The sequence below is a fragment of the Acidiphilium sp. 34-64-41 genome, assembly GCF_002282635.1.
In the GTDB taxonomy this organism is placed as follows: Bacteria; Pseudomonadota; Alphaproteobacteria; order Acetobacterales; family Acetobacteraceae; genus Acidiphilium; species Acidiphilium rubrum.
The window spans coordinates 8,174-53,746 of record NZ_NCJX01000025.1; the positions used below are offsets into that span (position 1 = coordinate 8,174).

Below are 45,573 nucleotides of genomic sequence, written 5' to 3' on the forward strand. Positions count from 1 at the left end.
CCGCTAGATAAACCAAGGGGGGTGGGGGTGAGAAAGGGAAAAAGTTAGGCAGACGAAAAGAAGTACTTCTTTTTTGTAAAAAAGAAGCAAAAAACTTTTTTAATCTGGGGCACGGGCGTTGGAACCGGTACGGGCCCAGATGAAAAAAGTTTTTTTTGCTTCTTTTTTGTTCACAAAAAAGAAGATTCTTGCTTGCGTTTGTTTCGCCTGGCTTCAGGCGTCACGCCGCATCGCGCAACGCGATCAGAGCCGCGACAATCTCATCCACGCCCCATGCCAGCGTGGCATCTCCCACCACGATCTCGCCCATTGCGCTGTCCGGCAGCAGGCCCTGGCTGAACCAGCCGAACAGCCAGCACTGGCGTTCTCGCGCCACGGTCAGTACCGCCTGGTTCATCCGCGCCGCCGATGCCGCGAAGTGCACTTGAAACGAGTTGCATTGCGGCGGATCGGGGAACAGCGTGATCCCTGCCACGCCGCGCAGCGCTGCCGCGATGTCGCACGCGCGCCGGTAATAATCGCCCATCCGGGGCAGGGTGGTGTCCAGCGCATCGAGCGCGGTCACGATCATTGGAAACGCCATCGGCAGGTCCCCGCCGTAGCGCACGCGCCAGGGTTTCGCGGCATCGATCGTGGCGCGATCGCCGGCCAGCACGCAGCCACCGAGACCACCCAACCCCTTGTAGAGCGATACGTAGACCGTGTCCGCGACCGCGGCGATGTCGGCCAAGGGCCGATCGTACCAGGGTTGCACCTCCCATAACCGCGCGCCGTCGAGATGCAGTGGCACGCCGACCTCGCGTGCCCAGCCGGCGATTGCCTGCAGATCATCCCACGGCAGTGCCTGATAGCCTGGCCGGCGGAGCGGCAATTCCAATGTGACGGCTGCCAGCGGCTCGCGCACGCCTGCCAGATCGGTCACGGTGAAATGCCGTTCATCGCGCCCCAACCGCACCGGCACCAGCCCGGCCAGCCGCGCGAGCGCGTCCTTTTCGTCGATTGCCAGATGAGATTGCGGATGCAGCGCCACGGTACGCCGGTTGAGCCGGTTCGCGTGGACCAGCAACGCGGCCTGCTGGGCGATGATGCCTTTGGGAAACCACAGCCCGGCTTCCTTGCCGAGCAATGCCGCAACCCGCGTCTCCAGCAATTCGATCGCGGGACCTTCGCTGTAGTGATCGAGCCCCAGGCCGATATGCGGTGAGGCCGCCAGCGCCGTCGTAAACGCCGCGGCCGTCACGGGCCCCGGCGCGGACAAAAAGTGGATGCACCCCGCGCGCAGCGCGGCGCGTTCGTTTTCGCTCGATTGGCTCATGAAATCTCCTGCTGCCGCGTCATGCCACGGGCCGCGCGATGATGACAAACCGGCCCAATCCCGATACTTTGGTGTGATGGAAACGTCAGCAACCATCGCCGCCGCCCGCAGCCTGTTCGGCGATCGCCTCAGTCTCAACCAGACGATCCGCGAAACCCATGCGCATGGCGAGGCCAATGCGGCGAATACCTTGCCGGATGCGGTGATCTTCCCGGAGACCACCGGCGAGATCTCCCAGCTTCTGGCGGTGTGCCATGCCAACCGCACGCCGGTGACGCCGTTCGGTGCCGGGACGTCGCTTGAAGGGCATGTCACGCCGGTCGCCGGCGGCATCAGCCTTGATTTGACGCGCATGAACCGCATTCTTGCCGTCAATGATGCCGATCTGGATGGCCGGGTCGAAGCCGGCGTTACCCGCAAGCAGCTCAACACATATTTGCGCGACCATGGCCTGTTTTTTCCGGTCGATCCCGGTGCGGACTGCACGATCGGCGGTATGTGCGCCACCCGCGCCTCCGGCACCAACGCCGTGCGCTATGGCACCATCCGGGACAACGTGCTTGGGCTGCGCGCCGTGCTGGCCGATGGGACGATCGTGGATACCGGCGGGCGGGTACGCAAGTCGGCCACCGGCTATGACCTTACGCGCCTGCTGATCGGCTCGGAGGGTACGCTTGGCATCATTACTGAGATCCAGCTTCGGCTGTACGGCATCCCCGAGGCGATTGGCGCAGCGGTGTGCGGTTTCGCGACCGAGCGCGGCGCGATCGATGCGGTGATCGAGATCATGCAGACGGGCATTCCGGTCGCGCGGATCGAATACGCCGATCCCGACCAGATGGCGGTCTCGATCGCTTATTCCAAGCTCGATCTGATCGCCCAGCCGACCCTGCTGTTCGAGTTCCATGGCACGGCGCGCGGTGTTGCCGAGCAGGCCGCGATGGCCGAGGCGATTACCGCTGCTCATGGCGGCCAGAGTTTCGCCTTCGCCACCGAAACCGAAGCCCGCAACAAGCTCTGGCAGGCGCGCCACGATGCCTATTGGGCCGCGCGGGCCGCGTTTCCGGGCCACGGCGCGTTTTCGACCGACACGATCGTGCCGATTTCCAACCTTGCCGAAGCGATGGAACAGGCGCGTGAATCGGTTACGGCATCGGGCCTGCGCGCCTGCATCGTCGGTCATGTCGGCGATGGTAATTTCCATGTTCTGATCCTGTATCCCGATACGGCGGATGGTGCCGCGCGCGCCTGGGCGCTCGACCGGGAAATCGTCGGCCAGGCGCTCGATCTTGGCGGGGCGGCCAGCGGCGAGCACGGTGTTGGCATCGGCAAGCGGGAATTCATGATGCGTGAGCATGGCGCCAGCGCGCTGGCCATGATGCGGAGCATCAAATCGGCGCTCGACCCGCGCGGCATTCTGAACCCGGGCAAGATGTTTCTCGACTGAGCGGCCGATGATGGCAGCCATCTTGCATTGCCCGGTGATGAACGACCGCACAGGGCCGATGACGCAACGTGGATATCCTGATCGCCGATACCGACCCCGCCCGTGCCGAAACGCTTGCTGCGCGTCTGGCTGTGCAAGCTGGGGCAGGCCGCATCCGCATCGCGCCGCCGCTGGAAAATCTGGCGCTGATCGTCGCGGCGGAGCGGCCGGATATCGTGATCGTGGATATGGCGCGCGCGGATCGTGACAGTCTTGAGCACTTGCGCAGCATCGCCGCCCACCAGATGCCGGTGATGCTGTTCATCGATGAAGACGACCCCGCTTTCATGGAAGAGGCGATCAGCGCCGGCGTGGTGTCCTACCACGTCAACGCCGCCAGTATCACCGACATCAAGCCGATCCTGCGCAGCGCCATCGCGCTGTATCGCCACGCCAGCGCCCGGGACGTGCGCCTTGCCGCCGCGGAGGCGGAATTGTCGGACCGCCGGCTGATCGATGGGGCGAAGCGCCTGCTGATGCGCCGCGATAACATGAGCGAGCCGGCCGCCCACCGTTTTCTGCAGCGCCGGGCGATGGAGCGCCAGATGCGCTTGGCGGATGTTGCGCGCGCATTGCTCGCTGCGCCATCGGCCGGCGAATCGGGGGATTATGCTTGATGAGGGGCACGGCATGAGTGGGCAGAAATTGAACATCGGCATCCTGCGCCTGCTCGATAGCGCGCCGGTTCTGATCGCCCGTGAACGTGGGTTCTTTGCTGCTGCCGGGCTCGATGCGAGCGTGCTGATCGAGCCGTCCTGGGCCAATATCGCCGACAAGCTGGCCTATGGGATGCTCGATGCCGCCGTGATCCTGGGGCCGCTCGCGATGGCCATGAGCCTGGGCCTGCGCGGTCGCGCGACCGGCCTGCGGCTGGCCGCCACGCTGAGCCGCAACGGCAACGCGATCGTGCTGGCAAACCGTTTCGCCGCCCAGCCTGATCTTGCCTCTGGCATCGGCAGCGCCCGATTTGCGGTGGTGCACGCCTATTCCAACCACGACCTGCTGTTGCGCGACTGGTTGGCGGCGCGCGGGGTTGCGCCCGGTGCCGCGACCATCGTCACGCTGCCGCCCGCCGATATGCAGACCGCCCTGGCGCGCGGCAGCATCGCGGGTTTTTGCGCCGGCGCGCCGTGGGGCGCCTTGGCCGCGCGCGCGGGTGTTGGTTCGCTGGTCGCGACCTCGGCGGCCATCGCGCCCGGCCATCCGGAAAAACTTGTGGTCATTCGTGAAGAGATCGCCGCGGCCAACCCGATGCTTGCGGCCGCGCTGCGCGATGCCCTGGGTGCCGCGACCGAGTTGTGCCATCTGCCGGAGCATCGCGCCGGGCTGGCCGCCAGCCTCGCATTGCCCGCCAACCTCGATCTTCCGGCTGAGTTGCTGGCTGAATCCTTGAGTGGTGAGGACGGCAATCCGCTGTTCATGCGGGGCGTCGAACTGCGCCCGGCCCGTGCCGATCTGCAATGGACGATCGCGCGGATGCAGCGCGCCGGCCACCTGGCCGGTACCGACCCTGCGGCGGCGGAGCGGTCACTGTTGCGGCAATAAGGCGTCGCCGTCGTGACTAAGAAAGCGGCACATGGCTGAAAATACGGTTAATGATGCCTTTGTAATCGGCAAATGAACTTCGCTATTCCGAAAAAGACCGAAGTTTGGGCCGCAATGGTTTTGGCATCATTCTTGCTGCTGTGGTTGCGCACGGAAACGTGTTGCGCCGCTGCCAAGGACGGTTTCGGCGCTCGCCCGGGGTGAAAGCTCCGCTGCACAGGATCGCGCGCCAATGAGGGCCGTTTCGCGGATCATGGATCCGCAGGAGTGCGACCATGAGCGTATCGCGTGATAAATCGTTTCTGAAGGCGGGACATTTCCCGAGCCTGCTCGCGGCTTTTCTGTATTTCGACATGAGCTTCATGATCTGGGTGCTGCTTGGTCCCCTGGCGGTGCAGATCGGCAAGCTGCTTCATCTCGACCCTGCCCAGAAGGGGCTGATGATCGCGCTGCCGGTGCTCTCCGGCGCTCTGCTGCGCATCGTCGCGGGTTTCGCGGTCGATCAGTTCGGCGCGCGTGCTACCGCCATCGTCGCCCAGATCATCGTCATCCTCGGGCTCGGCTTCGCCTGGTTGCATGGGATCACCTCGTACCACGAAGTGCTGGCGCTTGGGCTTGTTCTTGGTGTTGGCGGTGCCTCCTTCGCGGTCGCGCTGCCGCTGGCCTCGCGCTGGTACCCGCCCGAGCACCAGGGCACCGCGCTCGGCATCGCCGGCGCGGGCAATATCGGCACTGTCGTTACCGCGCTGGCCGCCCCCTCGCTCGCCATCGCGATCGGCATCGGTGGCGTGTTCGGCGTTGCCGCGATCCTGATGATCCTGACCCTGATCGGCTTTGCGGTCCTCGCCAAGAACCCGCCCGCCTATAAATTCCCGCAACCGCTCGGCAAATATTTCGAGGTCCTGAAAATCGCCGACACCTGGTGGTTCATGGGTTTCTACGGCGTCACTTTCGGTGGTTTCGTTGGTCTGTCCGCCGCGCTTACCCTGTATTTCCACACGGTTTACGGCCTCACCCCGGTGCATGCCGGCTTTGCCACCGCAGCCTGCGCCTTCGTTGGTGGCTCGATCCGCCCGTTCGGCGGCTACCTTGCGGATCGGCTGGGCGGCGTGCGCGTGCTCTCGGCGCTGTATCTGCTGGCGGCGGCGGCGCTGATTGTGCTGAGCATGGGCATCGGCAGTTTCTGGCCGGCGCTCGCGGTGTTCATTGTCGTGATGGCGGCGTTCGGCATGGGTGACGGGGCGGTGTTTCAGCTGATCCCCGCCCGGTTTGGCCGCGAGATTGGCACCGCAACTGGCTTCGTCGGCATGGCCGGCGGCGTCGGCGGCTTCTACCTCGCCTCCAGCCTTGGCTTTTCCAAGCAGCTTACCGGCTCCTATGGCGCGGGCTTCCTGATTTTCGCGGGCCTCGCCCTGCTCGCTTTCGGGGGTTTGTCGATCGTCAAGCACCGCTGGCGTGCCGATTTCACCGCCGCCGCGATCGACGGTGCGACCGTTCGCGTTTGACCTTTATCAACAGAAAGTCTGCACCATGGATGGTTCCAACATGCCCCGCCCGCGCCTTGTGGTGATTGGCAACGGCATGGCCGGCATGCGCACGGTCGAGGAGAGTCTCGCCCTGGCCCCCGGCCATTTCGACATCACCGTGTTCGGCGGCGAAGCGCAGCCGAACTATGATCGGATCATGCTCTCGCCGCTGCTCGCCGGCGGCAAGAGCTTCGCCGACATCGTGCTGAACGACTACGATTGGTACGCGGCCAACAACATCCGCCTGATCGCCGGCGAGCATGTCGATTGGGTGGACCGCAAGAACCGGCTCGTGCGCGGTGCCAAGGGCAGCGAGGTGCCTTATGACATGCTGCTGCTGGCGACCGGCTCGAACCCGTTCGTCCTGCCGATCCCCGGCGCGGACAAGGCGGGCGTGCTCACCTTCCGCACCGTCGCCGATGTCGAGGACATGCTGGCGGTGGTGAAACAGGGGACCAAAACCGTGGTCATCGGCGGCGGCCTGCTCGGGCTGGAAGCCGCCCATGGGCTCAATCTGCGCGGTGCGGATGTCACCGTGATCCATTTGATGCCGACGCTGATGGAACGCCAGCTCGATGCCTCGGCCGCCTATCTGCTCGAACGCGCCCTGACCAGGCGGGGCATGACCATCCTGACCGCGACCGAGACCGCCGCGTTCGAGGGTGATGAAGCAATCACCGCCGTCCGGCTGAAGGACGGCACCCGGATTCCGGCTGAGCTCGTGGTCATGGCGGTCGGCATCCGGCCCAACGCGGGGCTTGCCCGCGCGATCGGCCTGGAGTGCAACCGCGGCGTGCTGGTCGATGACTGGATGCGCACGTCCGATCCTGCGATTTTTGCGATCGGCGAATGCGTCGAGCACAACGGGCAGGTGTTCGGCCTGGTCGCGCCGATCTGGGATATGGCGAAAATCGCGGCGAAAACCATGGTCGGCGCGCCGGCGCCCGGGTTCACGCCGGTCGCCAGCGTTACCCGCCTCGTGCTGCGGGAAAACCGCATCGTCGGCATGGTCTGCATCGGCGATGCCAGTGATGCCGCGTGGCATTTCCAGCTGATGAAGGACGAGACCGATATCGAGGCGTTTCGCGACACGCTGATTTTCGGCCCGGTCAGCGACGATGCGGCCGACCCGGATGCCGCGGTGCTCGCCTTGCCCGACAGTGCGGAGATCTGCGGCTGCAACGGCGTCTGCAAGGGTGCGATCACCGCATCGATCACGGCGTTCGGCCTGACCACGGCCGATGCGGTCCGCGCGAAGACCAAGGCCTCATCATCCTGCGGCTCGTGCACCGGTCTGGTCGAGGCGCTGCTGAAATCAGCGCTCGGCGCCGCCTATGCGCCGGTTTCGGTCAAGCCGATGTGCGCATGCACCACCCTGGCGCATGACGAGGTGCGCCGCCGCATCACGGGCGGTGCGCTGAAGACCATTCCCGCCGTGATGCAGGCGCTCGAATGGCACACGCCGGATGGCTGCGCCGCCTGCCGGCCGGCGTTGAATTATTATTTGATCTGCGCGTGGCCGGGCGAATACGTCGATGATGCGCAGTCGCGCTTCGTCAACGAGCGCATGCACGCCAATATCCAGAAGGACGGGACCTTCTCGGTCGTGCCGCGCATGTGGGGCGGGCTGACCAATTCGCGCGAGTTGCGCGCGATCGCCGATGTGGTCGATAAATATTCGATCCCCGAGGTCAAGATCACCGGCGGCCAGCGGATCGACATGCTCGGGGTCAAGCGCGAAGATCTCACCGCCGTCTGGCGCGATCTCAATGCCGCCGGGCTGGTCTCCGGCCATGCCTACGGCAAGGCGCTGCGCACCGTGAAAACCTGCGTCGGTTCCGAATGGTGCCGCTTCGGCACACAGAACTCGACCGCGATGGGTGTGGCGCTCGAACGCATGTCGTGGGGCTCGTGGACGCCGCACAAGTTCAAGATGGCGGTCTCCGGCTGCCCGCGCAACTGTGCTGAATCGAGCATCAAGGATTTCGGCGTGATCGCGACCGACGCGGGCTGGGACCTGATGGTCGGCGGCAACGGCGGCATCAAGCTGCGCGGCACCGACATGCTCTGCAAAGTCACCACCGATGCCGAAGTCATGGAATATTGTGCCGCCTTCATGCAGCTCTATCGCGAGGAGGCCCGCTACCTCGAACGCACCGCGCCCTGGATCGAGCGGGTCGGGATCGCGTATGTCCGCCAGCGCATCGTTGATGATCACGCCGGGCGCGGCGACCTCGCGTCCCGCTTTCACCACGCGCAGCGCTTCGCGCAGTTCGACCCCTGGGCCGAGCAATCGACCGGGCCGGAGCCGGCGCAATACAGCCACGTCGCGGAGTTGGTGTAATGGACGGCATGATGGCCGAAGCGGCCTTTATCGACATCGGCGGGCTCGATGACATTCCCCTGCGCGGGGCGCGCACCGTCGCCACGGCGCATGGCACCATCGCCATTTTCCGCACCGGCGATGATGCGGTGTTCGCGCTCCGCGATTCCTGCCCGCATCGCGGCGGGCCGATCAGCCATGGCATCGTCCATGGCCACGGCGTCACCTGCCCGTTGCATGGCTGGGTGATCTCGCTCGAATCCGGTGCCGCGGTCGGTGAGGACGCGCCCTGCATCGCGCGGTTTCGCACCCGCATCGAGGGCAGCCGCATCCTGCTCGACATCGCCGGACCCATTACCACGGCATGAACACCACCTGCCCCTATTGCGGGGTCGGCTGCGGGCTGATCGCGGGGCCTGAGGGCCTCACCGGCGATGCCGCGCATCCGGCCAATCGCGGCAAGCTCTGTGTGAAAGGTGCGACGCTTGGCCTGACGCTGGATGACCGCGACCGGCTCACCACACCGACCATCGGCGGCCGCGCCGCGACCTGGTCCGAAGCGCTCGATCACGCGGCCGATCGCTTCGCTGCCGCGATCGCCGAACACGGGCCGGATTCCGTGGCCTTTTACGTCTCGGGCCAATTCCTGACCGAGGATTATTACGTCGCCAACAAGCTGATGAAAGGCTTCATCGGCAGCGGCAATATCGACACCAACTCCCGCCTCTGCATGGCGAGCCCGGTTGCCGCCCATATCCGTGCCTTCGGTGAGGACATCGTGCCCGGCGTCTATGCCGATTTCGACGAAGCCGATCTCATCGTGTTCACCGGCGCCAATGCCGCCTGGTGCCACCCGGTGCTGTTCCAGCGCGCGCTGCGCGCCCGTGAGGTGCGCGGCACCAAAATCATCGCGATCGACCCGCGCCGCAGCGCCACGGCGGACCTCGCCGATTTGCACATCCCGATCGCCCCGGGTGGCGATCTTGCGTTGTTCGCGGCTCTGCTGAACCTCTGCGCCGAACGCGGCGTGCTCGATCATGGCTTCATCCGCAACCATACCAGCGGGTTCGACGATGCGCTGATCGCCGCCCGCACCGCGGGCCACGGCATCGATGATGCGCTGTTCGACCAACTGGCCGATCTGGTCGCGACCACGCCGCGCATGGTCACCGCCTTCTCGCAGGGCGTCAACCAATCGGAAATCGCGACCGATACCATCAACGCCATCCTTAATCTGCATCTCGCGACCGGCCGGATCGGCAAGCCCGGTGCGACGGCCTTCTCGCTCACCGGCCAGCCGAACGCGATGGGCGGGCGCGAGGTCGGCGGCCTGGCCAATCAGCTCGCAGCGCATCTTGCCTTCGACGATCCGGCCCATCACGATCTGCTCCGGCGGTTCTGGCAGGCCCCCAACCTCGCGCGGCACCAGGGCCTCAAGGCGGTCGATCTGTTCGATGCGATGCACCAGGGCCGCATCCAGGCGATCTGGATCGCGGGCACCAACCCCGCCGAATCGCTACCGCGCAGCAATCATATCCGCGCGGCGCTGGAGCGCTGCCCCACGGTCATTGTCGCCGATTGCTGGCCGACCGCGACCACGGCGCGCGCGCATATCGTGCTGCCTGCCGCCGGCTGGTCGGAAAAGGACGGCACCGTCACCAACTCCGAACGTCTGATCTCCCGCCAGCGCGCCTTTCGTTCGGCACCCGGCGATGCGAAGCCCGACTGGTGGATGTTCACCGAACTCGCCCGCCGCCTCGGCCACGCGGCCGCGTTCGATTTCGCAAACCCCGCCGCCATCTTTCGTGAACATGCGGCACTCTCCGCCTTTGAAAACAACGGCGCCCGCCGCTTCGATCTCACCCCGCTCGCCGCCATACCGGACGAGGATTACGACGCCCTGCGTCCTTTGCACTGGCCGGTCGCGCCGGGCGACCAGCGCCTGTTCACCCGGGGCGATTTCAGCACGCAGGACCGCCGCGCCCGGTTCATCGCCGTTACCGCTTGTCCCCGCGCGATCGCCGCATCCGGCACAATCACCCTGAACACCGGCCGCCTGCGCGATCAATGGCACACCATGACCCGCACCGGGCGCATCCCCGCGCTGATGGCCCATCGCGACGCCGCCACGCTCGACCTCGCGCCGCCCGACGCCGAGCGCCACGGCATCGGAACCGGCGATCTGGTCGAACTGACCAGTGCCCACGGCACCATCACGCTGCCCGCCCGGCTCGATGCGGCGCAAAGCGCGGGCACGGGCTTTGCCGGCATGCACTGGACCCAGGATCAAGGCAGCGCCGGCACCATCAACCGGCTGATCGGTTCCGCGCGCGATCCGGTTTCGGGCGAACCCGCGTTCAAACACGGTATCGCGCGCATCAGGAAAATCGAGCCGATCTGGCACGGTATCGCGCTGTGCCGGAATGCGGCCATCGCCCGCCTCAAGCCTGAGATCGGTGCCGTATGGTCGCGCACCCCGCGGGCCGGCGGGCTGATCCACCTGCGGTTCACCGGCACCGCGCCGCTGGCGCAAGGCACCACCTGCCGCACGCTCGCCGCGACCATGTTCGACCTGCAAGATACGATCGAAACGGTCGACTACGCCGATGCCAAATGCGGCGTGTTCCGCCTCGCGGCCCTGAACGGCGGCAGCATCCTGCTGCTGCTTCACGTCGCGCGCGATCACGCAGCCTCGCCCACGGTCGAGGCGCTGGAACAGCGCTTCAGCCAGGCGCTGGGCTCGCTCGATGCCGGTGCGCTGCTGATCGGCCGGGGTGCCAGCCGCGCCGTGCCGACCGGCCGGATCGTCTGTGTCTGCCATCAGGTCAGCGAACCCGCGATCCGCGCCGCCATGGCCGCCGGTCGCCTCACCACGATCGAGGCGATCGGTGCGGCCACCAAGGCCGGCACCGGCTGCGGCTCCTGCGTTTCCGAACTCAAGGGATTTCTCCGCCATGAATGCGTCGCCGCCGAATAATGCCGCACTACTCCCGGTCATCCTCGCCGGTGCCGGCCCGGGCGATCCCGATCTGCTGACGGTCAAGGCTCATCGCGCGATCGCGGCGGCGGACGTTATTCTGCACGATGCGCTGGTCGACCCCCGCATCCTTGCCCTTGCCACCGGCCGGCTCATCAACGTCGGCAAGCGTTGCGGCCGTCATGCGATGAAGCAATCCGAGATCTGCGCGCTGCTGGTCCGGCACGCGCGCACCGGCGCCCGCGTGCTGCGCCTGAAAGGGGGTGATCCGATGATCTTCGGCCGCGCCAACGAGGAAATCGCCGCCCTGCGCGCCGCAGGCATCGGGCTCACCATCATCCCCGGCATCACCGCTGCCACCGCCGCCGCAGCGGCGGTCGAAGCCTCGCTGACCGCGCGCGACATTGCCCGCAGCGTTACCTTCATCACCGGCCACGCCAGCGATGGCGGTTTGCCCGAACAGGATTGGGCGGCACTCGCGCGCCTGCGCGGCACCATCGCCTTCTACATGGGCGCCCGCCACGCCGGCATGATCGCCGATCGTTTGATCGAAGCCGGGCTCGACCCGGCGACGCCGGGCATCATCGTCATGAACATCAGCCGTGCTGATGAAACACACCGCACTGCCCGGCTGATCGACCTCGCCGACGGGATCGCCGCCGATGAGCTTGCATCACCCGCGCTGATCCTGATCGGCGCGGCGCTCGATGTCGCGCGTCAGCCGGCGCGCAGCTTGACCTGCAGGGTGAAACTCACCGCGTGATGCGGCATTTTGCCGGAAAACGGCGGAAACCGCGTGGCCCGCACGGCGGCGAGCGCTGCCTGGTCGATCGGCGGCGCGCCCGAGGAGCGCAGCACCGAAACCCCGACCAGCGCACCGCTTGGCGCGATCGTGATGGATACCGTGGTCACACCGCGCAGATGCATCATTTGCACCATTGCGGGTACGTGCAGATCGGCCTGCACCGATGAATGCACCAGGGCGGCATAGCGCGCCGTCGCACTTTCCACCTCGGCCGCCGAAACCGCGGGCTGAACCGGTGGCGGGGGTGGCGGTTGTGGCCGCGGCACGGCGATATGCGGCACCGGCTTCATCGGGTGCGGCTTCGGGATCGGCCGGGGCACGGGCCGGGGAATCGGCTTGGGTGGCGGCGGTGGCGGCAGCGGTTTCGGCGGTGCTACGGGTAGCGGCGGCGGGGGCAGGGGCTTCGGCGGCGGCGGCATCGGCTTGGGCGGTGGCGGCAAGGGCTTCGGCTTCGGGGGCGGTGCCATCATCTGGATCTTCATGATCCGTGGCCGATGATTGGCAACCGGCCCTGGCTGGTTGGCAAAATGCACGAACGCCAAGGTGGCCGCTGCTTCGACCAGCAACGCCGCAACCAATGCGAAGCCGAACCGGTCGGGCTCCTGATACGGCAACCGAGCTCGCCCCGCCATGCTCACGCCCGACATTACTGAGCCCCCGGCGCCGGTTGCGCCGCGATGCCGATATCGGTGACCCCGGCCTTGCGCGCGGCATCCATCACCGTCACGAAATGCTGGAATGCTACATGCTTGGAGGCCGCAATGGTCACCTGCGTCTTGGCGGTATCGCCGTCAGCCTGAAACAGCGCGGTCAGCTGCGGCGGGGTGAGCACCTTGTCCTTCACCTTCACCGTGCCATCCTTCAGGATGTTCACGGTGAATTTCGGGTGTTTCAGATGCTGAGTCTGGCTCGAGGTCGGCAATTGCAGCGACACGCCTGCATCCGGGATCATCTGCAACGTCACGATAATGAAGAACACCAGCAGAAACAGCATGACGTCGATCATCGGGATGATCTCGACCCGCGCCTTGCGGGCCTCGAAATAGCGCAGTTTCATGACGCTACTCCGCCGCCGCGCGCATCGAGCCGCCGGCCCGCACCATCGGCACCAGCAGGGCGCCATCGGTCCGATTCAGCACCATAGTCTTGATGGTTTCCAGTTGATGCAGGATCAGGCGGACCTGGTTTTGCAGCATGTTGAAGGCCGACAAACCCAGCATCGCGATCAGAATACCAAACGCGGTCGCCACCAGCGCATCGGCGACGCCGCCGGTCACCTCCGCCGGCGCGTGGCCCGGCGTCGCCAGCACCGAGAACGCATGGAACATGCCGATGATGGTGCCGAACAAGCCCAGCAGCGGTGCGAGCGTCACGATGGTATCGAGAATCCACAGTCGCTGGTCGAGCCTGGGTGCGACCAACATGATCGCCTCGTCCATCCGGTTGCCCATCGCGGTCGGGTCGGCATCGGCAATGTGATGCAGCGCGGTATCGAGCAGGACCGCTTCGGGCTGGCGGCCGGCAAAGTCGCGCATTTCGGCCACGTCGTTGACCGATAGCTGACCCATCCGCGCCATCCGCGTCACGATCGCGTTGCCGCGCAAAATCGCCCGGCGCAGGTACCACACCCGGTCGAGCATCACCGCGGTCGCGATCAGGAACAGAACGGCGAGGACGTAGAGCACGCCGTCCGAATAATTGGCGAGGTGGATGATATAGGCGAGTGTCATGGTCGCTGTCTCCGGCGGTTACAGACGCGGCGCAGCCTTAGACGAAGCTGCGCCGCAGTAGTGTGAAGGATCGATGACAGTTGAAGCCGGGATTAGAAATGCATCCCGACACTGCCATAGATGGTGAACGGCGCGCCCGGATAGGCCAGCAGATAGCCACCGTTGGACGTACCGAAATAGCCGCCCGACGAGATATACTCGTATTCGTTGTAGCGATTATTGGTCACGTTCAGCGCCGTCAGTTTGAAGTCGATCGATTTCTTGCCGGCGTAGGGCAGAATGATCGGCGCGCTGACCTTGAAGGACAGGTTGAACGTACCGTAGCTCGGCATCGTCTGGTGGCTTGGCGCTCCGGTCACGTTGTTGAACAGGTTCTGCGTGCCGTTGAACTGAACCCAGGCGCGCGGTTCAAGCAATGTGTTGTGATACAGATAATCGTAATAGGCGCCGACGTTGAAGCTCTTTTCGGGAACATAGGGAACCTTGCTGCCCGAGTAGCTGGTGCCGGGATTGGCCGCGCCCGCGCCGGTTACGTATGTCTGATAATTCGCATTGGTGATCGAGGCGTTGCCGTAGACGAACAGATTGTAGAGCGGGTTGTCGTTGAAATACATATTCACGCCCTTGTAGATCGAGCTACCGCTGGCGGTGATCTCGTTCCCGTTCGCGAGCGTGTAGTTGATCGACTGTTTGGCGTAGCGCAGGTGGAAATAGCTGATACCGGCCAGGAAGTGATGCAGAATTCCATCATCCTCGACGTTGAACTTGGCGCCACCCTGGAAGTCCTGGCCCAATTCAAGATGATACGAGTTCGGGTTGACCTTCTGGAACAATCCGCCGCCGCCGCCGACCGAAGGCGTGCGCAGGGATTCGGCGTAGCTGCCGTACAGCGCGAGCCATGGCAGAACCTGTAGATTGGCCGAAAGCGAAGGCTCGACGCCGCTGCGGCTTTCGTTCGCACCGCAACTCGCACCCTGATCGGTCACGTTGCCCTTGGTCTTGGCGCCGGTCAGCGGGCAATGCGTCGACAGCACGACGCCTGGCGCGAAGCCGAAATCCTGCAACGAGCCGTTGGAATAGCCGGTCTGGAAATTCACGAAACGAACGCCCGGCGTGATGTGCAACGCCGCGATCGGGCGGAAATCATCCTGCGCGAACAGTGCGAAATCGTCCTGGGTGAAATAGGACGAGCGGATTTTGCCGCCGATATTGACAACACCCTTGTTGCCGCCGTCGGCTACATTGTAGAAGTTATTCCGAGAATTATAAGTATCGTGGATATAGTAGGCGCCGGCATCGACCGTGTTCATTGCAAAGCTCTTGCTCAGCCAGAGCTTGTCGCCGAAAATATTGGTGTGCGGGCTGTTATATTCACTGACGTTCGGACCCGTGTTGTACAGGTCGTTCAGGCGCGAATGGACGCGGGTGATATTTTCGTACCAGGTCAGATTATGCAGCGTGGTCGCGTCACCAAGGTCGATGTTCTCCTTGGCGAACACCAGCCACATCGCATTGGTATCGAATTTCTCATAGGTGTTGAACGGCAGCGCGCTGTCGTAGCCCGAGGTCTGCTGGCTATACAGGGTCGAGCCCGCCATCCCCGGATTGCCGGTGATGGTGACACCCGCCTGCGGCGTGGTGGGAATGACGGGTACGCGGTAGCCGGCGCTGCGCGCGAAATAGCCGCCGAACTGGATGTTGCCGGCGGAGAACTGCTTCACGGTTTTCAGATAGATCGAGTAATTCTCGTTCGGACTTTTGAACCCGTCAGCCGCGGTGCGGAAACTGTTGCCGTCGCCGGCGCCGCCCGCGAGCACGGTGGACCAGCCATCGTAAAGCCCGGTGCGCAGGTCGAATTCGATGTTCTTTTGGCCGTAGCTGCCATAGGTCAGGTTGACATCGCCACCCGGTTTCGAGGTCGGCTGCATGGGTGTGTACTCAACCCCGCCGCCGATGTTGTTGTACCAGCGATTGACCGGATTGCCCGGCCCATAGGTGACCTGCGTGCTCTGGATCATCCCGGTCTGCGGAATGGTGTTGGATTGCCACAGGTTGGTCGACGGATCGACCACCGGAATCCCATCGAGCGTCACGCCGATCGAGCCGGTGCCGGTAAACCCGCCGTAGCCGCCCCAGCCTTGCTGCACGCCATCGAGCGTGATGGTGTATTTGGCCGAACCTGTATTGCCATAGCCGGTCACGGTTACGCCCGGCGAATACGACAGGATCTGCGCGGCACCGCCGACCGGGCCGGCCGCATCCATGATCTTGCGATCGAGCACGCGGGTCGTGGTGCCGGATTTGAAGAGTTTCTTGTGCGTCGGTGCGGTCGTGGCGCCCGGCACATATGCTGAACCGTTCGCACTCACGGTTCCCGCATTGACCGCCTGCGCTCGTGCTGCAACCGGGGCGAGTGCTGTGCCCGACAGCAGCAACACGGCAAAAGCCGTGCGTTTTCCATGATATTTTACGTGCGCATGTTGTGCCACGTTGATCTCCTTTGGTGTGCGTGAAACCGCCTGTTACGGTCTGTATCTTGCGGCGCTCAAACCAGATGAACGAAATGCAAGCAATGCGTTATCGCGAGTCTCGCTGCTTGTTTCACGGAACCTTCAAAAAACTGTCCCGCAATTGTCATTATCCGGCAATCTGCCCGACACGACTGACCTTGCGACCGGCGCGCCGCACCCCGACATAGGCGGCGAGACGCCACCACACCCAACATCGGAGTCACGATGCAATACCGCCAACTCGGCCGCTCCGGCCTGAAAATTTCGACCCTCACGCTCGGCACCATGACCATGGGCGGCAAGGGCGCTTTCGAAAAAGTCGGCAATGTCGGGCTCGCGGAAGCCAAGCGCCAGATCGATCTCTGCCTCGATGCCGGGGTCAACCTGATCGACACGGCCGACATTTATTCCACCGGCGGTTCCGAAGAGATTATCGGCGAGGCGCTGGGCGGCGTGCGCAAATCGGGTGTCATGCTCGCAACCAAAGTGCGCTTCCCGATGGGCAAGGGCCCGAACGATGCCGGACTGTCGCGCCATCACATTATCGAAGCGTGCAACGCCAGCCTCAAACGTCTGCGGACCGACTACATCGATCTCTATCAGGTCCATGAATGGGACGGCATCACCCCGCTCGATGAAACGATCGAGGCGCTGAACACGCTGATCAGCCACGGCAAGGTGCGCTACATCGGCTGCTCGAACTATTCCGCCTGGCATATCATGAAGGCGCTCGGCATCAGCGATGCGACGCACCGCCGGCGCTTCGTCAGCCAGCAGATCCATTACACGCTGGAGGCCCGCGAGGCGGAGAACGAATTGCTGCCGCTCGCGCACGACCAGGGGCTGGGCGTGCTGGTCTGGAGCCCGCTCGCCGGTGGCCTGCTGTCGGGCAAGCATCGCCGCGACCAGAAAACCCCCGAAGGCACCCGCCAACTCGCTGGGTGGAAGGAACCGCCGATCAACAACGAAGCCCGGCTGTGGGACATCATCGACGTACTGGTGAAAATCGCCGATGCCCGCGGCGTCAGCGGGGCGCAGATCGCGCTGGCCTGGCTGCTCGGCCGCCCGACCATCACCTCGGTCGTCATCGGTGCCCGCAATGAGGCCCAGCTTGCCGATAATCTGCAAGCGGCTTCGGTGGAACTCACCAGCGAGGAGCGTGCGGCGCTCGATCAGGTCAGTCTGTTGCCGCTGCAATATCCCTACTGGCATCAGGCGCAAACCGCGAAGGACCGGCTCGGCCCGGCCGATCTGCTGCTGCTCGGCCCGCATCTCTGAACCATGACGCAAACGGTCGAAACCGATGTTCCCGCACGGCTCGACCGTCTGCCTTGGGCGCGGTTTCACTGGCTGGTGGTTTGCGCCCTCGGCGTCACCTGGATTCTCGATGGGCTTGAGGTCACCATGGTCGGCTCGCTGTCCGGTGCCATCGCCAAATCGCCGTCGATGCACCTATCGAGCGCGGATGTCGGTGCGCTCGGCAGCGCCTATGTCGCCGGCGCCGTGCTGGGCGCGCTGTTCTTTGGCTGGCTGACCGATCGGCTTGGCCGCAAAAAACTCTTCACCATCACGCTACTCGTTTATCTAACGGCCACGATCGCTTCAGGGCTGGCCTGGAGTTTTACTTCGCTGCTGGTATTCCGCTTCATTACGGGTACCGGCATCGGCGGCGAGTATTCCGCGATCAACGCGACCATCCAGGAGCTCATTCCCGCCCGCATGCGCGGCTTCACCGATCTGGTGATCAACGGCAGTTACTGGATCGGTGCGGCGCTCGGTGCGATCGGCGCGCTCGCGGCGCTTGACCCCGCGATTATCCCGGTCGCGTATGGCTGGCGCGCCGCCTTCATCATCGGCGGGTTGATCGCGGCCATCGCGTTGCTGCTGCGCCGCTTCATCCCCGAAAGCCCGCGCTGGCTGATGACGCATGGCCGGCCCGATGAAGCCGCCGCCATCGTCACCGGCATTGAAACCCGCATCGGCATTGCCCCGCCCGATCATCCGTTGAAAACGATCCGACTGCGCACCGATGTCAAATCGTGGTTCGTGGTCGGCCTGCGCGCCCTCTTCACGCGCTACCGCGAGCGCGCCGTGCTCGGCATCACGCTGATGACCGCCCAGGCCTTCTGCTACAACGCCATTTTCTTCACCTACGCGCTCGTGCTCACCAAATTCTATCATGTCCCGAGTGCGCGCATCGGCCTGTATATCCTGCCCTTCGCGCTCGGCAATTTCGCCGGCCCGCTGCTGCTCGGCCGCCTGTTCGACACGTTGGGCCGGCGCATCATGATCACCGCGACCTACGGCATTTCGGGTGTTCTGATGGCGATCACTGGCGCGCTGTTTGCCCACAACGTTCTATCCGCCGCCAGCCAGACCGCCGCGTGGACCATCATTTTCTTCTTCGCCTCGGCGGCCGCGAGCTCAGCCTATCTCACGGTCAGCGAAAGCTTCCCGCTCGAGATCCGCGCCATCGCGATCGCGCTGTTCTACGCCTTCGGTACCGCGATCGGCGGCATCGTCGGGCCCATTCTGTTCGGCGCCCTGATCGGCAGCGGCAACCGCGGCAACTTGATGGATGGCTATCTGCTCGGCGGCGGCCTGATGCTGATCGCCGCCGTCACCGAAGCCCTGATCGGCCCCGATTCCGCCGGCAAATCGCTCGAAGACATAGCACAGCCGTTATCGGAGATTGTCTGACCCCACCACGATCGGTCGTGGCCGTCCCTCGCTGTCGATCGCAACGAAGGTGAACACCGCCTTGGTCACCCGCCGCTCGTTCTCGGAATCGCGCGCGCGCCGCCAGGCCTCGACATTCACCTTGATCGAGGTCCGCCCGACCGAGACCAGATCGGCGTAGACACTCACCTCATCGCCGATTTTCACCGGCCGGATGAAGCTCATCGCGTCCACTGCGACGGTCGCGATCCGCCCGTGCGCGACGCGCCCGGCCAGATTGCTGCCACCCAGATCCATCTGCGCCATCAGCCAGCCGCCGAAAATATCGCCGTTCGCATTGGCGTCGGCCGGCATGGCGATGGCACGGATCATCGGATGCGTCGGCGGCGGCGCCTCCGGATCGTCAGATGGCATCAGAGATTTTTGTCGATGAAGGCTTTCAGCACGCTCTTCGGCGCCGCACCCACATGCGTGGCGGCGGCCTTGCCGTCCTTGAACAGGATTAAGGTCGGAATCCCGCGCACGCCGAATTTGGTCGGCGTCATCGGGTTTTCATCGATGTTCACCTTCGCGATCGACAGCTTGCCAGCATACTCCCCGCCAAGCTCCTCCAGCGCGGGCGCGATCACCCGGCAGGGGCCGCACCACTCGGCCCAGAAATCGACCAGCACGGGCTCTTTCGATTCCAGCACCGAAATGGAAAACTCGGCATCGGAAACAGGTTTTGTCACGGCGCTCATGAGCGGTACTCCTTTATCTATTGCAAAATAATGGCGCGGATCATGCGTCAGGGCAATCGGGCGCGGGGCTGGGATGCGTAGGGGAGGGGGAAGAGTCTTCTTTTTTGTGAACAGAAAAGAAGCAAAAAAACTTTATTCATCTGGTCCCGTGCCGGTTCCAACGCCCGTGCCCCAGATTCAAGAAAGTTTTTTGCTTCTTTTTTTCAAAAAAGAAGCGCGTTCTTAACCTACCCCTCTAATGCGCCCGCGCCATCAGCCGATCCCTGCTGCCGCCGCGGCGCATGCCTTGCCAGCACCGACTCTGGCACCGGCATCACCGTGCCGTTCGCGGTCCACACCAGCATCGCCTGCACCGCCCGGCCTGGATAAATCGCCCCCAGTACTGCCGCGTAGGCCGCCAGCTGCGCCAGGTAGGGCAGGGGGATTGCGGCGGCATCGGCCGGCGGTTGCCGGTCGGTCTTGAAATCCGCCATCACGATCCGGTCCGGCAGCACGACCAGCCGATCGATCAACCCGCCGATCTCCACGCCCTGCACCACGCCCGCCACCGGCGCCTCGGCCCGGCTGCCCGGGCCGAACAGACCCGCCAGCGCTGGATGATCGAGCACCTGCATCACCGCATCCACCACGGCGCGCTGCGCGTCCCGGTCCAACCCGTGCCCGGCCTGCGCCGCATAGGCAGCCGCCCGGTCGCGCCGCTCGGCGGCTGCCACGGTGGGCAGATGCTGCAACAGCGCATGGATCAGCCGCCCCCGCGCCATCGCCGCCGCCCGCCCGGCCGCCCGCGCGCCCGCGCGCGGCGAGGCGGCGGCCAACCCGCGCGCCTCACCCTCCGCACTGCGACTCGGCACCAGCCGATCCACCCGATCCGGCGGTTCCGGCGGTGCTGCCGCGCGCCAGCCGGTTTCGGGCCCGATCCAGCCGGGGAGGGGTGCCAGCCGCGCCGCGACCTGCCGCCCGGTGCGGTCCGGCGCCGCCGTCTGCGCGCAGGAAACCACCGCCGCCTGCGCCGCCCAGGGCAGGGCGACATCCTGTTCCACCACGCCGTCCATCTGCCCGAATGCCACGCGCACCGCCTCGTACCAGCAGGTCTCGGGCAGCGCTTTTTTCGGTGCCGCGCCGCACACCACCAGATGATCCTCGGCCCGCGTCAGCGCGACATAGAGCAGCCGGTTGTATTCCTCGATCATCAGCCGCCCGGCCGCCGCCACCGCAGCGGCCACGGCGCTGCTGCGCAGATCCGCGCGCGGACAGAACACCGGCACCAGCACATCGCTCTGCGGCACGGTCAGCCAGTACAAAGTCTCGCGCTGCTGCGGCACGCTGGTGGTATCGGGCAGAATGACCAGCGGCGCCTGCAAGCCTTTCGCGCCATGCACGGTCATCAACCGCACCCGATCGCCCGCCGCCTCCGCCTCACGCTTGATTTCGGCGGCCGAAGCCTCCAGCGCCGCCAGAAACCCCTGCAGGCTTGGGGCCTCGCGCTGGCCGTACTCCAGCGCGGTCGCCAGCAATTCATCGATCGGCTCGGCCGCTTCCGGCCCCAGCCGCGCCAGCAGCCGCGCCCGGCCGCCCAGCGTGCCGAGCACCTCGGCGAACAGCCGGTAGGGCGAGACAAAATCGGCCCGCGCCTGCACCGCGGCGAAAAAATCCCGCGCCGCGCGATACTCCGGCGTCTCGTCCGCCCGCGCAAACAGCGCATCGCGCAGCGTGCCGCCCCGCCCGATCGCGAGCGCCATCAACTGATCATCGCTCAACCCGCCGAGCGGGCTGGCCAGCACGGTCGCCAGCGCGACATCATCCTCCGGCAGCAGCACCGCCTGTGCGAGGGCGACCAGATCGGCCACCGCCCGTGTTTCGGTCAGCACCATCCGGTCGAGCCCCGCCACAGGCACGCCGGCATCCTTCAATGCACGGGTCAGCGCCGGCCCGAACTCGTTGCGGCTGCGCACCAGGATCAGAATATCGCCCGCCTGCAGCGTCCGCCCGCGCGATTCCAGTTTCATCACATCGATATTCGCGGCAATCCAGCCCGCCAGCCCTTCGGCCAACCGCCGCCGCGCCGAATCCTGCCGCGCGTACCGCTCCGCCGGCGCCCAGGCCGGCAGATCCGCCTCGGGGTCCGGGTCGGCCAGCGGCCACAACGCCACCGAGCCCGCCTGACCGGCCCGGCTCACCCCATGGACCAACGCCTCGCCCGGCAGCACCACCCCGGCGCGGGCCACCCCCTCGAACACACGATTCACCAGCCCGAGCACCGGTGCCGACGACCGGAACGAGGTCGCCAGCGTGCCCTCGTGCCAGCGCGCCGCCGCCGCCCGCACCCGACCGCCGATGCCCGCGCGCCAGGCGTCGAAACTCGCGAGATCGGCCCCCTGGAACGAGTAGATCGACTGTTTCCGATCGCCGACCGCGAAAATCGTCCGCCTGACATCGGTCTTCGCGCCGTCGCCCGCGAAAAACTCCCGCGCGATCGCATCGATCACGCCCCATTGCGACGGCGCGATATCCTGCACCTCATCGAGCAGAATATGATCGATCCCGCCGTCGAGCTTGAACAGCACCCAGGCCGCACCGGGGTCGAACAGCAGCCTCGCTGCCAGCGCGATCAGATCGCCGTAATCGAACCGCGAATCCCGCAGCTTGCCGGCGCTGGCCACCGCGTGGATCGGCAGCAGCACCTCGGTCAGCGCGGCGGACAGGGCCGCCACCTCCTTCGCCGCGAACCGATCGAGGCAGCGCAAAATCCGCGCCTGCTCCGCCGCCAGCACATCGGCCAGCCCGGGTGCTGCCTGACCCAGGCTTTTGTTGATCAGCCCGGATAGTTTGCGCGGCTCGCCCTTGCCGGTCAGAAACCCGTCCAGCCAGGATGGCCACCCCGCCAGCCGGCTCGCCGGGTCGCACGCCAGCCAGTCGAGCAGCAGCAACGCCTTGTTGCGCGCCGCCGGCGAGCTTTGCCGCGCAATCCGATCGAGCGCGGGCCGCAGCATTGCCTCATCCGGGCGCACCGCCTCGTCCCACAACTGCGCATCGCTCGCATCCGGCGCATCGATCGCGGCGCGCTGCATCGCCATGATCGCACCCGCCTCGCCATGCCGATCCAGCAATCGTGCGAGATGCGCCTGCGAATCCGCCAGCAGCCGGTCCATCAGCGCGCCGAACTGCACCTCGGAAATCTCGCCCGCCAGCAGTTTCAAGGCCGGATGGGGCTCATCCACCCGCGTGCTCAGCAAATCCTCGCGCGCCGCCCGCTTGCGCAGCGCGGATTCCGCCTCATCCGCGACGACAAAATGCGGCGAAACCCCCGCTTCGAGCGGAAACCGCCGCAACAGCGACTGGCAGAACGCATGGATCGTGTCGATCCGCATGCCGCCCGGCAAATCGAGCACCAGCCCGAACAGCGCGCGCGCGCGTGCCCGCACCGCCGCACTACCCGCTACATCGAGCGATGCCAGATCGGCATCGAGCGCCGCCTCGGCCGCGATCGCCCATCGCCCCAGCCGGTCGCGCAGGCGGATCGCCATTTCCGCCGCCGCCGCGCGCGTGAACGTCAGGCACAGGATCCGCGCCGGCGGCGCACCGGCCAACATCAGCCGCAGCAGCCGGTCGGTCAGCAGCTTGGTCTTGCCCGACCCCGCCGATGCCCCGACGAAGGCGGACACAGCGGGGTCGGACGCCGCCCTTTGCGCCGCCTCGGCCGTAAGATTTGCGCCGCTCACGCGCTGTCCTCCCACTCGGCGCGGCGCGATACGCCGGCGAACGGGCTGTCGAACGTGGTGCGCGCCGGGCTCGGCCGGTCGAAAAACGGCGTCGCCGGATCGGCGTAATAGGCCAGCAGCGCGGGAATCGCGGTCCGTGCGGTCTCGATCACCGAACGCACCCGCGCCGCATCGCCCTTCAGCAAGGCCCGTGTCTGTCCCTCGGTCGCTCCGCCGGAGAGTTTCCAATAGGCGAGCTCGTCGACCAGCCCGGCAAACCCGGCAAACCCGCCGGCCTCGGCGATCACCGCCTCGATCGGCAGTTGCGGTGCCGATCCTGCTTCAACCGCGCCGTCGTTCGGCGGTGATCCGGTCTTGAAATCGATGATCTGCAAGGACGTGCTGCGCCGCTCGATCCGGTCGATGCGCCCCTTCACGGTAAAGCCGCCGCATTGCCACGCGCCCGGCAATTCCACCGCAATCGCATCCGCCACACCGGACTCGCCGATCCGCGCGCGTTCGATCCCCACGATCCACTCGGCGATTCGCGCGAGCCGCACCCGCCAGAACGCCGTCAGCGCCCGCCGCAGCCGATGCCTGGCGAGTTCGCGCTCGAACGCCGCCGTCAAAAGCGCGGGCGCCGTATCGTTCAGCGCCCAATCCGGCTTGCCTGACACCGCCGCCAGCCCGTCGTGCACCAGGGTGCCGAACAGCGCCGCATCGGTCTCGGCATCCAGCGCGTCGAGCGGGCGCAACCGCATGATCCGCCGCGCATGGATCGCGTAGGGGTCGGCCAGCAGGGTCGTGATATCCGAAATCGAATATTCCACTGGACGCGCTGCCGCCGGCGGCCGGGGGGCCGGCTTCGGCCGCACCGTGCGCGCCGCCGGCTGATCCAGCTGCGCCGCCCATGCCGCGGCGGGATGCGCCTCCAGCGCCAGCCCCGCCCCCAGCAGCACGAGGTCGAGCCTGGCCAGAAAGCGCGAGGGCACCGCCGGTGCGCGCCCGCGGCGGCGGGGCGCTGAGAGGATAACCGTGCCGCAGCTTGCCATCAGGCTGGTCACGTCATGTGCCGCCTCGCCGATCAATGCTGCATCATCAGGCAGTTGCGCCGCCCGGCGCATCGGCCGCGACAGCCACGGCCCGGGGTCGGGCTCGGCCGGAAACACACCTTCCACCATGCCGCCCAGCACCAGCGTATCGACGCTCTGCAACCGCGCCTCCATGATGCCCCAGATCGCGACGCGCGGATTGGCGTCCCGCGCGCGGGGCCGGCGCAGCCGCGCGGTGCCCAACACGGCATCGAGCAGGGCCGCCAACTCGCGCGGATCGACCGGCGCCAGCCCCTCCAGCGCCGCCAACTGCACCGCCAGATGCTCGGACAGCGCGGCCCCCGCCTCGGCATCCCACAGCACACAGCGGCCGGTCTCATCCGTGGCGATCGCCTCGGCCGCCGCGATCAGCCCGCCGATCAACGCCGCCGGCCCGATTGCCATCGGCGTGCACGCCGCAATCACCGGCTCCAGCAGAACTTGAAGATTACTGATGAATCGATTGATTTCACGATATTTCTCATCATCCGGCGCCCGCAGCATCGCCGCAAATCCTGGCCCGGGTGCGGCGACCCGCAGCCATAAATCCACCTGCCGCGCCAGGCGCCGGCACGCCTGCTTGTCCCGCCCGGCAAACACCAGCGGATGCTTCAGCACGGCGAGCAAGGCGACCGGCGCGTAATCCTGATCCTGCGCCGCAGCCAGCAGCCGGAGCAGCACCGCGGGTGGCGTGCCGGCCAGTACCTCGCCCGCGCTATCCTCGGCACGGATGCCGAGCCGCAGCAATTCGGCCGACACCAATTGGGCCAAGCCGCGATCCGGCGTGACCAGGGCGGCGACGCGCCCCGGCGAATCAAGCGCATCGCGCAGCGCCAGCGCAATCGCCCGTGCTTCGTCCTGCTCATCGCCGGCATCCAGCCGTAGCACACCATCGGTCGAAAACCCCGCCGATGCTGGATCGTCGGGCATCGCCGCGCGGAGAAACGCCTGCCGCAACAAGCCAACCCGACCCGCCCGCGCACCGGTATCCGCCGCGATCAACGGCACTACCTCATCGCGCTGCACGCCCATCGCGGTTAGCAACCGGAACAACCCCGCCTGTGGATGGGTCGGCAGATCGGCGAGATGCGCCCAATCATCCGCCTTCATGTCGGCATCAAACCCGGCCAGAACCACTTTGCCGGTCTCAAGCCCGGCCACCACGCGCGCCAACCGCGCGACCGCTGGCGTCGCCACTGCCAGCCCGGCCAGCCACACCGGCGTCACCGGCGGTGCCGCCACCCAGAAATCCGCCTGCGCATCGATCAGCAGCCGCAACCGCCGCGCCGGGTCCACCGCGCCGCGGTCGGCCAGCACATCCGGCCATAACCGCGTCACGATGCTCAGAAAATCCAGAATCCGCTGCCAATGCACCGCAAGGTCGGGGGCGACGATCCCCGGCAAGGTCGCCGCCAGATCGATCTCGGCCTGCTCTGCCGCATCGATCAGCACGGCCAGATCATCCGCCAGCATCAACGCCTCGGCCAGCCGCTGCGGCGCGCCGTCACGCCCGCCCATGCCGAGGATCAGCCGCGCCAATATCGTGCGCCGCTCCTCGGCCGGAATGGCCGGCGGCAATTCCAACCCCGCCTCGATCCCCAGCGCCGCCTCGTCGGCCGCGCCGATCGCGGCAATCCGCGGCATGATCAGCGGGCCGCCGTTCGCCTCCAGAAACGCCGAAGCCGCCGCCCGCGCCGCGCGCCGCGTCGGCAGGATCAGCAACCCATCCGCCACATCGCGCCCCGCCGCGCGCGCCGCATCCAGCCAGGCCCGCGCCAGCGCGGGCAGAAACGGCACCGAGGCCGGCACATACGCGACCGATGGCGTCATCCGATCAACCGCTCCGGTCCCTCGATCGTGATATCCCGCCGCGCGCCATCGCCCCACGCCAGCGCGATCCGCACGGCATCCGCCGGTGCGAACAGGCCCAACCGGTCCGGCCATTCGATCAGCACGATCCCCGCCAGAGCCGCCTCCAACCCCAATTCCTCGACATCGTCAGGCCCGCCCAGCCGCCATAAATCGAAATGCGCGACCGGCGGCGCCAGATCATAAATCTGTACCAGCGTGAAACTCGGGCTCGGCACCGCAAGCGCGGCATCATCCGCCCGCGCGCGAATGAACGCCCGCGCCAGGGTCGATTTGCCCGCACCGAGCGGCCCGCTCAACAAAAACGCATCGCCCGCCACGGCGCGCGCCGCCAAATCCCGCGCCAGCGAAACGGTTGCCATCTCGGACTCCAGCGCCATCCTGCGAATCGCCATGTGCCGATCCTGCGCCAACCGCGCCGCTATCGCAAAATCATCGCGGCTATCGCAAAATTCCAATCCGCCCGTCTGATCATTGACCCTATCGCCAGTTCGGTTACGGAGAGATGATGTCAGACCCCATCTCGGCCGATGTGGCCATTATCGGTGCCGGCCCGGTTGGGCTGTTCGCCGTCTTCGAATGCGGCATGCTGAAACTCAGCACGGTCCTGATCGATGCGCTCGCCGAAGTCGGCGGCCAGTGCGCTGCCCTCTACCCGGAAAAACCGATCTACGACATTCCGGCCCACCCCGCGATCGAGGCGGCAACCCTGATCGAAAATCTCGAACGCCAGATCGAACCCTTCACCACCCCGCGCCTGCTTGGCCGCATCGTCACCGGCATCGCCGGCAGCGCCGGTGATTTCACCATCACCACCGACCACGGCGATGCCATCCACGCCAAAACCATCATCATCGCCGCCGGCGCCGGCGCCTTCGGCCCCAATCGCCCGCCGCTCGATGGGCTCGCCACCTTCGAGGCGACCGGTGCGGTGCAATACTACGTCAAAAAACGCGAGGCGTTCCGCAACAAACGCGTCGTCATCGCCGGCGGCGGGGATTCCGCGGTCGACTGGGCCATCGCGCTCAAAGACGTCGCCGCCAGCGTCGCGGTCGTCCACCGCCGCCGCAAATTCCGCGCCGCTCCCGAAATGGCCGATCAACTCGCCCAAGCCGCCGAACGCGGCGAAATCGACCTCGTCATCCCCTACCAGCTCCACGCCCTGCACGGCACCGCCGGCACACTCCAGACCGTCGAAGTCGCCGATCTCGACGGCAAGACACGCCACCTCGATGCCGATATCCTGCTGCCCTTTTTCGGTCTCGCCATGGATCTCGGCCCGATCGCCACCTGGGGCCTCGACCTCACCCACCACCACATCGCCGTCACCCCCTCCACCCTGGAGACCAGCACACGCGGCATCTTCGCCATCGGCGACGTCGCAACCTACCCCGGCAAATTGAAACTCATCCTGCAAGGCTTCGCCGAAGCCGCCATGGCCGCCCACGCCATCCACCCCATCGTCCACCCCGACACCGCCCTGCATTTCGAATATTCCACCTCGAAAGGTGTGCCGGGTTCTTAGGGTTGGGAGGAAGCAAGGCGGGGGCAGAGCCCCTGCCTTGCTTGCTTCCAGCCCTAGAAATCGGACCCTAGCAAGCGGTGGTAATACGAATGTGCCGGCGCGGGCAGGTCTGGTTCGGCGTCGCGGCGGATCAGTTCGTTCTGGATGGTGCGGGCGTCGGAGTGGGCGCCGGCGCGGCCAAGGCTGATGGTGCTGTGGTTTTGGTTGCCGTATTCGCCGTGTCCGCCGGCGGCGCGTTGGCCGAGGCCGGAGGGGCCGCTGCCGGTGCCGTGGCCCATCTGCATGGCTTGCAGCGCGTTCTGGGCTTGTTGCAGCGCGCTGATGGCAGCGCGTTCGCTGGGCAGCGCACCGGGCTGGTTGCCCAGTTTGAGCTGCGCCTGCGCGCTTTGCATGGCACTTTCGCCTTGCCCGATCTGGGGTGAGGGCGTCATCCCGGCCTGGGCCATGGCTTGCGCCGCCATCTGGAGCTGTTGTTCCAGCGCGTGCTGTTGGTTTGCCAGCGCCTGGCTTTGCGCGCTGGGCGGGTTGCCGGCCTGATTGCCCATCGGGGGCGGGGTATCCTGCCGTGCGGTATGGTCCATCAGCCTGGCTTCGCGGCGCATCACCGATGACAGCGATTTCGAGGCTTGTTGCGCCGCCTGTTGCCGGGCTTGCTGGGCGGCGGAGGCGGCTTTCGCGTTCTGCAACTGGCGCAGCAGGGCGCGCAGTTTTGCAAGGTCGCGCTGCGCCTGTGCCGTCTGTCCCGCGGCGGCTTCGCGGGCGATCTGCTGGGCGAGCCGGCTGATCGCGGACATCTGCATCATCTGCGCGCTGGTTGATTGCTGCTGGCCCTGGGCCGCGCTGTGGGCCTGGGCGGCGGCGTTGAGGTGCGAGATCAGTTTCTGCAATTGCTGCGCGCTGGGCGATTGTCCGGCGAGCGCCTTCTGCAGCGCGGCCTCCAGCGCCTGCCTTGCCTGGGCGAGTTGTTGGGCGGCGCGAAAGGCAGCGCCCTGCTCGGCGCGCTGCACCAGCGTCCACAGCCTTGCCTCGGGGTGATCAGCGGCGGTGGTGCTGGCCGCGAAGCCTTGCGCGAACGAAGCCAGATCACGCGCGGTCCCCGGCGTGATCGGGCCGGGCGGGGCGTGCGCGATGGTTGTGAGCGCGAGGGCCAGCGCCGGCCGCGCCGCCGGTGTGAGGGCGAGGGCGCGGCGGATCGCTTCGAGCGCCTGGGCTGTCCGGTTGTGCAAAATCGGTGCGGGCAGCACCACGCTGGCGGCCGCCGAATGCGCAATCTGGCCGGCCCGGTTGGTGGCGCGCAGTTCGGCCGCCACCGCCATGCCGGCATAGGGGCTGGCGAGCAGGGTGAGCAGCGCATCGCCATGGCTCGCGTTCGGGTGCGGCACGGCGGCGCTACCTTGTTTCGCGTGCGGTGCCGCGATCGGGCGGAACGCGAGCGCCAGATCGGTCAACCCGTACCGGCTGTCCACCTGCCAGGCGAAATCGACGCGCTTGCCGTCCGGATCCGCGTAGGGCGGCGTGGTGAAGCCGACCAGCGGCGGCGTGGGCGGTGACACCACCAGATCATAGCGCGCAATCCGGTCCCAGAACGGCCCGATCACAATGGATTCCGAGGTGGTGACCACGCGCGTGGTGCGATAGCTGCCGGTCGCGATGGTGGAAAATCTCAGCGTATGGCCATCGATCGTGGCACGTGGTGCCGCGCCTCCACCACCGGTCACGATCAGCGACAGCGACGATCCGGTGAGTGCGGCGATCGGTTTGGTGCCGGGTTCGACCAGTTGCGGGGCCTCGCCGGTCCAGCGTGGCGGCGTGATCCAGGCTTGCAGCGACAGGCTGCCGCCGCCGAACGGGTGCGGCACCGCAAGGCTTGCGGCGAGCCGCCGGCCGGCATCGCCACCGGCGGCGATCCAGGCGGCGATCAGCGCCAGCAGCAGCAGCGCCCGCAGCGCATAGGGATCGTGCGATGCGAAATCGGGCGTCGGCCGGCCGATCCGCGCGCCGCCGATCGCCGCCGCAATCCGCGCCCGATGGGCCTGCCACAGCGGATCGCCACCGGCAGCGAGCAGGGCGGGCGTATCCTCATAGGCCGCGATCGGGCGGTGTTGCAGCCGGGAATCATGCTCGATCCGTCGATCGATCGCGGCGGCTTGCGGGGGTGCGAAGCGGCGTTTCGCATGGATGATCGCGGCGGCGAGGCCAATCAGCCCGATCACGTCCGCCTGCCAGCCGCCCGCACCGAGCAAGGTGGCGATCAGGAACAGGGCGATCACGCCGAGCGGCAACAATACGGCGATGGCGAGCGCCTCGATCAGCAGCACGATGCGCGCCCGGCGGCGCAACCGTTCGAGGCGCTGCTCCATCATGCCGGCGGGATGATTTCGTCACGCCATAATTGTTCGATGCTCTGCCGCATCCTGATCACATGGGGTTGCCCGCGATCGATCAAGACCTGCGCTGCCAATGGCCGCCCGTTATAGGTGCTGCTCATCGCCGCGCCATAGGCGCCGGCATCGAGAATTGCGACCAGCGCGCCCGGTGCGAGCGGCGGCAGATCGTAGCGGCCGAACCGGTCGCTGCTTTCGCACACCGGCCCGACCACCTCGCACGCGCGCGGCCAACCGCTCGCCTCGACGGCGCCGACCGGCACGATGCCGTGCACCGCATCGTACAGGGCCGGGCGCAGCAGATCGTTCATCCCGGCATCCAGAATAACGAAATCATCGGCCTCGGTCGCCTTGGTCAGCGTTACCCGCGCCAGCAGGAGCCCGGCGGGTGCGACCAGCCAGCGGCCGGGCTCGATCACGATGCCCAGATCGCGCCCGGCCAGGATCCGCCGGACCATCGCGGCATAGGCGGGCAGCGGAAACCCTATGCCATCGTCATACGGAATGCCGAACCCGCCGCCGAGGTCGAACATCGTCACCGGCGTCCCTGCCGCGTTGAGTTCATCGATCAGGGCGAGAATGCGCGTATAGGCGGCCTCGTAGGACGCGATCTCGAAAATCTGGCTGCCGATATGCGTCGAAAACCCGACCGGCCTTATTCCCGCCAGCGTTGCCGCATGGCGATACAGTGCGGCGGCATCCTGATAGGCGATGCCGAATTTATCGGTGGCGCGGCCGGTGCTGATCTTGTCGTGCCCGCCGGCCGCGACATCCGGGTTGATCCGCAGCGCGACCGGCGCGGTGCGGTCCCGCGCGCGGGCGAGTGCCGCGATCATCGCAAGCTCCTCGGCGCTTTCCACATTGATCTGACCGATGCCGGCCTCGATCGCCTGGATGATTTCCTCGGCCCGCTTGCCGACCCCGGAATAGACCATCGCGGCCGGATCGATCCCGGCCGCCGCGGCGCGGCCGAATTCACCCGCGCTGGTCACATCGGCACCCGCACCGCCGGCGCGCAACAGCGACAGGATCGCCAGATGATCGTTCGCCTTGATGGCGTAGCGAATCGCAGGCGTCAGGCCCTGCGCGGCGAATTCACCCTGCAACGCCGCCATCCGGCTGCGTAGCGTGGCCGCGCTGTAGATCCAGGTCGGTGTGCCGTGCCGCGCCGCGATGCCGGCGAGCGGCACATCATCGAGGCAGAGCCCGTCCATCGCGTGCCAGGCGAGCGCGCGCCGTGCTGCGATCAGCCGGTGCCAGGGCTGGTCGCGGGCGAGATCAGGCGCGTCGTTCATTGCGAGGGGTAGGTGTGCGGATAGGTGATCGCGCTGGCCGGCCCGGGCTGCGTGGGCGCGCCGGCGCGGCCGCAGGCAGCGAGGGCGGCGCAGGCCAGGATCAGGATCAGATATTTCATCGCAGACTCTCCTGCCATTGCGCGGCCTCGCGCGCCACATTCGCCGGCGCGGTGCCGCCATAGGCGCTGCGGGCGGCAACCGAGGCCTCGATGCTCAGCGTCGCGAACACCGCTTCGGTGATGCGCGGTTCGGCCTCCTGCATCACCGCGAGCGGCAGGTCGGCGAGGTCGATGCCGCGGGCTTCGGCGGCGGCGACGATGCGGCCGGTGACATGATGGGCGGTGCGGAACGGCAGGCCGAGGTCGCGCACCAGGTAATCGGCCAGATCGGTCGCGGTCGCGTAATCCGCCCCGGCGGCCTCGCGCATGCGAACCTCATCGGCCTGCATGTCGCGCACCATGCCGGTCATCGCGGCGATGCTGAGTTCGGCCGCATCGGCCGCGTTGAACACCGCCTCCTTGTCCTCCTGCATGTCCTGCGGCATGATCGAGGACCCGGTGGTGAACGCATCCGACAGGCGGATGAACCGGTACGGGGCGCTGACCCAGATGATGATTTCCTCGGCGAAGCGCGACAGATGCATCGCCATGATCGACAGGGTGGAGAGGAATTCGATCGCGAAATCGCGGTCGCTGACGGAGTCGAGGGAATTGGCGGTCGGGCGGTCGAAGCCGAGGCTGTGCGCGGTCATGGCGCGGTCGATCGGAAAGGTGGTGCCGGCGAGGGCGGCCGCGCCCAAGGGCGATTCGTTGAGCCGGCGGCGGCAGTCGGCGAGGCGGGAGCGGTCGCGCGCCAGCATTTCGACATAGGCGAGCAGATGATGCCCGAAGGTCACCGGCTGCGCGGTCTGCAGATGGGTGAAACCGGGCATGATCGCGCCGGCGTGTTCCGCCGCGCGATCGGCCAGGGCGCGCATCAGGTCGCGCAGCTGAATATCTGTCGCATCGATCGCGTTGCGCACCCACAGCTTGAAATCGGTCGCGACCTGGTCGTTGCGGCTGCGCGCGGTGTGCAGCCGGCGCCCGGCCTCGCCGATGCGCCCGACCAGCCAGGCCTCGATATTGGTGTGGATGTCTTCGAGCGCGGGGTCGAAGGTAAACGTGCCGGCGGCGATGGCATCGCCGATTTCGGTCAGGCCGGCGCTGATCGCGGCCTCGTCGGATTGTGATATGATGCCCTGGCTGGCCAGCATCGAGGCGTGCGCAAGGCTGCCCTGGATATCTTCGCGCCAGAGCCGGTAATCGAACCCGATCGAGGCGTTGATCGCCTGCATGATCGCGGCCGGCCCCTCGGAAAACCGCCCACCCCACTGCAGACTGGCCCGTTGAAGATTGGCCCATTGCGCATGCGGCGGGTTATGATCAGATGCGTGTTTAGAGATATTTTCTGGTGGAGCATCGGCATTCATGGCAATCGGACTTTCACGGCGGCAGTTCGCGGCGTTGGGCGCGGGGGTGATACTGCCTGACTTAACGGCGCTTGCCGGCTTCGGCAAATCGGCGCGGGCGGGACAATTGCCCGATGTCGGCCAGAATCTGGCGGAAACCCTGCCGCAGCCGGTGCCCTCGTTTCATTTCATGGACGCCGCGGGACGCCGCCTGACGCTCGCGCATTATCGCGGCGAGGGGCTGGTGGTGAATTTCTGGGCGACCTGGTGCGGGCCGTGCCGCGCGGAACTGCCCTCGCTGGTCGCGATCAACAAGGTGCTACTGCCCGACGGGATCAGGGTGTTGCCGATTTCGGTCGATTCCAACGGCATCCAGGCGGTCGCCCCGTATTACAAGGCACATGGCATCACCGGCGTGCCGATGCTGTTCAACCCGAATTCGAGCGCCTTGCAGGCGTTCCAGGTCAACGGCATCCCGCTCACCGTGATCGTGAACCGCAAAAGCGAAGTGGTGGCGACGCTGAGCGGTGCGGGCAACTGGAACAGTGCCGGCACGGTCGCGCGGGTGCGCCAGCTGATCGGGCCTGCAACGGGCATCGTCGCCAAGCCGGCCGCGACGACGCCGACCTGAGATGTCTTGCGGTTGCGGCATGGGGCTGATACGGCGCGCGCTCTGAACAGAGGGTGAGCGCGATGGCCGACAAGACCGTGAAAAAAGTGGTGCTGGCGTATTCCGGCGGGCTGGATACCAGCGTGATCCTGCGCTGGTTGCAGACCGAATATAACGCCGAAGTCGTCACCTTCACGGCCGATCTGGGCCAGGGCGAGGAGCTGGAGCCGGCGCGCCGCAAGGCCGAGATGTTCGGCGTCAAGGAAATCTTCGTCGAGGATCTGCGCGAAACCTTCACCAAGGATTTCGTCTTCCCGATGTTCCGCGCCAATGCGCTGTACGAGGGGCAGTATCTCTTGGGCACCTCGATCGCGCGGCCGTTGATCGCGCAGCGCCAGATCGAAATCGCCGAGATGGTCGGGGCCGATGCGGTGGCGCATGGTGCCACCGGCAAGGGCAACGACCAGGTGCGGTTCGAACTCGCCTATTATGCGCTGAAGCCGGATGTGCGGGTGATCGCGCCGTGGCGCGAATGGGATCTGACCAGCCGGACCCGGCTGCTGGAATTCGCCGAGGCGCATCAGATTCCGATTGCCAAGGACAAGCGTGGCGAAGCGCCGTTTTCGGTCGATGCCAATCTGCTGCATTCCTCCTCCGAGGGAAAATTGCTGGAGGATCCGGCGGAGGAGCCGGACGAAATCGTCTATCAGCGCACCATCAGCCCCGAAGCGGCGCCGGATGTGGCGACGGTGATTTCGATCGGGTTTGCGCAAGGCGATGCGGTCTCGATCAATGGCGAGACCTTGTCGCCCGCAACCTTGCTGACCAGGTTGAACGCGCTCGGGCGCGACAACGGCATCGGGCGGCTTGATCTGGTGGAAAACCGCTTCGTCGGCATGAAGTCGCGCGGCGTGTACGAGACGCCGGGCGGCACGATCCTGTTGGCGGCGCATCGGGCGATCGAGAGCATCACGCTGGATCGCGAGGCGGCGCATCTGAAGGACAGCATCATGCCGCGCTATGCGGAGCTGATCTATAACGGGTTCTGGTTCAGCCCGGAGCGGCATATGCTGCAGGCGCTGATCGACACCAGCCAGCATTCGGTCACCGGCACGGTGCGGCTGAAACTCTACAAGGGCAATGTGATCGTGATCGGCCGCGACAGCCCGCATTCGCTGTATTCGGCGCGCATGGTCACGTTCGAGGATGACCAAGGCGCCTATAATCAGCAGGATGCGGCGGGGTTCATAAAGTTGAACGCGCTACGGCTGCGGCTGGGCGCGGCGGTGGGACGGCGGGGCGGCGCGCTCTAACGAATAAAAGTTTTTTGGTTCTTTTTTACAAAAAAGAACCCTTCGCCCTAAGCTGCTTTGACCTGCCGAGCCTTCAAGGCATTCACCACCGCGTGCGCCAACGGCTCGGACGATTTCGGGTTCTGCCCGGTCAGCAGATTGCCATCCTCCATGATATGCGGCGCGAAATCCGGGCCCGTGGCGACCTGGGCGCCGGCGGCGCGGAGGCTGGATTCCAGCAGGAACGGCACTTTGTCGTCGAGGTGGACGGCGCGTTCCTCATCATCGGTGAAGCAGGTGATCGAGCGGCCCTTGATCAGCGGGGAGCCGTCGATCCGTTCGACGCCGAGGAATGCGGCCGGGCCGTGACAGACCGAGGCGACGATTTTACCGGCATCGAGCATGGTGGTGATGGCGGTGGCGAGGCTCGGGTTGTTCGGGAAATCCCACATCGTGCCGTGGCCGCCGGGGAGATAAATCGCGTCGTAATCGGTCGCGGTGAGATCGGCGACGGGTTTGCTGTGATGGGCGGCTTCGAGCGCGACGGGATCATCGTGGAAGCGCTGCACCGAGGCGGGCAGGGGGGTTTCGGCGAGGCTGCGGCCATCGATCGGGATTTCGCCGCCGCGCACCGAGGCAAGGGTGACGGTGCAGCCGGCATCGATGAAGGCGTAGTAGGGGGTCGCCAATTCCTCGAACCAGACGCCGGTGCGATCGTCCGAACCGGGGATATTGGTGTGCGAGGTGGTGACGATGAGGATGCTGGTCATGCGGCTCTCCTGATGGATGAATTGACCGGCAGGTGGGGATCGGGCAGGCCGATTGCGAGGAATTGTCATGATGTCGTGAAGGAGTGGCGGATGCGGGGCAGTCGATGGGTCGGTTTGTTGATGATGGCGCTTCCAGTCGCGGCGCGTGCCCAGGCGCCGGTGCAGCATCCGATCAGTGCGGCAACCCAGGCGGCGATTGCGCGCCAGGTGCCGCAGTTGCTGGCGCAGAAGGGGGTGCGGCATGTCGGGTTTTACGGGTTCACGGTCGATCGCGCCGGGCATGTGCTGAGCGAATGGGTGGTGCGGCCGTCCGGCCGGGCTTCGCTCGACCGGTTGGCGCTGGCGGCGATCGGCAAGGCTATTCTCAAGCAATTGCCGGCCAATGCGCCGCCACGGATGCAGTTTGTCGTGCCGATCGAGTTTCACAAGAACGGTGCCATGGCGCAGCCCGGCGGACCGCCGCCGCAGCGGTGACAGGTGTGCGGATTTTTGCCATGATTTGACCCTGCGCCGGCCATGTTGCGCGTCCACATCGATAATATGTTTCAGGAGGAAGAACCATGAGCACGATGATTTCAGGCCGGCGCACGCGCCGTGCCGGGTTGGCGGGGGTGGTGCTGGTTGCCGCACTCGGCCTGGCCGGCTGCACCAATCCCTATAGTCCGGGCCAGCGCGCGCTGGGCGGCGGGGCGATCGGCGCGGGGGCTGGCGCGGCGATCGGGGCGGCGACCGGCGGCAGCCCGGCGGGTGGTGCGTTGATCGGCGGCGCGATCGGCGCGCTGGGTGGGGCGTTGACCACCCCGCAGGCACCGCGGCCTTATTACAATCACGGTGGTTACAACAATCAGGGCTATGGCGGGCAACGCCCTGGGTACGGCCAAGGCTACGGCAATGGCGGACCGCCGCCGCCGCCACCACCCGGCTACTACAACGGTGGACCGCCGCCCCCGCCGCCGCCGGGCTACTGATCGGCGCCTGTTGCCTGACGCGCCCGGACGGTGGACTTCACCGGCCGGGCGCGCTCTATTCGCGGGTAAGGCTTTCACCCCGCGGAGCACGGCATGAACGATATCGATACGCAGACCGACGAATTCCTCTGGCTTGAGGAGATCGAAGGCGATCGGGCGATCGACTGGGTCGAGGCACAGAACCGCGCGAGCGTCGCCCGCTTGTGCGATGCCGGGTTCGAGGCCGACCAGGCGGTGCTGACCGCGCAATTCAATTCCGATGCGCGCATTCCCGCGATCGTGCAGCGCGGCGGGTTCGTCTATAATTTCTGGACCGATGCGGCGCATCAGCGCGGTGTGTGGCGGCGGACGACGCTGGCCGATTATCGCAGCGATTCGCCCGATTGGGATGTGCTGCTCGACCTCGATGCGCTGTGCGCCAGCGAGGGCGAAAGCTGGGTCTGGCACGGCGCGCAAACCCTGCCGCCACACCATCAGCGCGCGCTGATCAGCCTCTCGCCCGGCGGCTCGGATGCCGGGGTGGTGCGCGAATTCGACATAGTGAGCCGGCGCTTCGTGGCGGATGGGTTCATCGTGCCGGTCGCCAAAACCGCGGTCTCGTGGGTCGATGCCGATACCGTGCTGCTCGGTTCGGCCTATGGCGGGGATGTCACGTCCTCGGGCTACGCGCGCACCGTCCGGCAATGGCGGCGCGGCACCGCGATCGAGGACGCACCAATCGTGTTCGAGGTCGAAGCCGGCGATATGGCGGCGTCGGGCTCGTGCAGCCACGATCCGGCGCACCGGTTCTTGTGGTTCACACGGTCAATCGCGTTCTATCGCAATCAATGTTTCTATCAGCCGATCGGCGGTGACCGCGTGCAGCTCGATCTGCCCGAAGATGCGGATGTGGATATCGGGCACGGGCGGTTGTTGGTGCGGCCGCGCTCGATGCTCGCCGGATTCCCGCCCGGCAGCCTGCTGACCATCGGGATCGATGAATTCATCGCCGGTTCCCGCGATTTCACACCAGTCTTCACGCCGACGCCGAAGCGCGCGCTCGAAAGCTGGGTCAATCTGAAATCCGGCGTGGTCCTGACCGTGCTGGACAATGTGGCGAGCGTGATCGAATTCGCCGACGCCGCAACCGGCTGGTCCGTGCAGCCCGTGCCGGGCGTGCCGGCGAACAGCGCGATTTCGGTGCGGGAATTATCCGCCGATGATTACGAGTCCGACGCGCTCCTGTTCAACGTCAGCGGCTTCCTGACGCCGGATCAACTGATGCTCGGCAGCCCGCACCAAGCACCGGCGCTGCTGAAACAACTCCCCGCGCAATTCGACGCAACCGGCCTCACGGTCCGCCAGTACGAGGCAACCGCAACCGAGGGCACGGCAATCCCCTATTTTTTCGTCGCCCCCGAAGGTGGTCCGCCGGCCGGCGGATTTCCAACCTACCTCTACGGCTACGGCGGGTTCGAGGTTTCGCTGACACCCTACTACCTCGCCACCCACGGCGCGCTGTGGTGCCGCACCGGCGGCGCATTCGTGCTCGCGAACATCCGCGGCGGCGGCGAATTCGGGCCGGACTGGCACAAGGCCGGCATTCGCGCCGGCAAGAAAATCGCACAGGATGATTTCGCCGCGGTCGCTGCCGACCTGGTGACCCGCGGACTTTCGACCCCGGCCCGCATCCTGGGCTCAGGCGGCAGCAACGGCGGGTTGCTGGTCGGCAACATGCTGACCCGCCATCCCGCAGCATTCGGCGCCATCATCTGCGCGGTGCCGCTGCTCGATATGCGGCGCTACACCAAACTCCTCGCCGGCCACTCCTGGATCGCCGAATACGGCGACCCCGACATCGCCGAAGATTGGGCGTTCCTGCACGAAATTTCGGCCTACCAGCTCGTGCAGGCCGGCCAGACCTACCCGCCCGCCTTCATCAACACCACCCGCCGCGACGACCGGGTTCACCCCGGTCACGCCCGGAAAATGGCGGCAAAACTGCAATCGATGGGATACGACACAATCTATTACGAACAAGCCGAAGGCGGCCACGGCGCCGGCGCCGATGCTTCACAACGCGCGTTCTTCTACGCGCTGAGCTTCGCGTTCATGCGCCAGACCATCGGGAAATATAGAGGGGTTTGAATGGTCGGAGCGGCGGGATTCGAACCCACGACCCCCAGTCCCCCAGACTGATGCGCTACCAGGCTGCGCTACGCTCCGACGACACGGTCCTTAGCAAGTAGATCACCCAAGGGCAAACCCCCACCCATGTCCGGCATCAGCCGGTCAGGCGGGCGCGGAGGTGTTCGAGTTCGGCGAGGGTGGTTTGGAGTGTCGTGCGCAGGATGGTGTTGATGTGGTGGCTGCGGGCGAGCATCGACTCGAGGTCGGTCGTGAGGGCTTGGGGCCGTGCTGGCGTTGTGGCTTGTGCGGGCGGTGTGTGGTGGATCGGCAATTCCGGGACATCGGCGCGCGGCGGCGTGCTGGCGGCGAGGACGGACGTCTGGGCGCGTTCGGCGGCGGCGGCGGCGCGCTCTTCCTCAGAGGCGGGCGGGATTTCGTCGTGCAGGGCGCCGCCGCCTTCCTTGAGGAGACGTTGGACGCCTTTGATCGTATAGCCTTGAATGTAAAGCAAATTCGCGATGCGGCGGAGCAGCACGACATCATCCGGCCGATAGTAGCGGCGGCCGCCGCCGCGTTTCAGGGGTTTGATACGGGGGAATTTAGTTTCCCAGAAGCGCAGGACGTGCTGAGGGACGTGCAACTCATCCGCGATCTCACTGATCGTGCGGTAGGCATCGGCCGATTTGCGGGTACGGCCGCGGGACTCGTCATTTTCGGCCAGCACCGGGCCGGTCTCGCCGTTCAAGACCGCACGGCCCCATCCGGCACGCCATGATCGACGGCCTCGCGCAGGATCTGGCTCGCCCGGAAAATCAGGACCCGGCGCGGCAGAATCGGCACCTCATCCCCGGTTTTGGGGTTGCGGCCGATCCGCCGGCCCTTCTGGCGGACCGAGAAGGTGCCGAAGCCACTGATTTTAATGGAATCACCCTCGGCCAGCGCCGTCTTCATCCGGTCCAGCACCGATTCCAATAACGCCGCACTCTCGTTGCGCGACAGACCGACCGCCGCATAAATCGATTCCGCCAGACCCGCGCGCGTTAATGTGCCCATGAAACAAGATTAGCAAGAAAGCCAACCGGGTCAACCGAAATGTCGGCCTCCCTACCAAAGTCGCTGGAAATCAAAGAAAAAATACGATTTCGCACTGATTGGGACAGGCGGCGGTGTCTCGGTTGGTGAGCCAGATCGGGTGACCAGCGCTCCCACTCCGCCGAGCTGCCCGATCACATCCGGATCAGCGCGGAGCCCCAGGTCAGCCCGCCGCCGAGCGCCTCGATCAGCACGAGGTGGCCGGGCTTGATGCGGCCATCGGTGATGGCATCGTCCAGCGCCAGCGGGATCGAGGCGGCCGAGGTATTGGCGTGGCGATCGACGGTGACGACAACCTGGTCCGGGCCGAGGTTCAGGCGTTTGCCCATGGCATCGATGATGCGCCGGTTCGCCTGATGCGGCACCAGCCAATCGATATCGGTGTGGCTGAGGTTGTTGGCCTTGAGCGCCTCATCGACCGCACCGGCGAGTTTCGGCACGGCGTGGCGAAACACTTCGCGGCCGTTCATGACCAGATGCTGGGGTTTGGCGGTCTGGCCGGTGGCGCCGTCGATATACAGAATATCGCCGTAGCGGCCATCGGCATGGATATGCGTGGAAATCACGCCGCGATCCGCACCGTTTGTGTTGGCGCGCAGAAACGCCGCACCCGCGCCATCGCCGAACAGCACGCAGGTGCCGCGGTCCTGCCAGTTGAGGATGCGGGAGTAGACTTCGGTGCCAATGATCAGAACGCCGCGGCACTGGCCGGCGCGGATCATCGCATCCGCCACCGCGAGCGCGTAAACGAAGCCCGAGCACGCCGCCGAAATATCGAACGCGAAACCACCGGTTACACCGAGCGCGTGCTGAATGCTGACGGCGGTGGCCGGGAAGCCCTGATCGGGTGTCGCGGTCGCGACGATGATGGCATCGACGTCCTCGGCCGTCGCACCGGCGCGAGTCAGCGCGCGCCGGGCGGCCTGTTCACCCATGAACGTGGCGGTTTCGTGCGGCCCCGCGATATGCCGCATGGTGATGCCGGTGCGTTCGCGAATCCACGCGTCCGAAGTATCGATGCGGGTGGCGAGGTCGTCATTGGTGACGATGCGTTCCGGCAGATACCCGCCGACGCCATCCAGCGTGGTGTGCGGCGTGGTCATCCGGCAGAGGCGATCGGCGGGGCGGGCAGGGGGGCGATTCGCGGCGCGGTATCGGCAACCAAAGCGTCGCGGTTGTCGTGCTGGCCCAAACCGTCCTTGATGCGTTCGTTGAAGCGGTTCACGATCATGTCCATGGCAACATCGACGGCATGGGCAAAGCCTTCGGCATCGGTGCCGCCGTGCGATTTGACCACAACGCCGTTGAGGCCGAGCAGAACCGCACCGTTGTAGCGGCGCGGGTCGAGCCATTCGCGCAGGCGGTTGAGGCCGGGTTTGGCCAATAGATAGGCGAGTTTGGCGGCGAGGCTCGCGGTAAAGACGCGCTTGAGCAAATCGCCGACCAGGCGAAGCGCACCCTCGCCGGTTTTCAGCGCGACATTGCCGGTAAAACCATCGGTGACGACAACATCGACGGTGCCGCCCGCGATATCATGCCCTTCGACGAAGCCGTGGAATTGCGGGCCGATCGGGCCGGCGCGCAGGGCTTCGGCGGCGCGTTTCAGCGTCTCGTCGCCCTTCATCTCCTCGGAGCCGACGTTGAGCAGGCCGATGGTGGGTTTCGGCAGGCCGAGCACGGTGCGGGCGAACATTTCGCCCATAACCGCGAATTCAACCAGGTTGCGGGCGTCACAGACCATGTTGGCACCCAGGTCGAGCATCACGACATCGCCCTTGGCGGACGGGCCGATTGCGGCCATCGCCGGACGATCGATGCCCGCCATGGTCTTGATCACGATTTTGGCGAGCGCGAGCATGGCGCCGGTGTTGCCGGCCGAAATGATGCCGGCGGCCTCCCCGCTGGCAACCGCATCGATCGCCCGGCGCATCGAGGCGTCGCGCAGGCGCAGCGCGGCGGTGGGTTTCAGATCATCCGCAATGATTTCCGAGGTCCCGTGCACGACAACCCGGGCCGCCAGCCGCTTCGAGGCGCGCACCAGCGGCTCGATCAGCGCAGCGTCGCCGAACACATGAAAGATCGCCTTGGGATGGCGCTCGGCCGCAATATCGAGTCCCGCGATAATGACATCCGGCGCATGATCGCCGCCCATGGCGTCAACCGCCAGAACGCCCGAAGCGCCAGCCGCATCAACGCCCGCGGCACGGCCAGCTTGCGGTGCCGCTGCGACAGGTTGGTTGGCTTCGGATGTCATGATCGCGCCTGGCGCGGCGGCTTTGGTGGCGCGATCAATGGAAGATCAGACCCGGACCGTGCCCTTGATGTCCTTGCCGGCGGCAACGACTTCCCGACCGTCGTAATGGCCGCAATGGCCGCAGACGTGATGCGGGCGCTTCAGTTCGCCGCAATTGCTGCACTCGGCGTGCGGCTGGATCACCAGGGCCTGATGGCTCCGGCGCATGCCTTTGCGGGACGGGCTGGTTTTACGCTTAGGTACGGCCATATCAACTCTCGTATCTCATGTATCGGCGGCGCAGCAATGCGCGACCGCCCCGTGATGGGGGTGGTTCAAGACCACGCCGTCTAGCAGAGGCGCTCCAACCCGGCAAGCGCCGCGCCTCATTCCGGGCGCGGCTTTCCGGCAGCATTCGCAATATCGCGCAGCTGCGCGAGGGCGCTGAACTTGCTTTCGCGCTGGGGTGCAAAATCAGCCGGAATCGCCGCATCGGGCTTGCGCGGATACGGATCGAGCGCCAGGGCAAGTTGCTCGATGAGAATCGCACCGAGATCGACGATGGTGCCGGTGGCGATAATGTCATCCGGCGCGTCGGGGTCGATCGCTTCGTCCGCGCCCGCATCGCGCTGCGCCGCGGCCTGCGCTTCGGTGAGCAAAATCAGCTTTGCCCGTTCCGCAACATCCTGTTCGAACGGCTCGATGGTAACAACGCAGGTCTGGGTAACCCTTGCGCGCAGCGTCAGCGTCGCGTGCACCAGCCCATCCGGCGCGCGGCGGAGCGCGAAACTGCCACTGAGCGCCGCAATCCCCGGCACGCCAAAGCCGGCGGCGATCGCGGCGCATTGCGCTTCGGTCGCGGTGATGCTGATCTCGATCGCCGGATCGCGACGCCGCACATCGGCGACTCGCGACAGGTCGAAACTATGGGACAGAATAGGGTCTGGCGTGTCGGTCATGGCGCGATCATGTCGCATCTTGCGCGAAGCGGGAAGCTCGCCCATAGAACCGGCGATCATGGGCATGCGGCCGGCGGCACAGCCATCAGGCCGCACAGCCTGATATCACCAACGTTTCTATCGTAAGGATCGAGCCGCGTGCGCAAACCAGCCATCAAGCTCCACCGCCTGTTGCCCCTGCTGCTGCTGCTGCCGGCGCTCGGCGGATGTGCGATATTTTCGGCGGCACCGCATTATCGCGGCAACGACGTTTCGTCCCACGCGATCAAACAGCTGACCCCCGGCGTCTCGACCGAAGCCGATGCAACCGCGCTGCTCGGCTCGCCGACCCTGCATGAAACGTTCGACCGGAATCAATGGCTCTACGTCAGCCAGGTCACCAAGCGGCGGATCGGCCAGACCCAGGGTGTCCTGAAACAAAAAGTCGTCAAACTCACCTTCAATAATGCCGGCGTGCTGCAATCGATCCACGACGTCGGCAAGAAAGCGGCCGTCAACGTGGCGATGGCAAGCGGCCACACCCCCGCTCCGGGCGGCCACGCGAGCCTGTTCCAGCAGCTGGTCGGCGGTGTCGGGCACTATAATCCGCTCGGCGGCACCGGCGCCGGCGGGTTCGGCAGCGGCGGCCAGAGCGATATCGGCGGTGCCAGCGGCAGCAGCGGATTGTCGGGGTTCTGAGCCATGGCGACGCGGCGTAGCCTGATGGCGGGCGTGGCGCTGGCACCCTTGGCGGTGCAGGCCCGTGCGTGGGCGCAAACCGTATCGCCCCTGCTGCAAGGTGCCGACCCGGAATCGCCGCAATTGAACGATGTGGTGGCGGATGGCTTGCGCCGGGACGTGATCATCCGCTGGGGTGATCCGGTCCTGGCCAACGCGCCGCCGTTCACCCCGAACCGCCTGACCGAAGCCGAGGCCGCGCGCCAATTCGGCTGGGATGGCATCATCGCCGGCATCGTCACACCGCCGCAGGCCGAGGACGGCATCGCGCGGCTCGTCATGGTGGTGAGCCACCCGGATGTCTCGGCGCGCATGGTGTTCCCCGGCGGGCGCGATCAGCCACGGATTGCCGGCAAGCTCCAGGGCGCATCGGTGTTGAATTTGTCGCAGCGCGGCGGCCGCTGGGTGGTGGTGGACGGCGGCTATCAGTCCCGCCGGATCACCGATGGCACGCTCTGCACCATCACCGGGCCGGCGGCGAGCACAATCGGCGCGAGCGTGCAAGGCGTGCTGGCACCGGGACTCGGCTGCGTCACGCCGTGGAACACCGTGCTGCTGCCCGAAGGCCGGACCGATACCTGGATCACCCGTCTGGCCGGCCGCGCCGCAGGCTTCGCGGCACCCACCGTCGGCGCCGGCTTCGGCTGGGTGGTCGAACTCGATGCGCTGAGCCCGACCTCGTTCCCCGCCAAACGCACCGCGCTGGGCCGAATGCCGCGCGCCGGCGTGGCGGCAGGCATCGCAGCCGATGGTTCGGCCGTGGTCTTCATGACCGAGGACGCGCCGATGGGCCGCCTGTTCCGCTTCAAGGGCGCAGCGCCGATCGGCGACGGCAGCGCCGCACTCGATGCCGGCACGCTGTCCGTGGCGACGATCGAAGGCGCATCGATCGTCTGGCACGACCTGCCGGAGGGGCTGCCCAGCATCACCGCAACACTCTCCGCCGGGCGGCACGGCGCGCGGTTCGATGCGCCGGCCGGCCTCGCGATCGGGCCGGACCGGACGGTTTACCTCGCGTGCTCCGGCAATCCGGGTCGCGGCGTGAACCAGGTTGACGCGCTCAATCCACGCGCCGGCAACGGCGGCGGCCATATTCTGGCGCTCCGGCCAACCGGCGGCGATCTCGCCGCCCCGCGCTTCACCGGCGAGGTTGCGCTGCTCGGCGGCGACCCCACCACCGACCCCTCGGCGCGCTACGGTGCAGGATCGCAAGCCTGGTTGCGCGCGCCCTATTCCCTGAATTTCGGCCCGGCCAACCGCCTGTACGTCGGCACCGACCAGGGCGGCGCGGTCAGCGATACCGCCGATGGATTGTTCGTGATGGACGTCGCAGGCTACGACCGATACGCGCTGACCGAACTCTACCTCGCGCCGATCGGTGGCGCGATCGGCGCGGCAGCGTTCGGCCCGCTCGGACACACGATATTCACCGTCGCCCGGCACCCCGGCGCCACACCGAACGCAAGCTTCGCCAGCCCGGCAACCCGCTGGCCGACGGTCCAGCCCGGCATGCCACCGCAGACGACGCTGGTGGCACTGGCGCGTTGAGACGGGCTTCAGGCTGTTATACGGTCTGAGCACAAGCAAGACAGACGCGGAAGGAAGAGTCTTCTTTTTTGTGAACAAAAAAGAAGCAAAAAAAACTTTGTTAATCTGGGCTGTTGCTGTTGGAACCGGCGATGCCCAGCCAGGACCCCAACACGTCATCGCGAGCGCAGCGCGGCGATCCAGCCCCGCCACCGCTCAAACCCAAGATTCTAACGTAACCTCTAACAAAACCCTTTCTCACCCCCCGCCCACCATGCTTATCTCCCCTGGTGCGCACCGCCCCAACCCCTCTGACGATCTCACTGCTCGACCGCTTCGCCCTCATCATGG

General features: G+C 66.2%; 39 protein-coding genes and 1 tRNA gene. 18 read left to right on the forward strand and 22 right to left on the reverse strand.

Annotated features, from left to right (window positions below; translation table 11 throughout):
• Positions 1-220: 220 nt before the first annotated feature.
• Positions 221-1,315, reverse strand: a complete 1,095-nt coding sequence (locus B7X49_RS07355) for a low specificity L-threonine aldolase (RefSeq protein WP_286703063.1) — start codon at positions 1,313-1,315, stop codon at positions 221-223.
• 76 nt (positions 1,316-1,391) lie between these two features.
• On the opposite strand from B7X49_RS07355, the gene B7X49_RS07360 reads away from it, so the two are divergent.
• The 8 genes from B7X49_RS07360 (at position 1,392) to cobA (ending at position 11,935) form a co-directional block, all read left to right on the forward strand.
• Positions 1,392-2,762: an FAD-binding oxidoreductase gene (locus tag B7X49_RS07360; protein WP_286703064.1), complete on the forward strand. Its 1,371-nt coding sequence runs from the start codon at positions 1,392-1,394 to the stop codon at positions 2,760-2,762.
• Positions 2,763-2,830: 68 nt separating this feature from the next.
• Positions 2,831-3,418 carry an ANTAR domain-containing response regulator gene (locus B7X49_RS07365; RefSeq protein WP_286703065.1) on the forward strand — a complete coding sequence of 196 codons (588 nt, stop codon included), beginning with the start codon at positions 2,831-2,833 and terminating at the stop codon, positions 3,416-3,418.
• Positions 3,419-3,431: 13 nt separating this feature from the next.
• Positions 3,432-4,346, forward strand: a complete 915-nt coding sequence (locus tag B7X49_RS07370) for an ABC transporter substrate-binding protein (RefSeq protein ID WP_286703066.1) — start codon at positions 3,432-3,434, stop codon at positions 4,344-4,346.
• Between the two features lie 275 nt (positions 4,347-4,621).
• Positions 4,622-5,851 (forward strand): NarK/NasA family nitrate transporter, encoded by a 1,230-nt coding sequence (locus B7X49_RS07375; protein WP_286703067.1) that lies wholly within the window; start codon positions 4,622-4,624, stop codon positions 5,849-5,851.
• A 25-nt stretch (positions 5,852-5,876) separates the two neighbouring features.
• Positions 5,877-8,216 (forward strand): NAD(P)/FAD-dependent oxidoreductase, encoded by a 2,340-nt coding sequence (locus tag B7X49_RS07380; RefSeq protein WP_286838825.1) that lies wholly within the window; start codon positions 5,877-5,879, stop codon positions 8,214-8,216.
• Positions 8,216-8,563 (forward strand): nitrite reductase small subunit NirD, encoded by a 348-nt coding sequence (gene nirD, locus B7X49_RS07385; protein WP_029313283.1) that lies wholly within the window; start codon positions 8,216-8,218, stop codon positions 8,561-8,563. Before B7X49_RS07380 ends, nirD begins: the two co-directional genes overlap by 1 nt.
• A complete protein-coding gene (locus B7X49_RS07390; protein ID WP_286703069.1) occupies positions 8,560-11,172 on the forward strand; it encodes a molybdopterin-dependent oxidoreductase in 2,613 nt (870 codons plus the stop codon). Before nirD ends, B7X49_RS07390 begins: the two co-directional genes overlap by 4 nt.
• Entirely contained in the window at positions 11,150-11,935 is a 786-nt protein-coding gene (gene cobA / locus B7X49_RS07395; RefSeq protein WP_286703070.1) for a uroporphyrinogen-III C-methyltransferase, read from the forward strand. The genes B7X49_RS07390 and cobA overlap by 23 nt, the downstream gene beginning before the upstream one ends.
• On the opposite strand, the gene B7X49_RS07400 is transcribed toward cobA, so the two are convergent.
• The 4 genes from B7X49_RS07400 to B7X49_RS07415 form a co-directional block, all read right to left on the reverse strand.
• Complete coding sequence (locus B7X49_RS07400; RefSeq protein ID WP_286703071.1) at positions 11,890-12,609, reverse strand: energy transducer TonB; 720 nt, start codon at positions 12,607-12,609, stop codon at positions 11,890-11,892. The genes cobA and B7X49_RS07400 overlap by 46 nt on opposite strands.
• Before the next feature lie 14 nt (positions 12,610-12,623).
• Positions 12,624-13,034, reverse strand: a complete 411-nt coding sequence (locus B7X49_RS07405; protein WP_286703072.1) for a biopolymer transporter ExbD — start codon at positions 13,032-13,034, stop codon at positions 12,624-12,626.
• Between the two features lie 4 nt (positions 13,035-13,038).
• Positions 13,039-13,707, reverse strand: coding sequence for a MotA/TolQ/ExbB proton channel family protein (locus tag B7X49_RS07410; RefSeq protein WP_286703073.1), 669 nt, complete (start codon positions 13,705-13,707; stop codon positions 13,039-13,041).
• A 92-nt stretch (positions 13,708-13,799) separates the two neighbouring features.
• Entirely contained in the window at positions 13,800-16,196 is a 2,397-nt protein-coding gene (locus B7X49_RS07415) for a TonB-dependent receptor (protein ID WP_286703074.1), read from the reverse strand.
• Positions 16,197-16,442: 246 nt separating this feature from the next.
• On the opposite strand from B7X49_RS07415, the gene B7X49_RS07420 reads away from it, so the two are divergent.
• Together B7X49_RS07420 and B7X49_RS07425 are read left to right on the forward strand one after the other, a co-directional pair.
• Positions 16,443-17,495 carry an aldo/keto reductase gene (locus tag B7X49_RS07420; RefSeq protein ID WP_286703075.1) on the forward strand — a complete coding sequence of 351 codons (1,053 nt, stop codon included), beginning with the start codon at positions 16,443-16,445 and terminating at the stop codon, positions 17,493-17,495.
• A 3-nt stretch (positions 17,496-17,498) separates the two neighbouring features.
• Positions 17,499-18,917 (forward strand): MFS transporter, encoded by a 1,419-nt coding sequence (locus tag B7X49_RS07425; RefSeq protein ID WP_286703076.1) that lies wholly within the window; start codon positions 17,499-17,501, stop codon positions 18,915-18,917.
• Here B7X49_RS07425 and B7X49_RS07430 read toward each other — a convergent pair.
• The 5 genes from B7X49_RS07430 to tsaE form a co-directional block, all read right to left on the reverse strand.
• A complete protein-coding gene (locus B7X49_RS07430) occupies positions 18,900-19,310 on the reverse strand; it encodes an acyl-CoA thioesterase (RefSeq protein WP_286703077.1) in 411 nt (136 codons plus the stop codon). The genes B7X49_RS07425 and B7X49_RS07430 overlap by 18 nt on opposite strands.
• Positions 19,310-19,636 carry a thioredoxin gene (gene trxA / locus B7X49_RS07435; RefSeq protein WP_029313273.1) on the reverse strand — a complete coding sequence of 109 codons (327 nt, stop codon included), beginning with the start codon at positions 19,634-19,636 and terminating at the stop codon, positions 19,310-19,312. Before trxA ends, B7X49_RS07430 begins: the two co-directional genes overlap by 1 nt.
• A gap of 227 nt (positions 19,637-19,863) precedes the next feature.
• Positions 19,864-23,355, reverse strand: coding sequence for a double-strand break repair helicase AddA (gene addA / locus B7X49_RS07440; protein WP_286703078.1), 3,492 nt, complete (start codon positions 23,353-23,355; stop codon positions 19,864-19,866).
• The gene (addB, locus tag B7X49_RS07445) at positions 23,352-26,255 is read right to left on the reverse strand and encodes a double-strand break repair protein AddB (protein ID WP_286703079.1); all 2,904 of its coding nucleotides are present in this window, start codon (positions 26,253-26,255) and stop codon (positions 23,352-23,354) included. The genes addA and addB overlap by 4 nt, the downstream gene beginning before the upstream one ends.
• Positions 26,252-26,689 (reverse strand): tRNA (adenosine(37)-N6)-threonylcarbamoyltransferase complex ATPase subunit type 1 TsaE, encoded by a 438-nt coding sequence (gene tsaE / locus B7X49_RS07450; RefSeq protein ID WP_286703080.1) that lies wholly within the window; start codon positions 26,687-26,689, stop codon positions 26,252-26,254. Before tsaE ends, addB begins: the two co-directional genes overlap by 4 nt.
• Before the next feature lie 113 nt (positions 26,690-26,802).
• Here tsaE and B7X49_RS07455 point away from each other — a divergent pair, with 113 nt between their 5' ends.
• Positions 26,803-27,819: an NAD(P)/FAD-dependent oxidoreductase gene (locus B7X49_RS07455; RefSeq protein WP_286703081.1), complete on the forward strand. Its 1,017-nt coding sequence runs from the start codon at positions 26,803-26,805 to the stop codon at positions 27,817-27,819.
• A gap of 53 nt (positions 27,820-27,872) precedes the next feature.
• On the opposite strand, the gene B7X49_RS07460 is transcribed toward B7X49_RS07455, so the two are convergent.
• The 4 genes from B7X49_RS07460 to argH are packed head-to-tail and all read right to left on the reverse strand — an operon-like array spanning position 27,873 to position 32,966.
• Positions 27,873-30,182: a DUF4175 family protein gene (locus tag B7X49_RS07460; RefSeq protein ID WP_286838834.1), complete on the reverse strand. Its 2,310-nt coding sequence runs from the start codon at positions 30,180-30,182 to the stop codon at positions 27,873-27,875.
• Positions 30,179-31,498, reverse strand: a complete 1,320-nt coding sequence (gene lysA / locus B7X49_RS07465; RefSeq protein ID WP_286703083.1) for a diaminopimelate decarboxylase — start codon at positions 31,496-31,498, stop codon at positions 30,179-30,181. The genes B7X49_RS07460 and lysA overlap by 4 nt, the downstream gene beginning before the upstream one ends.
• Positions 31,495-31,617 (reverse strand): hypothetical protein, encoded by a 123-nt coding sequence (locus tag B7X49_RS07470; RefSeq protein WP_281174436.1) that lies wholly within the window; start codon positions 31,615-31,617, stop codon positions 31,495-31,497. Before B7X49_RS07470 ends, lysA begins: the two co-directional genes overlap by 4 nt.
• Positions 31,614-32,966 carry an argininosuccinate lyase gene (gene argH / locus B7X49_RS07475; protein WP_286838838.1) on the reverse strand — a complete coding sequence of 451 codons (1,353 nt, stop codon included), beginning with the start codon at positions 32,964-32,966 and terminating at the stop codon, positions 31,614-31,616. Before argH ends, B7X49_RS07470 begins: the two co-directional genes overlap by 4 nt.
• Between argH and B7X49_RS07480 the strand changes: the two genes are divergently transcribed.
• Both B7X49_RS07480 and B7X49_RS07485 read left to right on the forward strand, forming a co-directional pair.
• Positions 32,965-33,576: a TlpA disulfide reductase family protein gene (locus B7X49_RS07480; RefSeq protein WP_286703085.1), complete on the forward strand. Its 612-nt coding sequence runs from the start codon at positions 32,965-32,967 to the stop codon at positions 33,574-33,576. The two genes, argH and B7X49_RS07480, sit on opposite strands and share 2 nt — an antisense overlap.
• Before the next feature lie 62 nt (positions 33,577-33,638).
• Complete coding sequence (locus B7X49_RS07485) at positions 33,639-34,868, forward strand: argininosuccinate synthase (protein WP_286703086.1); 1,230 nt, start codon at positions 33,639-33,641, stop codon at positions 34,866-34,868.
• Between the two features lie 47 nt (positions 34,869-34,915).
• On the opposite strand, the gene B7X49_RS07490 is transcribed toward B7X49_RS07485, so the two are convergent.
• The gene (locus B7X49_RS07490; protein ID WP_286703087.1) at positions 34,916-35,617 is read right to left on the reverse strand and encodes a type 1 glutamine amidotransferase domain-containing protein; all 702 of its coding nucleotides are present in this window, start codon (positions 35,615-35,617) and stop codon (positions 34,916-34,918) included.
• 90 nt (positions 35,618-35,707) lie between these two features.
• Here B7X49_RS07490 and B7X49_RS07495 point away from each other — a divergent pair, with 90 nt between their 5' ends.
• The 3 genes from B7X49_RS07495 to B7X49_RS07505 all read left to right on the forward strand — a co-directional run bounded on the left by B7X49_RS07495 (position 35,708) and on the right by B7X49_RS07505 (position 38,712).
• The gene (locus B7X49_RS07495) at positions 35,708-36,091 is read left to right on the forward strand and encodes an energy transducer TonB (RefSeq protein ID WP_286703088.1); all 384 of its coding nucleotides are present in this window, start codon (positions 35,708-35,710) and stop codon (positions 36,089-36,091) included.
• 86 nt (positions 36,092-36,177) lie between these two features.
• Positions 36,178-36,585, forward strand: a complete 408-nt coding sequence (locus B7X49_RS07500) for a hypothetical protein (RefSeq protein ID WP_076454354.1) — start codon at positions 36,178-36,180, stop codon at positions 36,583-36,585.
• A 93-nt stretch (positions 36,586-36,678) separates the two neighbouring features.
• Positions 36,679-38,712 (forward strand): prolyl oligopeptidase family protein, encoded by a 2,034-nt coding sequence (locus B7X49_RS07505; protein ID WP_286703089.1) that lies wholly within the window; start codon positions 36,679-36,681, stop codon positions 38,710-38,712.
• Position 38,713: 1 nt separating this feature from the next.
• On the opposite strand, the gene B7X49_RS07510 is transcribed toward B7X49_RS07505, so the two are convergent.
• From B7X49_RS07510 to B7X49_RS07540, 7 genes are all read right to left on the reverse strand, one after another.
• Positions 38,714-38,790: transfer RNA gene (locus B7X49_RS07510), tRNA-Pro, on the reverse strand.
• Positions 38,791-38,848: 58 nt separating this feature from the next.
• Entirely contained in the window at positions 38,849-39,439 is a 591-nt protein-coding gene (locus B7X49_RS07515; RefSeq protein ID WP_286838844.1) for a MerR family transcriptional regulator, read from the reverse strand.
• Positions 39,436-39,747, reverse strand: coding sequence for an integration host factor subunit alpha (locus tag B7X49_RS07520; RefSeq protein WP_029311545.1), 312 nt, complete (start codon positions 39,745-39,747; stop codon positions 39,436-39,438). The genes B7X49_RS07515 and B7X49_RS07520 overlap by 4 nt, the downstream gene beginning before the upstream one ends.
• A gap of 173 nt (positions 39,748-39,920) precedes the next feature.
• Positions 39,921-40,889 carry a beta-ketoacyl-ACP synthase III gene (locus tag B7X49_RS07525; RefSeq protein ID WP_286703091.1) on the reverse strand — a complete coding sequence of 323 codons (969 nt, stop codon included), beginning with the start codon at positions 40,887-40,889 and terminating at the stop codon, positions 39,921-39,923.
• Complete coding sequence (gene plsX / locus B7X49_RS07530) at positions 40,886-41,938, reverse strand: phosphate acyltransferase PlsX (RefSeq protein ID WP_408735559.1); 1,053 nt, start codon at positions 41,936-41,938, stop codon at positions 40,886-40,888. The genes B7X49_RS07525 and plsX overlap by 4 nt, the downstream gene beginning before the upstream one ends.
• Before the next feature lie 147 nt (positions 41,939-42,085).
• Positions 42,086-42,289: a 50S ribosomal protein L32 gene (rpmF, locus tag B7X49_RS07535; RefSeq protein ID WP_029311542.1), complete on the reverse strand. Its 204-nt coding sequence runs from the start codon at positions 42,287-42,289 to the stop codon at positions 42,086-42,088.
• A gap of 116 nt (positions 42,290-42,405) precedes the next feature.
• On the reverse strand, positions 42,406-42,978 hold the full coding sequence (locus B7X49_RS07540) for a DUF177 domain-containing protein (protein ID WP_286703093.1): 573 nt from the start codon (positions 42,976-42,978) through the stop codon (positions 42,406-42,408).
• A gap of 138 nt (positions 42,979-43,116) precedes the next feature.
• On the opposite strand from B7X49_RS07540, the gene B7X49_RS07545 reads away from it, so the two are divergent.
• A complete protein-coding gene (locus B7X49_RS07545) occupies positions 43,117-43,656 on the forward strand; it encodes an outer membrane protein assembly factor BamE (protein ID WP_286703094.1) in 540 nt (179 codons plus the stop codon).
• Positions 43,657-43,659: 3 nt separating this feature from the next.
• Positions 43,660-45,243: a PhoX family phosphatase gene (locus tag B7X49_RS07550; RefSeq protein WP_286703095.1), complete on the forward strand. Its 1,584-nt coding sequence runs from the start codon at positions 43,660-43,662 to the stop codon at positions 45,241-45,243.
• Positions 45,244-45,573 lie beyond the last annotated feature (330 nt).

Excerpts from the sequence above, each read along its gene's own strand:
- B7X49_RS07355 (WP_286703063.1), bottom strand. The coding sequence starts at position 1,315 with ATGAGCCAATCGAGCGAAAACGAACGCGCCGCGCTGCGCGCGGGGTGC.
- B7X49_RS07485 (WP_286703086.1), top strand. The coding sequence starts at position 33,639 with ATGGCCGACAAGACCGTGAAAAAAGTGGTGCTGGCGTATTCCGGCGGG.
- B7X49_RS07460 (WP_286838834.1), bottom strand. The coding sequence starts at position 30,182 with ATGATGGAGCAGCGCCTCGAACGGTTGCGCCGCCGGGCGCGCATCGTG.
- B7X49_RS07480 (WP_286703085.1), top strand. The coding sequence starts at position 32,965 with ATGGCAATCGGACTTTCACGGCGGCAGTTCGCGGCGTTGGGCGCGGGG.
- B7X49_RS07420 (WP_286703075.1), top strand. The coding sequence starts at position 16,443 with ATGCAATACCGCCAACTCGGCCGCTCCGGCCTGAAAATTTCGACCCTC.
- B7X49_RS07375 (WP_286703067.1), top strand. The coding sequence starts at position 4,622 with ATGAGCGTATCGCGTGATAAATCGTTTCTGAAGGCGGGACATTTCCCG.
- B7X49_RS07495 (WP_286703088.1), top strand. The coding sequence starts at position 35,708 with ATGCGGGGCAGTCGATGGGTCGGTTTGTTGATGATGGCGCTTCCAGTC.
- B7X49_RS07520 (WP_029311545.1), bottom strand. The coding sequence starts at position 39,747 with ATGGGCACATTAACGCGCGCGGGTCTGGCGGAATCGATTTATGCGGCG.
- B7X49_RS07380 (WP_286838825.1), top strand. The coding sequence starts at position 5,877 with ATGGATGGTTCCAACATGCCCCGCCCGCGCCTTGTGGTGATTGGCAAC.
- B7X49_RS07455 (WP_286703081.1), top strand. The coding sequence starts at position 26,803 with ATGTCAGACCCCATCTCGGCCGATGTGGCCATTATCGGTGCCGGCCCG.
- B7X49_RS07360 (WP_286703064.1), top strand. The coding sequence starts at position 1,392 with ATGGAAACGTCAGCAACCATCGCCGCCGCCCGCAGCCTGTTCGGCGAT.
- rpmF (WP_029311542.1), bottom strand. The coding sequence starts at position 42,289 with ATGGCCGTACCTAAGCGTAAAACCAGCCCGTCCCGCAAAGGCATGCGC.
- cobA (WP_286703070.1), top strand. The coding sequence starts at position 11,150 with ATGAATGCGTCGCCGCCGAATAATGCCGCACTACTCCCGGTCATCCTC.
- nirD (WP_029313283.1), top strand. The coding sequence starts at position 8,216 with ATGGACGGCATGATGGCCGAAGCGGCCTTTATCGACATCGGCGGGCTC.
- lysA (WP_286703083.1), bottom strand. The coding sequence starts at position 31,498 with ATGAACGACGCGCCTGATCTCGCCCGCGACCAGCCCTGGCACCGGCTG.
- B7X49_RS07540 (WP_286703093.1), bottom strand. The coding sequence starts at position 42,978 with ATGACCGACACGCCAGACCCTATTCTGTCCCATAGTTTCGACCTGTCG.
- trxA (WP_029313273.1), bottom strand. The coding sequence starts at position 19,636 with ATGAGCGCCGTGACAAAACCTGTTTCCGATGCCGAGTTTTCCATTTCG.
- B7X49_RS07430 (WP_286703077.1), bottom strand. The coding sequence starts at position 19,310 with ATGCCATCTGACGATCCGGAGGCGCCGCCGCCGACGCATCCGATGATC.
- tsaE (WP_286703080.1), bottom strand. The coding sequence starts at position 26,689 with ATGGCGATTCGCAGGATGGCGCTGGAGTCCGAGATGGCAACCGTTTCG.
- B7X49_RS07390 (WP_286703069.1), top strand. The coding sequence starts at position 8,560 with ATGAACACCACCTGCCCCTATTGCGGGGTCGGCTGCGGGCTGATCGCG.
- B7X49_RS07425 (WP_286703076.1), top strand. The coding sequence starts at position 17,499 with ATGACGCAAACGGTCGAAACCGATGTTCCCGCACGGCTCGACCGTCTG.
- argH (WP_286838838.1), bottom strand. The coding sequence starts at position 32,966 with ATGAATGCCGATGCTCCACCAGAAAATATCTCTAAACACGCATCTGAT.
- addB (WP_286703079.1), bottom strand. The coding sequence starts at position 26,255 with ATGACGCCATCGGTCGCGTATGTGCCGGCCTCGGTGCCGTTTCTGCCC.
- B7X49_RS07525 (WP_286703091.1), bottom strand. The coding sequence starts at position 40,889 with ATGACCACGCCGCACACCACGCTGGATGGCGTCGGCGGGTATCTGCCG.
- B7X49_RS07410 (WP_286703073.1), bottom strand. The coding sequence starts at position 13,707 with ATGACACTCGCCTATATCATCCACCTCGCCAATTATTCGGACGGCGTG.
- B7X49_RS07490 (WP_286703087.1), bottom strand. The coding sequence starts at position 35,617 with ATGACCAGCATCCTCATCGTCACCACCTCGCACACCAATATCCCCGGT.
- B7X49_RS07405 (WP_286703072.1), bottom strand. The coding sequence starts at position 13,034 with ATGAAACTGCGCTATTTCGAGGCCCGCAAGGCGCGGGTCGAGATCATC.
- B7X49_RS07500 (WP_076454354.1), top strand. The coding sequence starts at position 36,178 with ATGAGCACGATGATTTCAGGCCGGCGCACGCGCCGTGCCGGGTTGGCG.
- B7X49_RS07400 (WP_286703071.1), bottom strand. The coding sequence starts at position 12,609 with ATGGCGGGGCGAGCTCGGTTGCCGTATCAGGAGCCCGACCGGTTCGGC.
- B7X49_RS07505 (WP_286703089.1), top strand. The coding sequence starts at position 36,679 with ATGAACGATATCGATACGCAGACCGACGAATTCCTCTGGCTTGAGGAG.
- B7X49_RS07550 (WP_286703095.1), top strand. The coding sequence starts at position 43,660 with ATGGCGACGCGGCGTAGCCTGATGGCGGGCGTGGCGCTGGCACCCTTG.
- B7X49_RS07370 (WP_286703066.1), top strand. The coding sequence starts at position 3,432 with ATGAGTGGGCAGAAATTGAACATCGGCATCCTGCGCCTGCTCGATAGC.
- plsX (WP_408735559.1), bottom strand. The coding sequence starts at position 41,938 with ATGGGCGGCGATCATGCGCCGGATGTCATTATCGCGGGACTCGATATT.
- B7X49_RS07470 (WP_281174436.1), bottom strand. The coding sequence starts at position 31,617 with ATGAAATATCTGATCCTGATCCTGGCCTGCGCCGCCCTCGCTGCCTGC.